The organism is Streptomyces sp. PH10-H1 (assembly GCF_030063355.1).
Classification (GTDB): Bacteria; Actinomycetota; Actinomycetes; order Streptomycetales; family Streptomycetaceae; genus Actinacidiphila.
Map to the genome: position 1 here is coordinate 169,180 of NZ_JASISZ010000004.1, position 57,671 is coordinate 226,850.

46 protein-coding genes and 3 pseudogenes (2 of these 49 only partly in view) are annotated in these 57,671 nt (G+C 71.5%); 27 read left to right on the forward strand and 22 right to left on the reverse strand.

Annotation, left to right across the window (positions count from 1 at the left end; translation table 11 throughout):
- Window positions 1-538, forward strand: the 3' portion of a protein-coding gene (locus QMK24_RS04610; RefSeq protein ID WP_283463799.1) for an SGNH/GDSL hydrolase family protein. It extends 359 nt beyond the left edge of the window; the window shows 538 of its 897 coding nt (coding positions 360-897); its start codon lies off the left edge, out of view; its stop codon occupies window positions 536-538.
- Between the two features lie 107 nt (window positions 539-645).
- Here QMK24_RS04610 and QMK24_RS04615 read toward each other — a convergent pair whose 3' ends face one another.
- Entirely contained in the window at window positions 646-1,401 is a 756-nt protein-coding gene (locus QMK24_RS04615; RefSeq protein ID WP_283463800.1) for a hypothetical protein, read from the reverse strand.
- A 163-nt stretch (window positions 1,402-1,564) separates the two neighbouring features.
- On the opposite strand from QMK24_RS04615, the gene ggt reads away from it, so the two are divergent.
- From ggt to QMK24_RS04660, 9 genes are all read left to right on the forward strand, one after another.
- On the forward strand, window positions 1,565-3,388 hold the full coding sequence (gene ggt / locus QMK24_RS04620) for a gamma-glutamyltransferase (protein ID WP_283463801.1): 1,824 nt from the start codon (window positions 1,565-1,567) through the stop codon (window positions 3,386-3,388).
- A 183-nt stretch (window positions 3,389-3,571) separates the two neighbouring features.
- Window positions 3,572-5,035: a hypothetical protein gene (locus QMK24_RS04625; protein WP_283463802.1), complete on the forward strand. Its 1,464-nt coding sequence runs from the start codon at window positions 3,572-3,574 to the stop codon at window positions 5,033-5,035.
- 198 nt (window positions 5,036-5,233) lie between these two features.
- Window positions 5,234-6,076: a nitrilase-related carbon-nitrogen hydrolase gene (locus QMK24_RS04630; RefSeq protein ID WP_283463804.1), complete on the forward strand. Its 843-nt coding sequence runs from the start codon at window positions 5,234-5,236 to the stop codon at window positions 6,074-6,076.
- A gap of 5 nt (window positions 6,077-6,081) precedes the next feature.
- Window positions 6,082-7,413, forward strand: coding sequence for an aspartate aminotransferase family protein (locus QMK24_RS04635; protein ID WP_283463805.1), 1,332 nt, complete (start codon window positions 6,082-6,084; stop codon window positions 7,411-7,413).
- Window positions 7,410-8,816 carry a dihydropyrimidinase gene (hydA, locus tag QMK24_RS04640; protein ID WP_283463806.1) on the forward strand — a complete coding sequence of 469 codons (1,407 nt, stop codon included), beginning with the start codon at window positions 7,410-7,412 and terminating at the stop codon, window positions 8,814-8,816. The genes QMK24_RS04635 and hydA overlap by 4 nt, the downstream gene beginning before the upstream one ends.
- 10 nt (window positions 8,817-8,826) lie before the next feature.
- Complete coding sequence (locus QMK24_RS04645) at window positions 8,827-9,837, forward strand: TIGR03842 family LLM class F420-dependent oxidoreductase (protein ID WP_283463807.1); 1,011 nt, start codon at window positions 8,827-8,829, stop codon at window positions 9,835-9,837.
- An 18-nt stretch (window positions 9,838-9,855) separates the two neighbouring features.
- On the forward strand, window positions 9,856-11,361 hold the full coding sequence (locus tag QMK24_RS04650) for an NCS1 family nucleobase:cation symporter-1 (protein WP_283463808.1): 1,506 nt from the start codon (window positions 9,856-9,858) through the stop codon (window positions 11,359-11,361).
- Between the two features lie 12 nt (window positions 11,362-11,373).
- A complete protein-coding gene (locus tag QMK24_RS04655) occupies window positions 11,374-12,192 on the forward strand; it encodes an inositol monophosphatase family protein (RefSeq protein WP_283463809.1) in 819 nt (272 codons plus the stop codon).
- Window positions 12,192-13,619 (forward strand): phytoene desaturase family protein, encoded by a 1,428-nt coding sequence (locus QMK24_RS04660; RefSeq protein ID WP_283463810.1) that lies wholly within the window; start codon window positions 12,192-12,194, stop codon window positions 13,617-13,619. Before QMK24_RS04655 ends, QMK24_RS04660 begins: the two co-directional genes overlap by 1 nt.
- Here QMK24_RS04660 and QMK24_RS04665 read toward each other — a convergent pair.
- Window positions 13,591-14,331 (reverse strand): SIR2 family NAD-dependent protein deacylase, encoded by a 741-nt coding sequence (locus QMK24_RS04665; protein ID WP_283463812.1) that lies wholly within the window; start codon window positions 14,329-14,331, stop codon window positions 13,591-13,593. The genes QMK24_RS04660 and QMK24_RS04665 overlap by 29 nt on opposite strands.
- A gap of 131 nt (window positions 14,332-14,462) precedes the next feature.
- Here QMK24_RS04665 and QMK24_RS04670 point away from each other — a divergent pair, with 131 nt between their 5' ends.
- Both QMK24_RS04670 and QMK24_RS04675 read left to right on the forward strand, forming a co-directional pair.
- On the forward strand, window positions 14,463-15,149 hold the full coding sequence (locus QMK24_RS04670; RefSeq protein WP_283463813.1) for a TIGR03086 family metal-binding protein: 687 nt from the start codon (window positions 14,463-14,465) through the stop codon (window positions 15,147-15,149).
- Between the two features lie 506 nt (window positions 15,150-15,655).
- On the forward strand, window positions 15,656-16,840 hold the full coding sequence (locus QMK24_RS04675) for a glycerate kinase (RefSeq protein WP_283463815.1): 1,185 nt from the start codon (window positions 15,656-15,658) through the stop codon (window positions 16,838-16,840).
- A 76-nt stretch (window positions 16,841-16,916) separates the two neighbouring features.
- Here the strand turns inward: QMK24_RS04675 and QMK24_RS04680 are convergent, their stop codons facing one another.
- The 13 genes and pseudogenes from QMK24_RS04680 to QMK24_RS04740 all read right to left on the reverse strand — a co-directional run bounded on the left by QMK24_RS04680 (window position 16,917) and on the right by QMK24_RS04740 (window position 32,639).
- Window positions 16,917-17,660, reverse strand: a complete 744-nt coding sequence (locus QMK24_RS04680) for a hypothetical protein (protein WP_283463816.1) — start codon at window positions 17,658-17,660, stop codon at window positions 16,917-16,919.
- A 13-nt stretch (window positions 17,661-17,673) separates the two neighbouring features.
- Window positions 17,674-18,201 carry a hypothetical protein gene (locus QMK24_RS04685; protein ID WP_283463883.1) on the reverse strand — a complete coding sequence of 176 codons (528 nt, stop codon included), beginning with the start codon at window positions 18,199-18,201 and terminating at the stop codon, window positions 17,674-17,676.
- Between the two features lie 21 nt (window positions 18,202-18,222).
- Window positions 18,223-18,705: pseudogene (locus tag QMK24_RS04690) on the reverse strand (RHS repeat-associated core domain-containing protein); the annotation flags it as partial.
- A gap of 11 nt (window positions 18,706-18,716) precedes the next feature.
- A pseudogene (locus QMK24_RS04695) lies at window positions 18,717-22,409 on the reverse strand (DUF6531 domain-containing protein); the annotation flags it as partial.
- Between the two features lie 28 nt (window positions 22,410-22,437).
- Window positions 22,438-22,653: pseudogene (locus QMK24_RS04700) on the reverse strand (helix-turn-helix domain-containing protein); the annotation flags it as partial.
- 106 nt (window positions 22,654-22,759) lie between these two features.
- Window positions 22,760-23,608: a CDP-diacylglycerol--serine O-phosphatidyltransferase gene (gene pssA / locus QMK24_RS04705; RefSeq protein ID WP_283463817.1), complete on the reverse strand. Its 849-nt coding sequence runs from the start codon at window positions 23,606-23,608 to the stop codon at window positions 22,760-22,762.
- Window positions 23,595-24,242 carry a phosphatidylserine decarboxylase gene (locus QMK24_RS04710; RefSeq protein WP_283463818.1) on the reverse strand — a complete coding sequence of 216 codons (648 nt, stop codon included), beginning with the start codon at window positions 24,240-24,242 and terminating at the stop codon, window positions 23,595-23,597. The genes pssA and QMK24_RS04710 overlap by 14 nt, the downstream gene beginning before the upstream one ends.
- Before the next feature lie 170 nt (window positions 24,243-24,412).
- Complete coding sequence (locus tag QMK24_RS04715; protein WP_283463820.1) at window positions 24,413-25,633, reverse strand: acyl-CoA dehydrogenase family protein; 1,221 nt, start codon at window positions 25,631-25,633, stop codon at window positions 24,413-24,415.
- A gap of 1 nt (window position 25,634) precedes the next feature.
- Window positions 25,635-26,141, reverse strand: a complete 507-nt coding sequence (locus tag QMK24_RS04720) for a MaoC family dehydratase (RefSeq protein ID WP_283463879.1) — start codon at window positions 26,139-26,141, stop codon at window positions 25,635-25,637.
- 2 nt (window positions 26,142-26,143) lie between these two features.
- The gene (locus QMK24_RS04725; protein WP_283463821.1) at window positions 26,144-28,156 is read right to left on the reverse strand and encodes an ethylmalonyl-CoA mutase; all 2,013 of its coding nucleotides are present in this window, start codon (window positions 28,154-28,156) and stop codon (window positions 26,144-26,146) included.
- Complete coding sequence (ccrA, locus tag QMK24_RS04730; protein ID WP_283463822.1) at window positions 28,156-29,517, reverse strand: crotonyl-CoA carboxylase/reductase; 1,362 nt, start codon at window positions 29,515-29,517, stop codon at window positions 28,156-28,158. The genes QMK24_RS04725 and ccrA overlap by 1 nt, the downstream gene beginning before the upstream one ends.
- A gap of 403 nt (window positions 29,518-29,920) precedes the next feature.
- A complete protein-coding gene (locus QMK24_RS04735) occupies window positions 29,921-30,727 on the reverse strand; it encodes a TetR family transcriptional regulator (protein WP_283463823.1) in 807 nt (268 codons plus the stop codon).
- Between the two features lie 97 nt (window positions 30,728-30,824).
- Window positions 30,825-32,639, reverse strand: a complete 1,815-nt coding sequence (locus QMK24_RS04740; RefSeq protein WP_283463824.1) for a 3-hydroxyacyl-CoA dehydrogenase family protein — start codon at window positions 32,637-32,639, stop codon at window positions 30,825-30,827.
- 353 nt (window positions 32,640-32,992) lie between these two features.
- Here QMK24_RS04740 and QMK24_RS04745 point away from each other — a divergent pair, with 353 nt between their 5' ends.
- Entirely contained in the window at window positions 32,993-33,523 is a 531-nt protein-coding gene (locus QMK24_RS04745; protein ID WP_283463825.1) for a HEAT repeat domain-containing protein, read from the forward strand.
- Here the strand turns inward: QMK24_RS04745 and QMK24_RS04750 are convergent.
- Window positions 33,481-34,017 (reverse strand): GNAT family N-acetyltransferase, encoded by a 537-nt coding sequence (locus QMK24_RS04750; RefSeq protein WP_283463826.1) that lies wholly within the window; start codon window positions 34,015-34,017, stop codon window positions 33,481-33,483. The two genes, QMK24_RS04745 and QMK24_RS04750, sit on opposite strands and share 43 nt — an antisense overlap.
- A 243-nt stretch (window positions 34,018-34,260) precedes the next feature.
- Between QMK24_RS04750 and QMK24_RS04755 the strand changes: the two genes are divergently transcribed.
- The 3 genes from QMK24_RS04755 to QMK24_RS04765 all read left to right on the forward strand — a co-directional run bounded on the left by QMK24_RS04755 (window position 34,261) and on the right by QMK24_RS04765 (window position 37,525).
- Window positions 34,261-34,383 (forward strand): hypothetical protein, encoded by a 123-nt coding sequence (locus QMK24_RS04755; protein WP_283463827.1) that lies wholly within the window; start codon window positions 34,261-34,263, stop codon window positions 34,381-34,383.
- 72 nt (window positions 34,384-34,455) lie between these two features.
- Window positions 34,456-34,905 carry an SRPBCC family protein gene (locus QMK24_RS04760; protein ID WP_283463828.1) on the forward strand — a complete coding sequence of 150 codons (450 nt, stop codon included), beginning with the start codon at window positions 34,456-34,458 and terminating at the stop codon, window positions 34,903-34,905.
- 130 nt (window positions 34,906-35,035) lie between these two features.
- Window positions 35,036-37,525 carry an MFS transporter gene (locus QMK24_RS04765; RefSeq protein ID WP_283463829.1) on the forward strand — a complete coding sequence of 830 codons (2,490 nt, stop codon included), beginning with the start codon at window positions 35,036-35,038 and terminating at the stop codon, window positions 37,523-37,525.
- 74 nt (window positions 37,526-37,599) lie between these two features.
- Here the strand turns inward: QMK24_RS04765 and QMK24_RS04770 are convergent, their stop codons facing one another.
- Entirely contained in the window at window positions 37,600-39,246 is a 1,647-nt protein-coding gene (locus QMK24_RS04770; RefSeq protein ID WP_283463830.1) for a DUF8823 domain-containing protein, read from the reverse strand.
- A gap of 281 nt (window positions 39,247-39,527) precedes the next feature.
- On the opposite strand from QMK24_RS04770, the gene QMK24_RS04775 reads away from it, so the two are divergent.
- The 7 genes from QMK24_RS04775 to QMK24_RS04805 all read left to right on the forward strand — a co-directional run bounded on the left by QMK24_RS04775 (window position 39,528) and on the right by QMK24_RS04805 (window position 49,367).
- The gene (locus QMK24_RS04775; protein WP_283463831.1) at window positions 39,528-42,083 is read left to right on the forward strand and encodes an ATP-binding SpoIIE family protein phosphatase; all 2,556 of its coding nucleotides are present in this window, start codon (window positions 39,528-39,530) and stop codon (window positions 42,081-42,083) included.
- A gap of 130 nt (window positions 42,084-42,213) precedes the next feature.
- Window positions 42,214-42,936, forward strand: a complete 723-nt coding sequence (locus QMK24_RS04780; RefSeq protein ID WP_283463832.1) for a class I SAM-dependent methyltransferase — start codon at window positions 42,214-42,216, stop codon at window positions 42,934-42,936.
- 187 nt (window positions 42,937-43,123) lie between these two features.
- The gene (locus tag QMK24_RS04785) at window positions 43,124-43,957 is read left to right on the forward strand and encodes a M55 family metallopeptidase (RefSeq protein WP_283463880.1); all 834 of its coding nucleotides are present in this window, start codon (window positions 43,124-43,126) and stop codon (window positions 43,955-43,957) included.
- Window positions 43,950-45,308: a M20/M25/M40 family metallo-hydrolase gene (locus QMK24_RS04790; protein WP_283463833.1), complete on the forward strand. Its 1,359-nt coding sequence runs from the start codon at window positions 43,950-43,952 to the stop codon at window positions 45,306-45,308. Before QMK24_RS04785 ends, QMK24_RS04790 begins: the two co-directional genes overlap by 8 nt.
- On the forward strand, window positions 45,305-47,281 hold the full coding sequence (locus tag QMK24_RS04795) for a S9 family peptidase (RefSeq protein ID WP_283463834.1): 1,977 nt from the start codon (window positions 45,305-45,307) through the stop codon (window positions 47,279-47,281). Before QMK24_RS04790 ends, QMK24_RS04795 begins: the two co-directional genes overlap by 4 nt.
- Complete coding sequence (locus QMK24_RS04800) at window positions 47,278-48,228, forward strand: S66 peptidase family protein (RefSeq protein WP_283463835.1); 951 nt, start codon at window positions 47,278-47,280, stop codon at window positions 48,226-48,228. Before QMK24_RS04795 ends, QMK24_RS04800 begins: the two co-directional genes overlap by 4 nt.
- Window positions 48,229-48,281: 53 nt before the next feature.
- Window positions 48,282-49,367, forward strand: coding sequence for an NAD-dependent epimerase/dehydratase family protein (locus tag QMK24_RS04805; protein WP_283463836.1), 1,086 nt, complete (start codon window positions 48,282-48,284; stop codon window positions 49,365-49,367).
- Window positions 49,368-49,497: 130 nt separating this feature from the next.
- Here the strand turns inward: QMK24_RS04805 and QMK24_RS04810 are convergent, their stop codons facing one another.
- Together QMK24_RS04810 and QMK24_RS04815 are read right to left on the reverse strand one after the other, a co-directional pair.
- Window positions 49,498-50,610: a sensor histidine kinase gene (locus tag QMK24_RS04810; RefSeq protein ID WP_283463837.1), complete on the reverse strand. Its 1,113-nt coding sequence runs from the start codon at window positions 50,608-50,610 to the stop codon at window positions 49,498-49,500.
- Window positions 50,603-51,439: a response regulator transcription factor gene (locus tag QMK24_RS04815; RefSeq protein WP_283463838.1), complete on the reverse strand. Its 837-nt coding sequence runs from the start codon at window positions 51,437-51,439 to the stop codon at window positions 50,603-50,605. The genes QMK24_RS04810 and QMK24_RS04815 overlap by 8 nt, the downstream gene beginning before the upstream one ends.
- 114 nt (window positions 51,440-51,553) lie before the next feature.
- Here QMK24_RS04815 and QMK24_RS04820 point away from each other — a divergent pair, with 114 nt between their 5' ends.
- The 3 genes from QMK24_RS04820 to QMK24_RS04830 are packed head-to-tail and all read left to right on the forward strand — an operon-like array spanning window position 51,554 to window position 53,765.
- On the forward strand, window positions 51,554-52,276 hold the full coding sequence (locus tag QMK24_RS04820; protein ID WP_283463839.1) for a glycosyltransferase family 2 protein: 723 nt from the start codon (window positions 51,554-51,556) through the stop codon (window positions 52,274-52,276).
- Complete coding sequence (locus QMK24_RS04825; RefSeq protein ID WP_283463840.1) at window positions 52,273-53,007, forward strand: TIGR04282 family arsenosugar biosynthesis glycosyltransferase; 735 nt, start codon at window positions 52,273-52,275, stop codon at window positions 53,005-53,007. Before QMK24_RS04820 ends, QMK24_RS04825 begins: the two co-directional genes overlap by 4 nt.
- Window positions 53,004-53,765: a methyltransferase domain-containing protein gene (locus QMK24_RS04830; protein WP_283463841.1), complete on the forward strand. Its 762-nt coding sequence runs from the start codon at window positions 53,004-53,006 to the stop codon at window positions 53,763-53,765. Before QMK24_RS04825 ends, QMK24_RS04830 begins: the two co-directional genes overlap by 4 nt.
- Before the next feature lie 48 nt (window positions 53,766-53,813).
- On the opposite strand, the gene QMK24_RS04835 is transcribed toward QMK24_RS04830, so the two are convergent.
- From QMK24_RS04835 to QMK24_RS04845, 3 genes are read right to left on the reverse strand one after another with little or no spacing between them, the layout of a single operon-like run.
- Window positions 53,814-54,683 (reverse strand): alpha/beta fold hydrolase, encoded by an 870-nt coding sequence (locus tag QMK24_RS04835; RefSeq protein WP_283463842.1) that lies wholly within the window; start codon window positions 54,681-54,683, stop codon window positions 53,814-53,816.
- Between the two features lie 50 nt (window positions 54,684-54,733).
- On the reverse strand, window positions 54,734-55,180 hold the full coding sequence (locus tag QMK24_RS04840; RefSeq protein WP_283463843.1) for a hypothetical protein: 447 nt from the start codon (window positions 55,178-55,180) through the stop codon (window positions 54,734-54,736).
- Window positions 55,177-56,316: a molybdopterin-dependent oxidoreductase gene (locus tag QMK24_RS04845; protein ID WP_283463845.1), complete on the reverse strand. Its 1,140-nt coding sequence runs from the start codon at window positions 56,314-56,316 to the stop codon at window positions 55,177-55,179. Before QMK24_RS04845 ends, QMK24_RS04840 begins: the two co-directional genes overlap by 4 nt.
- Before the next feature lie 360 nt (window positions 56,317-56,676).
- On the opposite strand from QMK24_RS04845, the gene QMK24_RS04850 reads away from it, so the two are divergent.
- Window positions 56,677-57,671 carry the 5' portion of a glycosyltransferase family 87 protein gene (locus QMK24_RS04850; RefSeq protein WP_283463847.1) on the forward strand. The gene runs 436 nt beyond the window's last position, so 995 of the gene's 1,431 nt are visible here — the first part of the coding sequence; its start codon is at window positions 56,677-56,679; the stop codon falls past the right edge of the window.

The window sequence follows — 57,671 nt, forward strand, 5'->3', positions numbered from 1 at the left end:
CGTCCAGATCGGCGGCAATGACGTGGGGTTCGGCAACATCATCCGCACCTGCGCGGGGCTGAGCGTCACCGACCCGACCGGCAACCCGTGCCAGAAGTACTTCGGAGCGAGCGGCACCGACCAGCTCACCCTCAACATCCAGCAGACCGCCCCGAAGATCGAGGCGGTGCTCGACGCCATCCACGGCCGTGCCCCGCGCGCCCGCGTGGTCGTCGTCGGCTACCCCGACCTGCTGCCGGACAATGGCGTGGGCTGTCGTCCCGCCGTCCCCTTCGCGGACAAGGACTTCGGGTACCTCAAGGACACCGAGAAGGCGCTCAACACGATGCTCCGCCGGCAGGCCAGGGCCGGGCACGCGGAGTTCGTCGACACCTACCGGCCCACCATCGGCCATGACATGTGCAAGGCTCCCGCCGACCGCTGGATCGAGCCGCTCGTCCCGGCCTCACCGGCGGCTCCCGCGCATCCCAACGCCAAGGGCGAGCAGGTCATGGCCGGAGCCGTGCTGGACCGCATCGATCACTGCCGTAACCACTGACCGATCGTTACCCGCGCCCCGGCCGAATGCGGGAATCGGCCGGGGCCGGGCGCTCGCCCTGCTCGCCTGCGACGCGTCACTGCTGTGCACGGTCGCGGGGGGCCGCGTCATGTGGCCGGTGATCGCTCCGGCCGGCTGACCGGGACGGTCTGCGCCGCACGGGTCACATCGGCGACGAGCTCCACCACATCGGGTCCGTACGCCTGCGAGTTGACGACCTTGAGCAGCAGACAGAACGTGCCGTCGATGCCGTGCTTGCGCGACAGCCGTACGTGGTGCCGGGCCAGATACCGGACCGCCGCCTGGTTGGCGACGCCGCGCTGGCCGGAGGAGAGGAAGACCGGACGGTCGTTGCCCGCGTCCCGTACGGCGGCCAGCCGGGCCAGGAGCACGTACTCGACGCCGCCCTTGTCCATCCGGTAGGTCTCGCCGTCGATGGTGAAGGCTCCCTGGTCGGGGCCGGGAGAGGCGTCGGTGTTGACCTCGATGCCCGGGAGCATCGACCGCAGGTGCGCCGCCAGCCGGTGGTTGGCGACCGGCCCGCCCACGCAGAACTCGGTGCGCGCCCCGAAACCCTGCCAGGCCGTGTCGTGCGCCAGGATCTCGGCGTGCGCCCCGCACTCCTTGATGAGCGCGGCCAGTTCCAGCAGTGCGAAGGCATCGTGGCGGGCCACACTCCACACCCGCGAACCGGGGTCGCGCGGCACCACCAGGAGGCATTCGGAGCCGTTCGGCAGCCCGAAGAAGCGTTGTTTGCGGTGCAGTTTCCGGCGCCACACATAGGTGCGGACAAACCATCCCAGCGCCGCGCTGAGGGCGCTGGCCGCCAGGCCCAGCACGATGTTGCGGACGTCATCGCTCATGGCCGGGCATCGTAGCGGTGTTCGACCGAACGCGCTCCCGGCGGGCGGCAACGCGCTCCCGGCGGGCCGGCAACGTGCTCCCGGAAGGACGGCAACGTGCTCCTGACGGGACAGCGGTACCCAAGTTAGGCTGCGCGGACCGTTGTTGACTGGAGGAAACCGTATGCGTCTCCCCACTGTCCGGAGTTTGTCGCTGCTGGCCGTCACCGCCGCCGTCGTCACGGTCGGCGCCGCCGCCCCGCCGCCGCACTCGGCCCCGCAGGACACACGGACCCGTCCGGCCAAGGTGCCGGTCGCGGTCGGCTATGGAGGCGCGGTCGCCAGCGTCGACGCGGACGCGTCGGCGGCCGGCATCGAGGTGCTCCGGCAGGGCGGCAACGCGGTGGACGCGGCGGTGGCGACCGCGGCCGCGCTCGGCGTCACTGAGCCGTACTCGGCGGGCGTCGGCGGCGGCGGGTACTTCGTGTACTACAACGCCCGGCTGCACAAGGTGTTCACCATCGACGGCCGCGAGACCGCGCCGCGCAGCGCCACCGAGACGCTCTTCCAGGAGAACGGCAAGCCGCTCCCGTTCGCCGACGCGGTCACCAGCGGACTGAGCGTCGGCACCCCCGGCACCCCCGCCACCTGGGACACCGCCCTCGATGCGTGGGGCAGCCGTTCGCTGGGGCAGGTGCTCAAGCCCGCCGAACGGATCGCGCGCGACGGCTTCACCGTCGACGCGACCTTCCGGTTGCAGACCGAGGCGAACCAGGCCCGCTTCAAGGACTTCCCCGCCACCGCGAAGATCTTCCTGCCCGGCGGCGAGCTGCCCGTGGTGGGCGCCACCTTCACCAACCCGGACCTGGCGCGAACCTACCGGGAGCTGGGGAAGAAGGGCGTCCGCGCGATCTACGACGGGGACATCGGCGCCGACATCGTCAACACGGTCCGCAAGCCCCCCGTCGACCCCGCGGCCACCCGCGTGGTGCGCTCCGGCGACCTGACGGCCGCGGACCTGCGCGCGTACGGCGCCCAGCGGCACGACCCGACCCGGGTCTCCTACCGCGGCTACGACGTCTACTCCATCGCGCCGTCCTCGTCGGGCGGTACGACGGTCGGTGAGGCGCTCAACATCATGGAGCGCGCCGACCTCTCCAAGAGCAAGGCCACCGACGCCCAGTACCTCCACCGTTACATCGAGGCGAGCCGTATCGCCTTCTCCGACCGGGGGCGCTGGCTCGGCGACCCGGCCTTCGAGAACGTCCCCACGAGCGGTCTGCTCTCGCAGCGGTACGCCGACTCCCGGGGCTGCCTCATCAAGGACGACGCGGTGCTCACCAGCCCCCTCGCACCGGGCGACCCGGGCCACCCCGCCGCCTGCGGCGGTACCGGTACGGCCGCGCCGACGACGTACGAGGGTGAGAACACCACCCACCTGACGGTCGCCGACAAGTGGGGCAACGTCGTCGCCTACACCCTCACCATCGAGCAGACCGGCGGCAGCGGCATCACCGTCCCCGGCCGCGGTTTCCTGCTTAACAACGAACTGACCGACTTCTCCTTCGCGCCCGCCAACCCGGCCGTCCACGACCCGAACCTCCCCGGCCCGGGCAAGCGCCCGCGCTCCTCGATCTCCCCGACGATCGTTCTCAAGGACGGCCGCCCCGCCTTCGCGCTCGGTTCGCCCGGCGGCTCCACCATCATCACGACCGTGCTGCAGGTGCTCACCGAGCACGTCGACCGCGGGCTGCCGCTGGTCGACGCCATCGCCGCGCCCCGCGCCAGCCAGCGCAACCTCGCGACCACCGAACTCGAACCCGGGCTGTGGGACAGCGCGACGCGTACCCGGCTCGAAGCCCTCGGCCATGTCTTCAAGCTCAACCCGGAGATCGGCGCCGCCACCGGCATCCAGCGGCTCCCCGACGGCCGCTGGCTCGCCGCGGCCGAGACGACCCGGCGCGGCGGCGGTTCCGCGATGGTGGTGAGCCCGAGCCACGCGGGCTGAGTCCTCCCTCCCTACGACCTGCCCCGCTCCTTACCGCGAGGCAGGTCGTAGGGACTTCGGTCCGCGGAAGTCCCTCAGGAGGGGCCCCGGCGAAAACTCCCCGTAGCAGCCCCGTAACACGACTGGTGTCGAATGCCGGACGGGACTGCATGTCTCCGATCGCGGAGGCGGAGAGGCGGGGCGATGACGCAGCGCGGCTCGGGCCCGGAACTGGCCGACTCCACAAAGGAGTTCACCGAGTACTTCCGTGAGCTGGTGGCCGGTCTGGGGGACTCTCCCGGCTGGTACGGCACCTTGTCGCAACGTGACCCGGGCGGCGTGAACGCGTACGAGCAGGGCGTGGAACTGGCGCCCTGGGACGTGGTGCACGCCGTCCTCCACGATCTGGCCGCCCTGCGGGGCGTACCGGTCGAAGCGACCACCGTCGGCCGCGCCCATCGGCTGTACCGCGCCGCCGCGGCCGCCCGGGACGCGGCCCCCGGCAGCGAGACGGCGCTGCGCGCCCGCCTCGAAGCGATGCTCCGCGAACGCCATGACGCCGTCCTGCGCGAACGCGAGGCCGCCCACGCGGTGAACGCGTACGCCGCGACGGGCGCCGACCCGGACTCCCCGGCGGCCGGCGGGCCGGCCAACGCCCTCGCCTGGGCCCGCGACGACCGTGAACGCGCCAACGCGCGCTGCGCGGAGCTGCGGGCCCGGCTCGACGCGGTCGAGACGCGGCTCGCCGAACAGTTCTTCACGGACCGGTCCGCCGCGGACCGGTCCCCGGCGCCGGACGACTGGTTCCGCGCGAGGACGCCGGACGTGGCGCAGCCGCCGCACGGAGCGGCCGCCGGGCCGGCCGAGCCCCCGGAGCCCACCGCACCGGGCGGGCGCGGTTCGCGCCGCGCCAGGGCGCCGGGGCGGAGCGCCGGTTCGCGCCCGCGCGGCGCGCGGTTCGCCACCTCGTTCGACGAGGTGCCTGAGGAGGGGCACGAGGTCCGGCCGGCCGGACCACCCGGCTCCGCCCCCGCAGGACCGGCCGCCGCCCCCGCCCCCACGCCGCGCGGCGCGCGCTTCGCCGGGGCGGCCGCGGAACAGCCGCCCCCGCAGGCCGCCGCCGCACGGGCCGACGCCGGACCGCGGCAGGCGCGGGCGCGCGGCGAGGCGGCCCGGCTCGGAGGCCTGCGCCATGCCGGGCGCGGCGGTGAGGCGTACGTGGTGCTGTGCGAGGCCGCCGCCGGGCCGGCCGAGGCGCTGCCGGTGCTGGCCCGCGAGCTGGAGCGGGCCGGCCTCGCGGCGGACGTCGCGACGCTGCTGTGGGAGTTCGCGGCCCTCCAGCCGGACCGGCTGGCCGCCGCCGCGGCCGCCCTGGCACAGGACGGCCGTACGGGGGACTGCCGCACCCTGCTGCACCAGGCCGCGGCGCGCCCCGCGGCCGAGGTCGCCGTCGTGGCGGCGGCCCTGTACGACGAGAACCGGCACGATGAGGCCGAGACGCTGCTGGTGGCCGTGGTCAGGACCCGCCCGCCCGAGGACGCCGCCGGGATCGCGCGCGAACGCCCAGGCCTCGCCGCACCGCTGCTCGCCGCCGCCGCCCTGATCTCCAAGCCCCGCCGCCGCGACATCGCCGCGGCCCTGCGCCGCGCGGGCCTCCCGGACGGGTGACGGCGCGGGCCGGCCCGGTGCGGGCGCGGCCGGCCGCCGAGCACCGGCCGAGCGCCCCGGCGGGGCAGGAAACGTGATCGTCCCGGTGAAGTAACGGTAGCGGTCTTGCCAGAGCGGGTAAGGCGCTTCTACGTTCTTCCCCACGGCCGGTATCTACGTGCGTAGACCGGACGTGATGCCACGTCAGAGGAGCTGCTCATGAGCAACGTTGTGCGTGCCGCGCTCGTCCAGGCGACCTGGACCGGTGACACCGAGTCGATGATCGCCAAGCACGAGGAGTACGCCCGGGCGGCCGCCGCCCAGGGCGCCAAGGTGATCGGCTTCCAGGAGGTGTTCAACGCCCCGTACTTCTGCCAGGTCCAGGAGGCCGAGCACTACCGCTGGGCCGAGCCGGTCCCCGACGGTCCGACCGTCCAGCGGATGCGGGCTCTGGCCCGCGAGACCGGCATGGTGATCGTCGTCCCCGTGTACGAGGTCGAACAGTCCGGCTTCTACTACAACACCGCGGCGGTCATCGACGCCGACGGCACCTTCCTCGGCAAGTACCGCAAGCACCACATCCCGCAGGTCAAGGGCTTCTGGGAGAAGTTCTACTTCAAGCCGGGCAACCTCGGCTGGCCCATCTTCGACACCGCGGTCGGCAAGATCGGCGTCTACATCTGCTACGACCGGCACTTCCCCGAGGGCTGGCGCGCCCTGGGCCTGGCCGGCGCCCAGCTGGTATACAACCCGTCCGCGACCTCGCGCGGCCTGTCCGGCTACCTGTGGCAGCTGGAGCAGCCCGCCGCCGCCGTCGCCAACGAGTACTTCATCGCCGCCATCAACCGGGTGGGCCAGGAGGAGTACGGTGACAACGACTTCTACGGCACCAGTTACTTCGTGGACCCGCGCGGGCGGTTCGTCGGTGACACCGCGTCCGACACGAAGGAGGAGCTGGTCGTACGGGACCTGGACTTCGATCTGATCGACGAGGTGCGCCAGCAGTGGGCGTTCTACCGGGACCGCAGGCCGGACGCCTACGGCGACCTCACGGAGGCGTGATCGTCATGGCCACTGTGACCGAGAACCTGCACGCCTCGCTGCACGCCCGACACCGCGCCGTCATGCCCGACTGGCTGGCCACGTACTACGGCGAGCCCATCGAGATCACCCATGGCGAGGGCCGCCACGTCTGGGACGCCGAGGGCAACCGCTACCTCGACTTCTTCGGCGGCATCCTCACCACGATGACCGCGCACGCCCTCCCCGAGGTCACCGCCGCCATCACCGAGCAGGCCGGAAAGATCCTGCACTCCTCGACGCTGTATCTCAGCCGGCAGGCCGTCGAGCTGGCCGAGCGCATCGCGCGGCTGTCCGGCATCCCGGACGCCCGGGTCTTCTTCACCACCTCGGGCACCGAGGCGAACGACACCGCGCTGCTGCTCGCCACCTCCCACCGGAGCTCGAACCAGGTCCTGGCGCTGCGCAACAGCTACCACGGCCGTTCCTTCACCTCGATCGGCATCACCGGCAACTCCGCCTGGTCGCCGACCAGCCTCTCCCCGCTGCAGACGCTGTACGTGCACGGCGGCGTCCGCTCCCGGGGTCCGTACGCGCAGCTGAACGACGCCGGGTTCATCGCGGCCTGCGTCGCGGATCTGGAGGACATCCTCGGCCAGGCCAACGGCCGCGTCGCGGCGCTGATCGCCGAGCCGATCCAGGGCGTCGGCGGCTTCACCTCAGGTCCCGACGGGCTGCTCGCCGCGTTCAAGGAGGTCCTGGACCGGCACGGCATCCTGTGGATCAGCGACGAGGTGCAGACCGGCTGGGGCCGTACGGGTGACCACTTCTGGGGCTGGCAGGCGCACAGCCAGGCCGGTCCGCCGGACATCCTGACCTTCGCCAAGGGCGTCGGCAACGGCATGTCCATGGGCGGCGTCGTGGCCCGCGCCGAGGTCATGAACTGCCTGACCGGGAACTCCATCTCCACCTTCGGCGGCAGCCCGGTCACCACGGCGGGCGCCCTCGCCAACCTCACGTACCTCGTCGACCACGACCTGCAGGGCAACTCCCGGCGGGTCGGCGGACTCCTCAAGTCCCGGCTGGAGGCCATCGGTGCCGGGCTGCCCATGGTCCTCGAGGTGCGCGGCCGCGGTCTGATGCTCGGCGTCGAACTCGTCGAGCCTGGCACCGACACGCCCTCTCCGGAAGCCGCCGGAATGGTCCTGGAGGCCGCTCGTGAGAACGGCCTGCTGGTCGGCAAGGGCGGCCGGCCCGGCAACAGCCTGCGCATCGCACCACCCCTGACCCTCAGCGTCGCCGAGGCGGAGGAGGGCGCGTCCGCCCTCGAGGACGCCCTCAGGCAGACCCAGGCCAAGCTCGTGGGAGGCAGGCCGTGACCACCGCACGCACCGTCATCCGCGGCGGGCTCGTCATCACCGCATTGGACGAGATCCACGCCGATGTGCTGATCGAGGGCGGCCGGATCGCCGCCCTCGCGGCTCACGACACCGCCGCGTCCCAGAGTTGGACCGCCGACCACGTGATCGATGCCACCGGCAAGTACGTCATCCCGGGGGGCGTCGACGCCCACACCCACATGGAGCTGCCCTTCGGCGGCACCGCGGCGTCCGACACCTTCGAGACCGGGACACGCGCCGCGGCCTGGGGCGGCACCACCACGATCGTGGACTTCGCCGTCCAGAGCGTCGGCCACTCCCTGCGGGGCGGACTGGACGCCTGGCACGCCAAGGCCGACGCCCAGTGCGCCATCGACTACGCCTTCCACATGATCCTCTCCGACGTCAACGAGCACACGCTCAAGGAGATGGACATCCTGGTGCAGGAGGGCGTGACCAGTTTCAAGCTGTTCATGGCCTATCCCGGCGTCTTCTACAGCGACGACGGCCAGATCCTGCGGGCCATGCAGCGCTCCGCCGCCAACGGCGGCCTGATCATGATGCACGCCGAGAACGGCATCGCCATCGACGTCCTCGTCCAGCAGGCGCTGGCCGCGGGACACACCGACCCTCGCTACCACGGCGAGGTCCGCAAGGCTCTGCTGGAGGCCGAGGCGACCCATCGCGCCATCCAGCTGTCGCGGGTGGCGGGCGCCCCGCTCTACGTCGTCCACGTCTCGGCCGAGGAGGCGCTCGCCGAGCTGGCGCAGGCCCGCGACAAGGGCCTCAACGTCTTCGGCGAGACCTGTCCGCAGTACCTGTTCCTGTCCACGGACAACCTCGCCGAGCCGGACTTCGAGGGCGCCAAATACGTATGCTCCACACCGCTGCGCCCCAAGGAGCACCAGGAGGCGCTCTGGCGGGGCCTGCGCACCAACGACCTGCAGGTCGTCTCCACCGACCACTGCCCGTTCTGCTTCACCGGGCAGAAGGACCTGGGCCGCGGCGACTTCTCCAAGATCCCCAACGGTCTGCCGGGCGTCGAGAACCGGATGGACCTGCTCCACCAGGCGGTCGTCGACGGCCGTCTCACCCGCCGCCGCTGGATCGAGGTCGCCTGCGCCACTCCGGCCAGGATGTTCGGCCTCTACCCGCGCAAGGGCACCATCGCGCCCGGCGCCGACGCCGACATCGTCATCTACGACCCGCACGCCGAGCAGGTCGTCTCCGCCGCCACCCACCACATGAACGTCGACTACTCGGCGTACGAGGGGAAGCGGCTCACGGGCCGGGTCGAGAGCGTCCTCTCGCGCGGCGAGCCCGTAATCACCGGCCGCACGTACGTGGGGAGGGCCGGCCACGGCCAGTACACCCCGCGCAGCACCTGCCAGTACCTCATCTAGGAGCAGCGTCATGGACTTCGGCCTCGTCCTGCAGACGGACCCGCCCGCTTCCGGTGTCGTCGGCCTCATGCGCCGCGCCGAACGCAACGGATTCACCCACGGCTGGACCTTCGACTCCGCCGTGCTCTGGCAGGAGCCCTTCGTCATCTACAGCCGCATCCTGGAGCACACCCGCAACCTGATCGTCGGCCCCATGGTCACCAACCCCGGCACCCGCACCTGGGAAGTGACCGCCTCCACCTTCGCCACCCTCAACTCCATGTACGGCAACCGCACCGTCTGTGGCATCGGGCGCGGCGACTCGGCGATGCGGGTCGCCGGCCGCAAGCCCAACACCCTGGCCAGGATCGGCGAGGCCATGCACGTCATCCGCGAACTGGCCGAGGGCCGGGAGGTGGACGTCGAGGGCACGACGATCCAGCTGCCGTGGGTCGAGAACGGCAAGCTGCCGGTGTGGATGGCCGCCTACGGCCCCAAGGCGCTCGCCATGGCGGGGGAGAAGGCCGACGGCTTCATCCTCCAGCTCGCCGACCCCTTCCTCACCGAATCGATGATCCGCGCGGTGCGGGAGGCGGCGGTGCTCGCCGGCCGCGATCCCTCCGCCGTCACCATCTGTGTCGCCGCCCCCGCCTACATCACCGACGGCAGCGACGCCGGGCTCGCCCACGCCCGCGAGCAGTGCCGCTGGTTCGGCGGCATGGTCGGCAACCATGTCGCCGATCTTGTCTCCCGCTACGGCGAGCACTCCGGTCTGGTCCCCGACGAGCTGACCGACTACATCAAGCGGCGCGAGGGATACGACTACGCCCACCACGGCCGCACCGGAAACCCCGACACGGCCTTCGTCCCCGACGACATCGTCGACCGCTTCTGTCTGCTCGGCCCGCCCGAGGCCCACCTGGCGAAGCTCGAACGCCTCCGTGACCTGGGCGTCGACCAGTTCGCCGTCTACGACATGCACGACGCCAAGGAGTCGACCATCGACGCCTACGGCGAGCACATCATCCCCGCTCTGAGATGACTCCGAGATGAGGTGCGGATGACCATCACCGCAGGCCAGGGGGACCGCGTCGAACTGCCCACCGACGCGGTCCTGCCCGATACCCGGTTCTCCAACGAGGACCTGCTCCCCGTCCCGGTCGCCCGGCGGACCTGGACGACGTACAACTTCACCGCGCTGTGGATCGGGATGGCCCACAACATCCCGTCCTGGACTCTCGCCTCAGGACTCGTCGCCCTCGGCATGGACTGGAAGCAGGCGGTCTTCACGATCGCCCTGGCGAACGTGATCGTGCTCTTCCCGATGCTGCTCACCGGGCACGCGGGTCCCCGGTACGGCATCCCCTTCCCGGTCCTGGCCAGGGCCTCGTTCGGGCTGCGCGGGGCGAACCTGCCCGCGCTGGTGCGCGCCGCCGTGGCCTGCGCCTGGTTCGGCATCCAGACCTGGATCGGCGGCCAGGGCGTCTTCGTCCTGGTCGGCAAGATCTTCGGCGGCGGCTGGGCGGACGTCGGGAAGATCGGCGGCTATCCCTGGACCTTGTGGCTGTGCTTCGTGATCTTCTGGGCCCTCGAACTGGCCATCATCTACCGGGGGATGGACACCCTCCGGCGCTTCGAGAACTGGGCCGCGCCGTTCGTCCTGGTCGGCGCCCTCGTGCTGCTCGTCTGGATCGCGATCAAGGCCGGCGGGCTGGGACCGCTGCTCGACCAGCCGTCCAAGCTCGGCTGGGGCAGTGACTTCTGGCCGGTCTTCTTCCCGTCGCTCATGGGCATGATCGGCTTCTGGTCCACCCTGTCGCTGAACATCCCGGACTTCACCCGCTTCGGCGCGGGGCAGCGCGCCCAGATCTGGGGCCAGTCGCTGGGCCTGCCCACCACCATGACGTTCTTCGCGCTGCTGTCCGTCCTGGTCACCTCCGGCTCGCAGGCCGTCTACGGCGCCCCGATCTGGAGCCCGGTCGAACTGGCCGCCAAGACCGACAACGTCTTCGGTCTGGTCTTCGCGCTGGTCACCGTCCTCATTGCGACCATCAGTGTGAACATCGCGGCCAATGTGGTGTCACCGGCCTACGACCTGTCCAACCTCGCGCCGAAGTTCATCAACTTCCGTACCGGGGCGCTCATCACCGGCGTGGTGGGCGTGGTGATCTTCCCGTGGAAGCTCATCGAGACCCCCGAGTTCTACATCTTCACCTGGCTCGGGGTGGTCGGCGGTCTGCTCGGGACGGTCGCGGGCATCCTCATCGCCGACTACTGGATCATCCGCCGCACGGTTCTCGACCTGGTGGACCTCTACACCCCCGGCGGCCGGTACTGGTACACCGCCGGCTGGAACTGGCGGGCGGTCGCCGCCTTCGCCGTCGGCGGGGTGCTGGCGATCGGAGGGTCGCACTCCGAGCCCGGCAAGGGCCCCTTCCCCGCTGACGGCATGATCCCGTTCCTCAAACCGCTCGCGGACTACGGCTGGGCCGTGGGCCTCTCCTCGTCACTCGTTCTCTACACCGTGCTCATGCGAACCGCACGGCAGGACTCCGCCCCGGTCTGATTGGATGGCGGCATGGTCTACGAGGTCAACGAGGATCTGCTCGCCGCCGTCGAGCGCGCGGTGCGGGCCGTGGTCGCCGAGGAGGTCACTCCGCGCTGGCGGCGGCTCGCCGCCGAGGACGTGATCGAGAAGAACGGCCCCTACGACCTGGTGACCACCGCCGACCGGCGGGCGGAGGAACGGCTCACCGAGGAGCTGACCGCGCTGCTGCCCGGTTCCGTCGTCGTCGGCGAGGAAGCGGTGAGCGCCGACCCCGGTGTTCTCAAGCGCCTCGACGGCGACGAGCCGGTGTGGGTCGTCGATCCGGTCGACGGCACCGCGAACTTCGTACGCGGCGAGGACGGCTACGCGACGCTCGTCACCCTGGTGCAGGGTGGCGAGCCGCTCGCGTCCTGGACCTACGTCCCCGAGCGGCAGCTGATGGCCACCGCGCGCCGCGGCGCCGGCGCGTACCTCAACGGGCAGCCGATCCACACGGCTCCCGCCCCGGACGGCATCCTGCGGATCGCCACCTCGAACCCCGTGTACCGCACCGACCGCGAGCAGCTGCTCCTCGGCCGGCTGGAGGCGGCCGACGCGGTGACCCGGCCATGCACTTGCGCCGGGATCGAATACCTGGAGCTGGCCAGGGGCGGCACCGACGGTGTCGCCTTCTTCTGGGAACTGCCCTGGGACCATGCGGCCGGGCTGCTGCTGGTGACCGAGGCCGGCGGGGCGAGCCTGACGGCGACCGGTAAGCCGTTCCGTATCCCCGGAGGCAACGCGTTGCCGTTCTCCATCGCCCGCGACGCGGAGACCGCGCGGCGGATCATCGAGCTGATGGGCGAGTGATGAACCGGGCAGCGGTAGTGGACGTGGTGGTCGTCGGGGCCGGGCCGAACGGTCTGACGGCCGCGGCCGAGCTGGCCCGCGCGGGTCTGTCCGTCGAGATCTACGAGGCGGCCGACACGGTCGGCGGCGGCGCCAGGACCCAGGAGCTGACGCTGCCGGGCTTCCGGCACGACCCGTGCTCCGCGGTGCACCCCCTGGGCGCGGGCTCGCCCGCGTTCAAGGCGCTGCCGCTGGGCGAGCACGGCCTGGAGTGGCTGCACCCCGATCTGCCGATGGCCCATCCCTTCCCCGACGGCACGGCCGCGCTGCTGTCGCGTTCGGTGGGGGAGACCGCCGCGTCCTTCGGCGCGCACGACGCCGTCCGGTACCGCCGGCTGGTGGCCCCGTACATCGGCCACTGGAACACGATGGCCGCCGACCTGCTGCGGCCCCAGTGGCGCGGTCTGCCGCTGGACCCCTACCGGTTCGTCCGGTTCGGCCTGACGGGGCTGCCGCCTGTCGCGGTACTCGCCCGCCGCTTCCGTGACGCCAAGGCCCGCGCCCTGCTGGCCGGCCTGGCCGCCCATGCGATCACCCCGCTCAGCTCGCCCCTGACCGGCGCCATGGCTCTGATGTTCGCCCTGGCCGCGCACGCGGGCGGCTGGCCGGTCCCGCGCGGCGGCTCGCAGGCGATCTCGGATGCCCTGGCCTCGTACCTCAAGGAGCAGGGCGGGGTCGTCCACACGGGTGTGATGGTGCGCAAGCTCGACGAGCTGCCGCCCGCGCGGGCCTATGTCTTCGACACCTCGCCGACCGCGCTGGCACGCATCGCCGGGCTCGGTGACGCCTACCGCAACTTCAGTTACGGCCCGTCCGTCTTCAAGATCGACTACGCGCTGGACGGTCCCGTCCCCTGGACCGCGCCGGACGCGCGCCGGGCCGGCACGGTCCACCTCGGCCCGTCGTACACCGAGATCGGTGACGCGCTGAACAGGGCGGTCAGCGGCCGGCCGCCGCAGATCCCCTTCCTGATCACCTCCCAGCCGACCGTCGTCGACCCCTCGCGAGCACCCGAGGGCAAGCACGTCTTCTGGGCCTACGGCCATGTCCCGCAGGGCTGGCACGGCAACGCCACCGACGCCGTCGAGCGCCAGATCGAACGCTTCGCCCCGGGCTTCCGCGACCTCGTGCTCGCCCGCGCTGTCGCCGGCCCCGCCGAACTCGCCGCCCACAACGTCAACTACGTCGGCGGCGACATCGCCTGCGGCGCCTTCGCGGGCCTGCAGACCGTCCTGCGCCCGAAGATCGCGTGGAACCCGTACGCGACCGCCCGGTCCAATGTCTTCCTGTGCTCCTCCGCGACCCCGCCCGGTCCTGGCGTGCACGGCATGAGCGGCCATCACGCCGCCCGCGCCGTCCTCAAGTCCCTGGCGAAGCGAGGCCGCTGAGCAGCGCGGGCAGCGCCGTCCCGATCGGCTCCCGCACCACCTCGTCGGCCAGTTCGTCGTACGGCGTCGGCTCCGCGTTCACGATCACCAGCCGCGCGCCGTGCTCGGCCGCGATTCCCGCCAGCGACGCCGCGGGCTGCACCCGCAGCGTCGTCCCCACCGCGAAGAACACCTCGCACGCCTTCGCGATGGCCATCGCCTGCGCCAGCACCTCCGGATCGAGGTGCTGCCCGAACATCACCGTCGCCGATTTCAGGATCCCGCCGCACACCCGGCACGGCGGGTCCGGCTCGCCTGCCCCGACCCGCTCCAGGGCCTGGGCCATGGCGCTGCGCGCATGGCACTTCGTACAGACGACGGTGCGGGCCGTCCCGTGCAGTTCCAGCACCTTGCGGGCGGGCATCCCGGCCAACTGGTGGAGCCCGTCGACGTTCTGCGTGATGACGCGCACCGGAGTGCCGGTCTTCTCCAGCTCCGCCACCGCCAGGTGCGCGGTGTTGGGGCGCGCGAGCCAGGTCGCGCTGTCGCGCCGCATGAGCCAGGAGCGGCGGCGGATGTCGGGGTCGGCCATGTACGCGTCGTAGGTGACGAGCTTCTCCGCCCCGGGGTCGCGCCGCCACAGGCCGTTGGGGCCGCGGTAGTCCGGGATCCCCGAGTCCGTGGAGATGCCGGCCCCGCTCAGGATCGCCACGAGGGGCTTGCCGTTGCTCATGTCGCGAGCGTAGGCGGGAGCGGGTGGCGCGGACGACCGGGTTTACCCGTTACCGGCCGATGCCGGCGAGCCGGGTGCGGCAAGTCCGGTGCCGGGACCGGTTGTCGTACCCGGCGGCTACGGTCGTGGGTATGACGGATCTCCGGGTGTTGGACCAGCGGGCGTTGCGCACGGTTGAAGTGATCATCGGCAGGATCGACGTGGCCCGGCTGGACGTGCCGACGCCGTGCGGGGAGTGGACGCTGCGGCGGCTGTTGGAGCACATCGTGGGGCAGAACCACGGCTTCGCCGCGGCGGCGAGGGGCGAGACGAAGGACCGGACGGTGTTCGCGGACCGGCCGGTGGGAGACGACCCGGCCGGGGCGTTCGCGGCCTCGGCCGCCGAGGTGGCGGCGTCCTTCGGCGCGGAAGGGGCGCTGGAACGGGGCTGGTGGCTGCCGGAGATCCGTGCCGGACGGGTCTTCCCCGCGCCGGTGGCCGTCGGTTTCCACTTCGTGAACACCGTCGTGCACGGCTGGGATGTCGCCCGGTCGATCGGCGTCGAGGCGGAATTCGACGCGGAGGTGCTGAAAGTGGCGCTGTCGGTGGCGGAAGCGATGGCGGCGGGGAAGAGCCGGCCGGCCGCCGACGAGGCGTTCGGCCCCGCGGTGGCCGATGCCGGGACGGGCGCGCCCCTCGACCGCATCGCCGCGATACTCGGCCGCTCCCCGGACTGGCCCGCGGGGGTCCAGGGGCCTGCCCGGCCGTTGAGCACCCCGCAGGTGTCGGCGACGACCCCAACCTACGTGGCTCACATCTCGTCGAAAGGCGTCGCATAGGCGAAGGCCCGCCCGTCGTCGTCCGTCGCGACCAGTGACCGCCCGGGATCCACGCATCGGTCGTCCGCAATCGGTCGACCAGCGGCGCTTCGCCGCCCGCAGCCTGGCCGGGCTTGGTGAGGCGACGGCGGTGACGTCACGGATCACGTCGATGTCGGCGGGTTGCTCACGTCGGATCAGCGCCGAAGCACTGTGGCGTACCGCGATGCGCCCGCCGCAAACGAATTACGGGCCATCCAGAACTCGCCACCAGAACCCGCCACCAGAACCCGCCACCCCAACCCGCCACCCCAACCCGCCACCCCAACCCTCCGCCGAACACCTCCGCCGAACCCTCCGCCCGAAGCGGCCACCCGGGTCCTCGCGGCGTCCGGGGCGCCCTCCGTTCCCTGTCGGCGCCTCTCATGACGCCCCGCTATGGTCATGAATCTCCCGATCTATTGGGGTGACGCGCTGGACCGGCCATGGGCAGGCGGCCCATGGCGGGATATGGTCCGAGCGGCGCGATGTTCCGTATCGGATGGGGAGTAAACGTGTCCGACGCTGCAAGACACACGACGGGGCGCGTGCTGATCGCCGCCGACAAGTTCAAGGGTTCGCTGACCGCGGTGCAGGTCGCCGAGCACGTCACGGCCGGATTGCTGCACGTGGTGCCGGGGCTGACCGTCGAGTCACTGCCGGTCGCCGACGGCGGTGACGGCACCGTCGACGCGGCCGTCGCGGCCGGTTTCGAGCGCCGCGAGCTGCGGGTGACCGGGCCGCTGGGCGAGCCCGTGACCGCCACGTACGCCGTACGCGACACGACCGCCGTGGTCGAGATGGCCGAGGCCTCCGGCCTCCGTCACCTGCCGGAGGGCGTCTTCGCGCCGCTCACGGCCACCACCTTCGGCACCGGCGAGCTGCTGCGCGCGGCGCTGGACGACGGTGCGCGCACCATCGTGCTCGGTGTCGGCGGCAGTGCCACCAACGACGGCGGGGCCGGCATGCTCGTCGCGCTCGGCGCCCGGCTGCTCGACGCGGACGGTGCACCGGTCGGTCCCGGCGGCGGGGCGCTGGCCGCCCTCGCGACCGCCGACCTGTCCGGGCTCGACCCGCGACTGGCCGAGACAGAGGTGGTGCTCGCCAGCGATGTCGACAATCCACTGCTCGGCCCGAAGGGCGCCGCGGCCGTCTACGGTCCGCAGAAGGGTGCCACCGACCAGGAAGTGGCCACCCTCGACACGGCCCTCGGGCGGTTCGTCGAGGTGCTGACGCAGGCCCGGGGATCGGCCGCGGCACACGCCGCGGAGGCGCCCGGAGCGGGCGCGGCGGGCGGCATCGGCTACGGCGCGCTCGTCGGGCTGAACGCGGCCTTCCGGCCCGGTATCGACGTGATGCTCGACGTGCTCGGCTTCGAGGAGGCACTGAGCCGCGCCGATCTCGTGATCACCGGCGAGGGCTCGCTCGACGAGCAGACCCTCCACGGAAAGGCCCCGGTGGGCGTCGCCCAGGCCGCGCGCGCCCGCAACATCGACGTCGTCGCCGTCTGCGGCCGGCTCGCCCTGGCCCCCGGCGCCCTCGGCGGGGCCGGCATCCGCCGCGCCTACGCCCTGACCGATATCGAGCCGGACCCGGCCGTCTGCATGGCCCAGGCCGGCCCGCTGCTCGAACGCGTCGCCCAGGCCTTGGCCCAGGACTTCCTGGCGCCGTAACGCCGACCGCACCGGGGTGCCGGGCGGGCTGGACATCTCCAGTCGGCCCGGCACCCCTGCCTGGTACCGCCGCGTGTCAGTCGCGCAGCTGGGCCGGCGCGAACTCGAGCAGTTCGTCGAGGGTGGTCTCCCGGGGAGATTCGGTCTGGGTGTTCCAGTCCGCGATGTAGTACGCCTCATGCCATTCGACGCGCCAGACGTGGCGGTGGCGGTTCTCGAACTCCACGAAACTGCCCGGAGCGCCGTCCAGTTCTCGCAGTTCCGTCACCAGGTTGCGCGGATCGGTGAAGCCGCGGCCGACGTTCGTACTGCGGCCGAGCGTCCTGGTATTGGCGTATCGCATCTTGAGAAAGGGCACGGGGTCGCGGTCGAGCTCGTTCGGCCGCAGCATGTCGAACCGGGTGATCGCCTCGTCCAGGGTCTCGTCCCCCGCGAATTCCAGGGCATAGGCCGGGAAGGCCAGGCGGACGAAGGGCGTGAGGGTGGGCCGGTCGTAGTCGTAGAACTCATGCACCTCGGGCGCGATGATCGTGACCGAGTCGAAGCGGTGCCCGGCGGGCGCCTCGAAGCCGTCCGACGCACCGATGAAGGGATTCCGGGCGACGATCCGCTCTTCGTGCTCGCGAGCGAACGCCAGGGTCGCGACAGCGAGGTCCTGATCGTACGAATCGCGCGCGTTGAGCTGCAGCAGTCGGCCACCGTCCGCGGAGAGCGCCCCGGCGAAGTCGAGACCGGGTGCGGGCGCCCAACTCCAGGCATTGTCCAGGCCTGGCAGCGGGGCCGCATCGCGGAAGCTGGTGACTACTTCCCGGATATCCATGAATCCTCCTTGGTCAGGTACACGAGTACCCAGGTCCGACTTCCTGTTTAAAGGTCGCCGTCATCTTGCCGCCACCGCGTGAGTTCTCCTTGAAGCCCATCGGCTCCATATCGCTCACCTTGTTGTAGAAGTCTTTTCGCGCCGCCTTGTCGGTGAATCGTCCTTCCCGGTTCCAATGGTCGACCACAGGGTCCTTGTGCTCGTACGTTACCGTCTGGTGGAAAGGCTTCGGGTTCTCCGCGGTCGGGTCCCAGATCTTCCGGCCCTTGCCGTCGTACCAGTTCAGCTGGTCCCGCGGCATGCGGTTGCCGTCGGCGTCGAGCGGCGCCCTGCCCTGCGCCCGGCCTTCGTCCGTGTAGTGCTCTGTCATGTGATCGTGAGTGGAGGTGCGGTAGTCCGTGCCGTACTGGTTGTTGCGCGTGTACTCCCGCCCGCCCTCCGGCTCCGGCGGGAGGGCGGGATCGCGCCCGAACTTGTTGCCGTTGTTGGGGTCCTGCCAGGCCAGCCCGAGCGGGTCGGTCAGCGTGTACGGGTTGGGCACGTAGGCGGCGTCGTTCGGTCCCGCGATCAGACCGAGCGGATCGGGCGTGACGTACTGGCCCGTCCGCGGGTCGTAGTAGCGCTGGTAGTTGTAGTGCCAGCCGGTCTCCGCGTCGGCGTACTGGCCCGGGAAGCGCAGCGGACAGTCGACGCCTCCGCCTCCGCCTCCGCCTTCCTGGGCCTGCTCGGGGAGGAGCGCTCCCCAGAGCGTGGTACGCCGCCGCCAGGCCAGCTCCCCGTCGGCGGAGATAGTTCGGCCGGCGCCCCCGACAGGTCGGTCACGATGGCGTGGAAGCGGGCGTCCACTTCTGTCCGGTCGAGCTGGGTCAGGGGTACGAAGCTGCCGGGCGCGTAGTCCCAGGAGATGGCGTGGTCGTCGGAGCCGATCTGCTCGATGAGGCGGGCGCCGTCCCAGACGAAGAGCGTCTCCTCGACGACGGTGCCACCTTCGCCCAGCCGCCGCTTCGCCGTTCGGCGGCCGCTGGGATCGTAGGTGTAGCGCCACTCCGAACCGTCGGGGGTCGTCGTCGCGACGAGCTGGCTCTGGCTGTTCCAGGCGTAGGTTCGCACCCGCCGCTGGCCGTTGAGCAGCCGGTGGACGCTCCGCACGATGCGGCCCTCGGTGTCGTGCTCGAAGGAGGTGCGTCCGCTGCGCTGGATGCGGTTGCCGTGGAAGGCGCGGTCCGCCTCGTCGGTGTCCGCGCCGGGGGTCTCGGCCCGCGTGATGTTGCCCACCGCGTCGTAGGAGTACCGCTCGGTCCACCCCCGGGCGTCGACGGCGGAGATACGGCCTGCTGGATCGAGGGTGAAGCGACGGGTGCCGGAGGTGAGTTCCTCGATCGCCGTCGGGACGCCGTCCGGCCGGTAGACGTAGGCGCGCTGCTGGAGCAGCCCCTCGGCCGGGTCGGAGGCACGGTCGAGGCGCTGCCCGGTGATCCGGCCCGCAGGGTCCCACGACTGGGTGAGCGTCACCCCGCCCGGGAGCCGGCGGTGGGTCTCCTGGTGGGCCGCGTCGAAGGCGAAGGTGATGCGGTGTCCGGCGGTCTCCAGGGAGGTGGGACTGCCAGCGCCGTCGTAGGTCCAGGTGGATTCGATCCCGGTGGGAGTACGCCGCCTGGTGCGCCGGCCGAGGCCGTCGTACTCGTAGGTGGTGGTCCTGCCGTTGATGCTCTCGGACAGCAGCATGCCGACCGTGCTGTACTCGCGTTCGACGGTGACATCGGGGCCGACCTCCCGGACGATGTTCCCGGCGGTGTCGTAGGTGAGGTGGGCGGTGTGGCCGTCGTACTGCGTCTCGACCGTCCGGCCGAAAGCGTCCCTGTGGAACCGGATGGTCTCGCCCACACCGTTGGTGCGGGCGGTCAGCCGGCCCATGGCGTCCAGCTCGTAGCCGAGGACGCGGCCGGTGAAGTCGGTCTCCGATGTGACGCGGTTCGCCGCGTCGTAGGCGTAACTCCAGTCCCGCCGCTGCGGGTCGGTCACCGACAGGAGGTTCAGTTCGGTGTCGAAGCCGAAGGTGTACTGGCTTCCGTCACCGTGGGTGCGGGAGGTGACAATGCCGAACGGGCCGACCGAGAACGTGGCGGTGCGCCCGGTGAGGTCGATGTGCGAGACGAGCCGCCCTTCGCCGTCCCACTCCCAGAACTCGCTTTCGCCGCTTGGCTGTTCACGCCAGACGGGCCAGCCCTCCGCCGTCCGGCCGAAGCGGGTGACGTGCCCGAGCGGGTCGGTGAACGTGCTCACGCGGCCGAAGGCGTCGCGCTCGATGGTGCTGACCGCGCCCTGTACGTCGGTGAACTCCACCGGCAGGCCGGCGGCATTGCTCCTGGCCCGGCTCGAGCGCCCGGCGGAGTCGGTGACGGCGACGAGGGCGCCGATCGCGTCGTAGGTGTAGACGGTCCGCGCACCCGAGGGGTCGATCGAGGCGGTTACATTGCGCGCGTCGTCGTAGGTGTGCTGCCACACCGCGCCGTCGGGCTCGACCGCCCGCACCAGTTGCCGCAGTTCGTCGTAGACCGCCTCGGTGGCCACACCGTCGGGGCGGACGGCCAGGGTGAGGTTGCCCGCGTCGTCGTAGCCGTAGCGGGTGGTGGCGCCCAGCGCGTCGGTCCGGGCCACGAGACGGTCGAACGCGTCCCACTCGTTGGTCAGCGACTCGCCGAGCACATTGGTCGAGGACACCAGCTGCAGGAGCTCGTTGTAGCGGTAGACCGTGCTGTGGCCGAGCGAGTTGGTGTAGGTGGTCGTACGGGCCTCGGTGTCGAACGTGAGCTCGCAGTTCAGGAAGTCGTCCTGGCCGCGGCCGCGGACGCAGCGCCCGGACTCGTCGTAATCCCAGCCGTACCAGTGGCCGGTACGATCCGTCCGCCGGACGATGCGGCCCTCGAAGTCGTACTCCAGCACCTCCGCGCGGCCCACGGAGTCGGTGACCTGCGTGAGATCGCCGTTGACGCTGTAGCCGAAGCCGCGCAGGACCGTGCCCTCGGGGCCGTCCTCCGTGCCCATCAGACGGACCCGGGTGATGCGATGGTCCTCGGTGTCGACGGCGAGGCGGTAGCCGCCGCTGTGGCGGATGAGGACGGGGGCGCCGTCGGCGGTGCGCTCGATGTCGATCCGGTTGCCGTTGAGGTCCGCTATCGCGCTCAGGGCCAGCGTGATCAGCCCCTCCGGCGCCGAGGCGGGCGGATTGACGCCGACGAAGTGCCGGGTGATACCGGAGGCCGGGTCGCCGATCCGGATGCGGCCGCCGGGTGTGCCGTCCCATTCCAGCAGCCAGCGCGGGCCGTGGTGCGGCATGACGGGCTCGTCGGGCCTGGGCACCGGATAGACCAGCAGCATCCCGTCGTCGGCGGCGAAGACCACGCCGTCGTTGTCCGCCTCCAGCCGCTGGTCGAGCGTGGAGGCCCAGGAGGGGCCGAACCAGCGCCCCGTGCGGTACGAGGAGGTGTGGGTGCGCTCCAGCACCAGCGCCAGCAGACCGTCCAGGGTCACATCCCGCTCGGACATGATCATCTCGCCGGAGATCAGGTCGATGGGGTCGCCGCCCTTGCAGCGTTTGGCGAACGGTTTGCCCGCTCCGACCTCGTCCTTGGCTCCCCGGCGCAGCGACGAGAAGAGATCGCGCGCCGCGGTGCCGCCCTTGCGGACGCTGTTGGCGATGTTCTCCAGGGCTTTGCCGCTCTTGAGGAGCGCGGGGAGGCTCTTGGCCATCTTGGCGAGGCCGCCGAGGGTGGTGAGGCCCTTGAACATGGGGATGCAGTCGAGGGCGGCGAAGGCCACGTCCCAGAGGCTGGCTTTGCCCTGGGCGTATTTGATGAGGGTGTCGGCGAGGACGACCAGGGCTGCGGCCAGCACGATCCAGGCGAGCGGTCCGCCGATGATGAGGACGACGATGCCCAGGACGGCGACGACGACCTTGCAGACGGCGACGATGTCGTCCCAGTGGTCGGCGACCCAGTCGACCGCCTTCTCCCACCAGTGCTTGTTCTTGATGCCGGCGTCGGACGCCTCGTGCAGGGCGTGTTCCGCGGTGCCGGCGGCGGTGTCCCGAAGGTGGGCGGCCTGCGCGGCGAGCTCCTTGGCCGCGTCCAGGCGCTGCTGGGCGTCGTGGACGGCGGAGTTGGCGGACTTCTGGGCGTTGGAGGCGTCCAGCGCGTTGCGGGTCGCGGTGCGGACCTCTTCGGCCGTCGGCGGTTGCACCCCCGGCTTGGGATCGGCCTGGTACTCCTTGGACTTGTCGCCCGCCCGCTTCATCCAGTCATTGGAGTTGGTCTGGGTGGTCTTGGCCGCGTCCAGATCCTGCCGGGCGGTACGCCCCTGCGCCAACGCCCGGTCCGCGTCGGCCTGCGCGGTCTCCAGCTTCGGCCAGTACGTCTCCAGGGCGCCCGACGCGAGCCGGTAGGACTTCTCCAACTTGCTCAGTTCATTGGGCAGATCACCGAACTGCTCCCGGTACGCGTCTCCCGCCAGACCCGCCCAGTCCTGAACGGCGTTGTCCCCGCTCAGCCCCCGGACCGACCGCAGCGCCGACGAGACGTCATCAGCGAAGTCGCCCAGCTTGCGGGCGAGTTCCTTCACTTCGTACGGATCACCCGGCACCGGATCCCGGTCCAGATCCAGCACATCCAATCCGTCGGACGATTCGCCACAGTGCCCCCCGTGTGTGATCGACTCCGATCCTATTCTTGCACTCTGACAACAGGGGTTCATCAGTTGGAGCCGACCCGTCGACAATCTGTTACGCGCCGCACTTCTCCGGTCCGCCCGGTACCGGTGTGAGCCGGAAGGCGTCCAGGGCCAGGGCCATCGCGATGAGGTCGCGGGGGCGCGAGAGCGAGCGGGCGGTGAGCTGTTCCAGGCGGCGTAGCCGGTTGAAGACGGTGTTGCGGTGGCAGTACAGCCGGGTGGCGGCGCGTCCGGCCGACCCCTGGCACTCCAGCCACGCGTCGAGCGTTCAGCCCGTCCGGCGGTTGAGGACGAACCCGATCGAACGTGAAGGGCCCCGAGCAGCTCGCTCGGGGCCCTTCACGTCGTGCACCGCACTCTCCGTGGCGGCGCCGTCACTGCTCGGCGCGCGCCTCGCGGCGGTTGTTACGGATGGTGTTCACCTTGCGGGTCGTGGCGAAGCACGGGATGAGCGCCGCGGCCGCGATCTGGAGCGCCGCGCCCGTCTGGAGCAGCAGGTGCCCGCCCGGGACGTCCAGCGTCCAGGCCGCCAGGCAGCCCATGCTGATGAAGATCCACGCCAGCGTGATGAGCGCGAGCCGCCCGCGCGGCTTGGGGTACTCGACCCGGCTCATCATCAGCCAGGCCACGCCCACGATCGCGAGCAGCGTCGGGATGAACGGCAGCTCCAGCAGGACGACGGAGACGACCGTCATCGCGCCGAAGGGGCTCGGCATGCCCTGGAAGACCCCGTCGCGGATCGTGGTGCAGGAGAAACGCGCGAGTCTGAGCACCACGGCGAGCAGAACGACGACCGCGGCCACCGCCGAGAGCCGACCGTGCGCATCGTCCGCGACCAGCCCCCACACCACCACGAAGTACGCGGGGGCGAGGCCGAAGCTGATCAGGTCCGACAGGTTGTCGAGTTCGGCGCCCATCGCGGAGCTGCGGAGCTTGCGCGCCACCAGTCCGTCCAGGAGGTCGAAGACCGAGGCCATCAGCATGAGGGTCACGGCCGTCGCGGCGTTGTGCCGCGCCATGCCGCCGTCGGCGGTGCCCATGAGGTGCGGCACCAGCACGCCGGTGGTCGTGAAGTACACGGCCATGAATCCGCAGATGGCGTTACCGAGAGTGAGGGTGTCCGCGATGGAGAGCCGCGTGGACAGCGGGAGCTCGTCGACCTCTTCCTCCAGCTCGGTGACCCAGGGGGCCTGTGTGTGCGTGTCAGGATCAATCACGGTCAAGACGAGTCACCCCAGCCATGGTGGTCTGGCCGACCTCGACATCGGGCTGGACGCCCTCAGGGAGGTAGATGTCGACGCGGGAGCCGAAGCGGATCAGACCGATGCGTTCGCCCTGCTCGACCTTGGTGCCCGAGGGCACGTAGGGCACGATGCGGCGGGCCACCGCGCCTGCGATCTGCACCATCTCGATGTCGCCGAGTTCGGTGTCGAAGTGCCAGACAACGCGCTCGTTGTTCTCGCTCTCCTTGTTGAACGCCGGTACGAATCCGCCGGGGATGTGCTCCACGGAGGTGACCGTGCCGGCGAGCGGCGCGCGGTTCACATGAACGTTCAACGGGCTCATGAAGATCGCGACGCGGGTGCGTCCGTCCTTCCACGGCATGATGCTCTGCACCACGCCGTCGGCGGGTGAGATCACCCGGCCCTGAGCGATGTCTCGCTCAGGGTCACGGAAGAACCACAGCATGCCCGCCGCCAGTGCGGTGGTGGGCACGGCCACGGCCGCCCAGCGCCCGGAGCGGCGGGCGCGGGTGAGGCTGACCGCCGCGGCGGCGACAGTCGGGAGGAGCCACGGCGACGCTCCGCGCGCGAGGCGGACCCGGCCGCGAGGTGCAGAGGAATGGCTGTGGGGCATGGAAGACCTTCGTAGCGGAGGATGCCGCAAGATGGTTCTGGGGACGGCGGCTTTACCAAGATGGTATCGGTTGACACCCACAACTGGGCAAGCGCGAGAGCGAGTCGATGGCCGGTAAGCGATGACTGGGTGTGACCTTCACCTCGGATATATCGCCTATATCCGGACATTTACCCCTGGATTCTATACTCCTCGAGCAGTCGGCGTCCAATGATCATTTTCTGGATCTCAGCGGTACCTTCACCGATGAGCAACATGGGGGCCTCCCGGTAGAGGCGCTCGATCTCGTACTCCTTGGAGAAGCCGTAGCCGCCGTGGATACGGAAGGCGTCCTCGACGACCTCCTTGCAGTACTCCGAGGCCAGGTACTTCGCCATGCCGGCCTCGAGGTCGTTGCGCTGGCCCGAGTCCTTCTTGCGGGCGGCGTTCACCATCATCTGGTGGGCGGCCTCGACCTTGGTGGCCATCTCGGCGAGTTTGAAGGAGATCGCCTGGTGCTCGATGATCGGCTTGCCGAAGGTGTGGCGTTGTTGCGCGTAGGAGATCCCGAGCTCGAACGCGCGCTGGGCGACTCCACAGCCGCGCGCCGCCACATTGACCCGCCCGACCTCGACGCCGTCCATCATCTGATAGAAGCCGCGACCGCTCTGACCACCGAGAACGCGGTTCGACGGGATCCTGACGTCCTCCAGGATCAGCTCCGTCGTGTCGACGCCCTTGTAGCCCATCTTCTCGATTTTGCCGGGCACGGTGAGGCCCGGGACCGCCGGATTCGGACCGAAGCCCGGCTCCTTCTCGATGAGGAAGGTCGTCATCGACTTGTGCGGCTTGGCGGCCGCCTCCTCGGGGGAGAGGCCCTCATCGGTCTTGCAGAGCACGGCGACCAGGTTGGCCGAACCGCCGTTCGTCAGCCACATCTTCTGGCCGTTGATGACGTAGTCGTCGCCGTCGCGCACGCCCTTGGTGCGGAGCGCGGCCACATCCGAGCCCATGCCCGGCTCCGACATGGAGAAGGCGCCGCGTACCTCGCCGGCCGCCATCCGGGGCAGGAAGTACTCCTTCTGCTCCTGTGTTCCATGCTGCTTGAGCATGTAGGCGACGATGAAATGCGTGTTGATGATGCCCGAAACACTCATCCAGCCGCGGGCGATCTCCTCGACCGTGAGGGCGTATGTGAGAAGAGACTCACCAAGGCCCCCGTACTCCTCGGGAATCATCAGCCCGAAGATGCCAAGTTCCTTCAAACCTTCAACGATTTCGGTGGGGTACTCGTCGCGGTGCTCCAGCTCCGTCGCGACCGGAAGGATCTCCTTGTCCACGAAGCTGCGGACGGTGGAGAGGATCTCCCGCTGGATGTCGGTCAGCCCGTCGGTGTGAGCGAGACGCGCCATGTCAGTTCTCCTGCAGCTCGGGGCGGCCGGGCTGCTCGCCGCCGCGTTCCTTGATGTACGTGGCGGTGGGGACCATCACCTTGCGGCGGAAGACGCACACCATGGTGCCGTCCTGCTTGTAGCCCTTGGTCTCGACATAGACGATGCCGCGGTCGTCCTTGGACTTGGACGGCCACTTGTCGAGGACGGTGGTCTGCCCGTAGATGGTGTCGCCGTGGAAGGTCGGCGCCATGTGCTTGAGCGACTCGACCTCCAGGTTGGCGATCGCCTTGCCGGACACGTCCGGCACGGACATGCCGAGCAGCAGGGAGTAGATGTAGTTGCCCACGACCACGTTCCTGCCGAAGTCCGTGGTCTTCCCGGCGTAGTTCGCGTCCATGTGGAGCGGGTGGTGGTTCATGGTGAGAAGGCAGAAGAGGTGGTCGTCGTACTCGGTGACCGTTTTCCCGGGCCAGTGCTTGTAGACAGCACCGATCTCGAACTCCTCGTAAGTGCGACCGAACTGCACCGTCATACCTCCAACTTGTTCGCGAGCCGGATCTCGTCCACGATCCGGCCGATGATCTCAGTGATGCCGAAGTCCTTCGGAGTGAACACCGCGGCGACCCCGGCGGCACGCAACGCCGCCGCGTCCGCCGGAGGGATGATCCCGCCGGCGATCACTGGTACGTCGTCCACCCCGGCCTTGCGCAGCCGTTGCAGCACGTCCGGCACGAGTGCGGCGTGCGAGCCGGACAGGATGGACAGTCCCACGCAGTGCACATCCTCGGCCACGGCCGCGGAGACGATCTCCTCGGGGGTGAGCCGGATCCCCTGGTAGACCACCTCGAATCCCGCATCGCGGGCCCGTACGGCGATCTGCTCCGCGCCGTTGGAGTGCCCGTCGAGGCCCGGCTTGCCGACCAGCAGGCGGAGCTTGCCGACGCCGAGTTCCGCGGCGGTCGCGGCGACCTTGAGGCGGACCTCGGCCAGCGGGGTGCCCGCCTCGGCGGTCACCGCCACCGGGGCGCTGCTGACGCCCGTAGGGGCGCGGAACTCGCCGAAGACGTCCCGCAGCGCCCAGGACCACTCGCCGGTCGTGACGCCGGCGCGGACGCACTCCAGGGTCGCGGCCATGAGGTTCTCGCTGCCCGCCGCGGCGGCCTTCAGCGCCGCGACCCCCTCCTGGGCGCGGTGTTCATCGCGGTTGTCGCGCCAGGTGTGCAGCGCGGACACGACGCGCGCCTCGTTGGCCGGGTCGACGGTCATGATGGCGGTGTCGAGATCGGCGGTGAGCGGGCTGGGCTCGGTGCTCTGGTAGCAGTTGACGCCGACGATCTTGTCGTCGCCCGACTCGATGCGCGCGCGGCGCTCCGCGTGCGAGGAGACCAGTGCGGACTTCAGATACCCGGACTCGACGGCCGCCATGGCGCCGCCCATCCGCTCGATCCGCTCCATCTCGGCCGTCACGTCGGCGATGAGCTCGGTGACCTTGGCCTCGACGACATGGCTGCCCTCGAAGATGTCCTCGTACTCCAGCAGGTCGCTCTCATGGGCCAGGACCTGCTGGATGCGCAGGCTCCACTGCTGGTCCCAGGGCCGGGGCAGGCCCAGCGCCTCGTTCCAGGCGGGCAGTTGCACGGCGCGGGCGCGGGCGTCCTTGGAGAGGGTGACGGCCAGCATCTCCAGCACGATGCGCTGGACGTTGTTCTCCGGCTGGGCTTCCGTCAGGCCCAGCGAGTTGACCTGCACGCCGTACCGGAATCGGCGCTGCTTGGCGTTCTCGATGCCGTAGCGCTCCCGGGTGATGGTGTCCCAGAGGCGGCCGAAGGCCCGCATCTTGCACATCTCCTCGATGAAGCGGACACCCGCGTTCACGAAGAACGAGATCCGGGCGACCACCTCGCCGCGGCGGTCCTCCGGGATCTGCCCCGAGGCGAACACCGCGTCCAGGACGGCGATCGCGGTGGACATCGCGAAGGCGATCTCCTGGACCGGGGTGGCTCCGGCCTCCTGCAGGTGGTAGCTGCAGATGTTGATCGGGTTCCACTTGGGGATGTTGTTGACCGTGTACGTGATCATGTCGGTGGTCAGCCGCAGGGAGGGGCCGGGCGGGAAGACATGGGTCCCGCGCGACAGGTACTCCTTGACGATGTCGTTCTGCGTCGTCCCCTGGAGCTCGGTGACGTCCGCGCCCTGCTCCTCGGCGACCACCTGGTACATCGCCAGCAGCCACATGGCGGTGGCGTTGATGGTCATCGAGGTGTTCATCCCCTCCAGGGGGATGCCCTGGAAGAGCCGCCGCATGTCACCGATGTGCGAGACCGGGACCCCGACCCGGCCGACCTCGCCGCGCGCGAGCACATGGTCGGGGTCGTAGCCGGTCTGGGTCGGCAGGTCGAACGCGACGGACAGTCCGGTCTGCCCCTTGGCGAGGTTGTTCTTGTACAGCTCGTTGGACGCCTCGGCGGTGGAGTGCCCGGCATACGTCCGCATCAGCCAGGGACGGTCTTTCCCATGACGCGCGTGCTCGCTGTCCGCCATCAGACGTTCCGGAAGCGGTTGATGGCGGGAAGGTGCTTCTCGCGCATCTCGTGGTCGGTGACGCCGAGTCCTTCGCGCGGGGCGAGCGCCAGGACGCCGACCTTGCCCTGGTGGAGGTTGCGGTGCACGTCGTACGCGGCCTGGCCGGTCTCCTCCAGGGTGTACGTCCTCGACAGCGTCGGGTGGATTTTGCCCTTGGCGACCAGCCGGTTGGCCTCCCACGCCTCGCGGTAGTTCGCGAAGTGCGAGCCGACGATCTTCTTGAGCGACATCCACAGGTAGCGGTTGTCGTACTCGTGGTTGTAGCCCGAGGTCGAGGCGCAGGTGACGATCGTGCCGCCCTTGCGGGTGACGTAGACGCTCGCGCCGAAGGTCTCGCGGCCCGGGTGCTCGAAGACGATGTCGACATCCTCGCCGCCGGTGAGCTCACGGATGCGCTTGCCGAGGCGCTTCCACTCGCGCGGGTCCTGGTTGTGCTCGTCCTTCCAGAACTTGTAGTCCTCGGCGTTGCGGTCGATGATCGCCTCCGCGCCCATCGCCCGGCAGATGTCGGCCTTCTGGTCGCTGGAGACCACACAGATCGGGGTGGCGCCGCCGGCCAGCGCGAACTGGGTGGCGTAGGAGCCGAGCCCGCCGGACGCGCCCCAGATGAGGACGTTGTCGCCCTGCTTCATGCCGGCGCCGTTGCGGGACACCAGCTGGCGGTACGCGGTGGAGTTCACCAGGCCGGGAGCAGCGGCCTCCTCCCAGCTGAGGTGCTGGGGCTTGGGCATCAGCTGGTTGGACTTCACGAGCGCGATCTCGGCGAGGCCGCCGAAGTTGGTCTCGAAGCCCCAGATGCGCTGCTCGGGGTCGAGCATGGTGTCGTTGTGGCCGTCGGAGGACTCCAGCTCGACGGACAGGCAGTGCGCCACGACCTGGTCACCGGGGTGCCAGGCGTTCACGCCGGGGCCGGTGCGCAGCACGACGCCCGCGAGGTCGGAGCCGATCACGTGGTATGGCAGGTCGTGCCGCTTGCTGAGCGGGGAGAGCTTTCCGTACCGCTCCAGGAACGTGAACGTGGAGACCGGCTCGAAGATCGAGGTCCAGACGGAGTTGTAATTCACCGAGCTGGCCATGACGGCGACGAGGGCTTCGCCGGGACCGAGTTCGGGAACCGGCACGTCGTCCAGGTGCAGGGACTTGCGCGGGTCCTTGTCGCGGCTGTCGAGGCCGGCGAACATCTCGGCCTCGTCCTTGTGGACGGTGATGGCGCGGTACGACTCGGGCAGCGGCAGGGCCGCGAAGTCGGCGGCCGAAGCCACGGCGGAGCCGCTGTCGGATGCGGTCGACGCGAGAATCGCGTCCAGGATTTCCTTCACGGGGTGCCTCCGGCGAAGCGCGACGTTGAAACGTTTGAGGGAACGTCGGCGAGGGCTGACGGGTGACTGGTGCCGTCGGTTCGGCGGGGATACTGCTCCCGTGACGGTCGCACGGGTGGAACCTGTATCGCGCGGTGGCGCGGTGGTGGGCCCCCGGACGAGTCCGGAGATGCCTGTGACGCAGGCGTCCGGGCCTTTGGGGACAGACGGCGTGCGTGGGATCACCACACGCCGCCCGCCCGGACACGGCTTACGTTATGGCACGGGGTGCCACTCGTAAAGACACTGCGTGCCAACAATTTCTCTCAAGTGTCATCCCGCCGCCACAAACGAGCAACAGCGGCCGCCCGGATTGTCCGGGCGGCCGCTGTTATGCACCCTGCGGAGGGTCCTGGGCGGGCGGTCAGCCGCCCCGCAGCGCCTTCTCGATGATGCGCATCACTTCGGCGGGGGAGGCGTCCGTACGCGCCACCGTGACCACGACCTCGCCGGTCTGCGAGGCGGCCGCGGCCGGCGCCGAAGGCGGCACGGACAGCCGCCCCACCCCTATGCCGGTGCCGAACGTCGCCTTGATCACGTCGAAGGCGTGGTCCAGCTGCGCCTCCACGTCCCCCTTGCCGCCGGCCCGCAGCCAGCGCCGCAGCACATGGTTGTGCGCCGCCACCACGGCGGACGCGGCGACCTCCGCGAGCAGCGGGTCGTCGTCACCGTCATGGTGGGCCGACTCGTCGAAGTGGCCCAGCAGATAGCGCGTGAACAGCCGTTCGTAGCGGGCCACCGAGGAGATCTCGCGCTCCCGCAGCGTCGGTACCTCGCGGGTCAGCCGGTACCGCTCGACGGAGACCTCGGGGGCCTCCGCGTACATCCGCAGTACCTCGGTGATGCCGCGGCAGACCGTGTCCAGCGGGTGCTCCTGGGGTTCCGCGGAGTCGAGGACCGCCTGGACCCGCACCAGGGTGTCGTCGTGATCGGGGAAGATCGCCTCTTCCTTGGACCGGAAGTGGCGGAAGAACGTCCTGCGGGCCACCCCGGCCGCCGCCGCGATGTCATCGACGGTCGTGGCCTCGTACCCCCGGGACGCGAACAGGTGCATCGCGGACGCCGCCAGATCCTGCCGCACCCGGTGGCGCTGGGCGGCGGCACGGCGGCCGTTCGCCGTCGCCGAGCCGTCGGCGGTGGTCTTCGTCGCGGATTTGACGGTCTGGGCCATACGTGGAACGTACTCCATGGCCGGGCCGGCGCGGGACGGACGGGGCGGCCGGGACGGGCCTCGCGGGCCCAGCAGACCGCCCCAGCCGCCCTCATGATCAGCGCCGGGCATACTCGCGGAAGCCGCGGCCCGTCTTGCGGCCCAGGCAGCCCGCCGACACCAGGTGCTCCAGCAGCGGCGAGGGCGCCAGGCCCGGGTCGCGGAACTCCTTGTGCAGCACCTGCTCGATCGCCAGGGACACATCCAGGCCGACAACGTCCAGCAGCTCGAACGGACCCATCGGGTAACCGCCGCCGAGCTTCATCGCGGTGTCGATGTCCGCCACCGTCGCGTAGTTCTCCTGGACCATCTTCACCGCGTTGTTCAGGTATGGGAACAGCAGCGCGTTCACGATGAACCCGGCCCGGTCCCCGCAGTCCACGGCGTGCTTGCGTACCTTGCCGCACACCTCGCGCACGGTGGCGTGCACATCGTCCTCGGTCAGGACGGTACGGACCACCTCGACGAGCTTCATCGCGGGCGCCGGGTTGAAGAAGTGCATCCCGATGACGTCCTGCGGGCGCGAGGTCGCCCTGGCGATGGCGATGACGGGCAGCGAGGAGGTCGTGGTGGCGAGCACCGCACCCGGTTTGCACACCTCGTCCAGCGCCGTGAAGAGCCGCTGCTTGACGGCGAGATCCTCGGCGACCGCCTCGACGGCCAGGTCCACGTCGCCGAAGGCGTCGTACGAGCCGGCCGCCGTCACCCGCGCGACGGCCGCGTCGCGCTGCTCCTGGGTGAGCCGCCCCTTGGCGACCGAACGGTCCAGGGACTTGGCCAGCCGGGCGACCGCCTGGTCGGCCTTGTCCTGGGAGCGGGCGGCCAGCACGACGTCATAGCCGGCCTTCGCGAACACCTCGGCGATACCCGTCGCCATGGTGCCGGATCCGGCGACGCCCACGCTGCGCACGGCCCGGCCCGCGACCGCGGCGTTCCCGTCGTTCGCCGGTGTCGTGGCGTCGGCGACGACGGTCTCGCTGCCGGGAGCCTCATAGGTGTAGAAACCGCGGCCCGACTTGCGGCCGGACAGCCCGGCGGCGGCCAGCTGCCCCAGGATCGGGGCCGGGGCGTGCAGCCGGTCGTGGGACGCCTCGTACATCGCCTCCAGGACGGTCTGCGCGGTGTCGATGCCGATCAGGTCGAGCAGGGCCAGCGGGCCCATCGGCAGACCGCAGCCGAGCTTCATCGCGGCGTCGATGTCCTCGCGGGTCGCGTACTTCGACTCGTACATCGCGGCGGCCTGGTTGAGATAGCCGAACAGCAGGCCGTCGGCGATGAACCCGGGCCGGTCGCCGACCGGGACGGGCTCCTTGCCGAGCGCGCGCACCAGCGTGGTCACCAGCGCGGTCGCCTCGGGTGAGGTCAGCACGGTGGAGACCACCTCGACCAGCTTCATGGCGGGCGCGGGCGCGAAGAAGTGCAGGCCGAGGACGCGGTCCGGGCGGGAGGTGAGCGAGGCCAGCCGCGTCACCGACAGGGCGTTGGTGCCCGTCGCGATGATCGCGTCGGGCTTCACGATCTGGTCCAGCGCCTCGAAGACGGCGCGCTTGGCGTCGAACTGCTCGTTGACGACCTCGATGACCAGGTCCGCCTCGGCGGCCGCCTGCAGATCGGGGAAGGTACGGAACCGCGCGAGGGTGTCGGCGCGCTCGGCCTCGGTGATCCGGCCGCGCTCGACGGCGCGTGCCGTCGAATGGTCCAGGGCGGTGACGGCCCGGCGGGCGGCGGCGTCGCTGGTGTCGATGCCGATGACCTCATGGCCGGCGCGGGCCATGACCTCGGCGATTCCGGCGCCCATGGTGCCGAGGCCGACGACGGCGACGGTGGGAAGGGCGAGAGTGGGCAGGGGACTACTGCTGGACGGACGGTCCATCGCGAAACTCCAGATGCTGAGGAGACCGCGGCTGCCGGGAGGCGCGCGCGGCTGAGGAGCTGGGTGGAGTCGCGGGCCACAGGAAAGGGGTACGTGCCCGCATGAGGTGGTTGGCGAGCCCTGTCCCGGGGCCGCGCCGCGATGGTGCCGAACCGACGTGATGTGCTGCGTACTGCATTGCTGCGCAATTGCTGCGTAATTGGTGGGTACTGCGGGTCGAGCTGTGCACGACGGCTGCGTCACCAGGCTGCCGTGCACGTTGGTCTGAGGGTAACCGGCCGGTAACCTACGCGCCAGACCACCGCCCATGTGATCTGTACCGCGTACAGATGAGCGCGCCGTAGGCTGTGCGGGTGGATTCCGCAGCGCGCGACGAACTGGCCGGCGTACTCACTGAACCTGGGCAGACACTGGAAGCCAGGGAGGCCGCCGCCGTGGCGCTGGCCGGCACCGGTGACCGGCGGGCGTTCGAGACCCTCGCCCTGCTGCTCAACTACCGGGAGCCGGCCCGCGCCCTGACCGCCGCGCGCGCCCTGGCCCGGCTGGGCGACCCGCGCACCGCGCGGACCGCCGCCGCGCTGGCGACCAACCCGCTCCGGGTCGCCTACGCCGTCCAGCCGATCCGGCTGCTGGTCGAACTGCGGGCCCCGGAATCCGTCCCCGCGCTCATCGAGACCCTGGACCGGCTGCTGGCCGAAGAGGCCCTCGGCTGGGACGCCGTCCCCGCCTGCGTGGAGGGGCTGGGCGAACTCGGCGACGCCCGGGCGGTGACCGTACTGCGCGCCGCGTGCGCCCACCCCCGCCTGCGGACCGCCGCCCGGGCGGCCCTGACCCGGATCGGCTACCAGGAAGCCGGCGAGGACGGCGGCGTACCGCGCACGTAGCGCACCTCGCGCAGGGACACCTCGTCGTAGTCCTCCAGCTGCTCGGCGCCGTCACGGACGAAGCCGGCCTTCTCGTAGAAGCGGCGGGCGGGCGCGTTGTCGGCCAGGACCCACAGCCGCACGCGCCGGAAGCCGCGGTCCGCCGCGCGCGTCAGGACCGCCCCGACGAGCGCGCGGCCGGCGCCGGTGCCGATCAGGTCGGGGCGGACGTAGATCGCGTACAGCTCGCCGTCCCCGGGCTCGGCGTCCTCGCCGCGGTACGGGCCGTGGCTCGCCCAGCCGGTGACCTCGGCGCCGTCGGCCGAAACCAGGTTCTCCACCCGGCCGGTGTCGTTCTCGAACCATGCGCGGCGCCGGGCCGCGTCCGCCGCGACCGTCATCGCGTCGAGGCAGGGCTGCGGCACGATGCCCGCGTAGGCGCGCTGCCAGCCATGCACCCGTATCGCGGAAACGGCCTCGATATCGCCGCCGGTCATCACCCGAATTTCGGTCATGAGCAGGAGGCTAGAGCAGCGACAGCCGGGTGGGTCCACTGACTCGTTGAGCATTGGGCGGGCGTCCAGCCTCGTTCCGGCGGGAGGGCGTGCCTGTGTACTGCAACTGGTACCTGGCCACGATGAAGCGCACCAACGTCTACGCCCGACGCGGACGATCTCGCTCTGATCAAGGCGGGGGCCGCCGGTAAGGGCATCAGTGAGGCCGAGATCATCCGTGCGGCCGTCCACCGTGCCGCACTCGTGCAGCGGACCCGGGACGAGCCGTTCATCACCGAGACCTTCGACCTCGGCGGACCGGTGACCCATGAGGACATTCGTGCGATCCGGTGTTCCGCGTTCCGGCTGCTCCCGGACGACCTGTAGGCCTTTGGTGGCCGTGTCAGCGGGTGTGGTTGGCTTGCCCGGCACACGCGGACACGTACCGGAGGAGAAGTAATGGCGCAGGTCGAGGCCACCACCCAGCGGGTCATCGAGGCGGAGCCGGAGCGGGTGTACGACGCTCTCGCGGACTACGCGGGCACGAGGAAGACGCTGCTCCCCGAGCAGTTCAGCGAGTACGAGGTCCGCGAGGGCGGCAGCGGCGTCGGCACGGTCGTGCACTGGAAGCTGCAGGCCACCAGCAAGCGCGTCCGTGACTGCCTCTTCGACGTCACCGCGCCGACCGCGGGGCAGCTCGTCGAGGCGGATCGCAACTCCTCCATGGTCACCACCTGGACCGTGACCCCGGCGGGCGAGGGCCGCTCCAAGGTCGTCTCCGCCACCACCTGGGACGGCGCAGGCGGCATCGGCGGCTTCTTCGAGCGGACCTTCGCCCCCAAGGGCCTCGGCAGGATCTACGACGCGGTGCTCGCCAAGCTGGCCGCCGAGGTCGAGTCCGGGAAGTAGCCCCTTCCGGCTGGGTCGTTCACTGGTACGGGTGGTTCTGCATCGCTGCGGAGAATCGTCGCGCTGGCTCGTCGTTGTCGCTTAATGCGGGAAATGGGCGACGAGTCAGGCGCGACGAGGGGAGCGGCACGTGGGCGGTACCACTCTGGCCGAATTGGCCGGGAGGTCCGGACGGGCCGAACCGGCGGCCGACGGGACGCAATCACCCGGCTCGTCCGGCGCGAAAGCACCCGGCGCGGAGTCACCCGGCACGGACGCGCCCAGTGCGGCCGGCCCGTCCGGCCCGTCCGGCCCGTCCGGCTCGGCCACCGGCATTCCGCCGGCCGATCTGACCCCGCGCAGAGTGCGGCTGGTCTTCCTCGGCCTGATGCTCGCGCTGCTGTTCGCCGCGCTCGACCAGATGATCGTGGCGACCGCGCTCCCGAAGATCGTCGGAGAGCTGCACGGCCTGGAGAAGATGTCCTGGGCCGTCACCGCCTATCTGCTGGCGTCGACCATCGGCCTGCCGATCTACGGCAAGCTCGGTGACCTCTTCGGCCGCAAGCGGGTCTTCCAGTTCGCGATCATCGTCTTCGTCCTCGGCTCCGCGCTGGCCGGCTGGTCGCGCACCATGGACGAGCTGATCGCCTTCCGCGCGGTGCAGGGCGTCGGCGGCGGCGGGCTCATGATCGGCGTGCAGGCGATCATGGCGGACATCGTCCCGCCGCGTGAACGCGGCCGCTACATGGGCCTGATCGGCGCCGCCTACGGAGTGGCCTCCGTCGCCGGACCCCTGCTCGGCGGCTTCTTCACCGACCACACCTCGTGGCGCTGGTGCTTCTACATCAATGTGCCGTTCGGCCTGCTGACGCTCGCCCTCATCACCGTCGTCCTGCGGCTGCCCAGGCCCACGATCCGGTCCCGCCTCGACGTACTCGGCGCGCTGCTGCTCGCGGCCGGTTCCACCTGCCTGGTCCTGCTCACCAGCTGGGGCGGCACCACGTACGCCTGGCGCTCGGAGACGATCATCGGGCTCGGCGCGGGCGCCCTCGCCAGCGCCGTGCTGTTCGTCCTGACCGAACATTTCGCGGCCGAACCCGTCATCCCGCTGCGGCTGTTCCGCGACGGCATCTTCAATGTCACCGCACTGGTCGGCGCGGTCGTAGGGGTCGCGCTCTTCGGCGCCGCCAGCTATCTGCCGACCTTCCTGCAGATGGTCGACGGCGCGAGCGCCACCGGCTCCGGGCTGCTGATGCTCCCGATGATGCTCGGTGTCGTCCTCGCCTCGGTCGCCTCCGGCCAGCTGATCAGCAGGACCGGCCGCTACAAGATCTTCCCGCTGCTCGGCGGCGCGCTCTCCGCGCTGGGCATGTGGCTGCTGTCGCTGCTGGACACCGGCACGTCCCGGATGGAGTACAGCGCCTTCATGGCCGTACTCGGACTCGGCATCGGGCTCGTCCTGCCGGTCCTGGTGCTCGCCGTGCAGAACTCGGTGCGGCCGGCCGACATCGGCGCCGCCACCAGCGCCAACAACTACTTCCGGCAGATCGGCGGTTCCGTCGGCGCGGCCGTCTTCGGCACCCTCTTCGCCAACCGGCTGGCCGACCGGCTCGCCGTCGAACTGCCGCGCGGCGCGCACCTCCCGGACCCGGAATCGATCACCCCGCAGCTGGTGCACGCGATGCCCGCCGCGCTGCGCGACGGCTACGTCCAGGCGTACGCCCAGGCCATGCCGCGGATCTTCCTGTACCTCGTGCCGGTGCTCGTCCTCGGCTTCCTGCTCGCTTTCCTCCTGAAGGAGAAACCCCTGGTGACCCAGCATGGTCCCGTCTCCGATCCCGCCGTCCCCGCCGCCCGCACCGGCGCCAGGACCGCCGACGCCGGGGGCGTCCCGGTCTGCGGCACGGTCCAGCATTCCGACGGCACCTCGGTGGGGAGGGCCGCGCTCACCCTGATCGATGTCACCGGCCGGCAGATCGGCCGCGGGGCGACCGGCGAGGACGGACGGTACGCGCTGAGCACCCCGGGCACCGGCAGCTACGTACTGATCGCCGCCGCGGGCGGCCACCAGCCGCAGGCCGTCAGCGTGACGGTCGGGAACCGGCCGGTCGAACTGGACGTGGTGCTCGGCGGCGCGGGACGGCTGGCCGGCACCGTGCACACCTCGGACGGCACCCCGGTCCGCGACGCCATCGTGACGCTGACGGATGTACGCGGCGACGTGGTCTCCAGCACCCGCAGCGCACGCGAGGGCGGCTACGTACTGTCCGAGCTGGTGGCGGGCGAGTACACGCTGGCCGCCAGCGCCCCGGCCTACCGCCCCGCCGCGCTGCCGGTCTCGGTGCAGGCGTCCCGCGAGACCCGGCAGGACGTCGAACTGGCCGGCGGCGCGGTGCTGCGCGGCACCGTACGGGCCCCCGGCGGCCGGGTGGTCGAGGACGCCAGGGTCACCCTGCTCGACGCGGCGGGCAATGCGGTGGACTCGGTGACATCGGGCCCCGACGGGCTCTTCCGCTTCGTCGATCTCGCGGCGGGCGAGTACACCGTGATCGCCGCCGGATACCCGCCGGTGGCCACCGTCCTCCAGATCGCAGGGGGCGGGCGCACCGAACGCGATCTGCAGCTCGGCCACGAGGACTGACACGAGGACTGAGCATGAGGACTGAGACGGAGGGCGCGGGCTGCCGGGCCGGCGCCGGCCGGGGGTCCGGCGGGTCAGCTCTTCTTGCAGGGCGTCCCGCGGGTGAGGGCGTAGCGTCCGCCTATCCGGTAGGTGCCCGGGGTCGGCGCGTAGAGCTTGGTCCAGTCGCCGGCCTCGGCGAGACAACCATGGTCGGAGTCCGTGGCACCCTCTATGCCGAGCCACGGCGACCACGGGATGCGCAGCAGCACCTCGCCGGCCTTCGGGACCTCGATGACCAGCTCGGCCGGTCCCGCCTGGCGCACGATCGAGGGCGGGTCGGCCAGCGGCTCGGCCCCGGTCACGCTGTAGAGGCGCCAGTGGTCGTCCTGCCAGACCGGCTGCAGCCAGGTGTGCCCGGCCGCGACGATCTTCGCCTCCGCCACGCCCGCGCCGTCCGGTTCGTCCGACGGGAGTACGACGTAGCCGACGCCCCAGCGCTGCAGCCACGCGAGGTAGCGGGCCGGGGTGAGGGTGCCGTCGTAGAAGAGCGGGTTGCGCTCGACGTCGGCCTGCCGGTTCCAGCCGCGGGCGAGGTTGACGTGCGGGGCGAGTCCCGACGCCTCCCAGTGGGAGCGCAGCGGGACCACCTCGACCCTGCCCCGGTCGGCGCCGACCCGGGCCAGCTCGTCTATCAGCCCCTGGGCGTGCTGGACGGTCCCGGTCACCGGTGCGGTGTTGACCAGATCGGTGACGGGCTTGGCCACCTGCCAGACGGCGACGGCGGCGAACGCCGCGTAGATGAAGAGGGTCCTGCGGCCACGGGCGGTGCGCCCGATGGCGGAGGCGAGCAGCACGGTGCCGCCGAAGAGCAGCGAGAGCCGCTCGACATTGCTGCCTATCGGGGACGGGACCGCCCAGGTCAGCGCTATGCCCGCCGAGTAGACCCACGATCCGGTGCGCACCGTGCGCCATGACCGCGGCACCAGGAGCGCCACCAGTACGGCGGTGGCCAGCGGCAGCGCGGCGAAGTACCAGGTGAACGGCTGCACCCCGAAGAAGGGGAACAGCAGCGAGGTGCCGCCGACCACGATCGGCGGGCTCGCGGCCAGGATGTACGCGTGCTTCCGCCGCCCGGTGAGGAACAGGGCCGCCGCCAGGACCTCCATGAACAGCCCGGCCACCGGGCTGCACATGGTCGCCACCCCGCCCAGCACGGAGGCCGCGACGATGCGCGAGGTCCGCTGGTCCTCGTCGGGGAAGACCAGGGCGGTGGCCGCGAGGGCGAAGAGCATGCCCAGCGCGAAGGTCACCCGGCCCGACGCCACGTCGCACCACAGCGCGAACGCCGTCCACAGCGCGGGCAGCATCGGCTTCCGGATCCGGAAGCGGACCAGCAGGTACGCGGCGACCGTCGCGGACAGCGTGCCCGCGATCACCGCGGTGGTCCGGACGCCGAGCCACGCCATGATGTAGGGCGAGAGGATGCTGTACGAGGCGGGGTGCATCCCGCCGTACCAGGACAGGTTGTAGGCGGAGTCCGGGTGCTGCCTGATGAAGTCCGTCCACGCGAACTGGGCGGCCATGTCCCCGGCGTCCTTGGCCAGGAACACCGCCCACACGATGTGCAGCACCGCGGCGAGCAGGGTGGCCGCCATCACCGGCCGACGTGGATCGGCCATGCGGAGAAAGGACTTGGGGCGCTTCACGGCGGCCCAGCCCGCGGACTCCCAGGTGGTCACGGCGTCTCTTCCAGTCGCGGGTCCTACGTGCCCCGGCCTGGATCCCCACCCGGCCGGAGTCGAACTCGCACCACGGATCTGGAGTTCGAACAGAGAGACTGGACGCTAGCACGGCAGGGGGGAGCGCTCGTGCGCGGGCGTGCGCCCGGATTCCGGCTTTGGCCTTCGCAGTACCCGGCTCCGGTCGTACCGTGGTATCGGTGCCGCAGATCTTGCACCTGGGAGGGGACATCCCGGCCCGGTTCCGGGAGGCGGCCCGAGGGGAAGGAGACCACCCAGCCATGGACCGCCGCATCCCTCCGGGGCTGTCCGGACGGATCCCGCTCGCGGTGATCGTCGTGGACGGCGCGGGACTCGTATCGCACTGGAGCACCGGTGCGCGCAAGCTCTTCGGCTGCTCCAGGGACGAGGCGGTGGGCCGCCCGGCGGTGGACCTGCTGCCGGTGTCCGGCGCTCTGGACCGTGGCTCCCTGGACGGCGGTGACCTGGACCGCATGGCATTGGACCGCGGTGAGACGGCCACCGGGACCGGGACGTACGACGGTCTCGACCGCAGCCTCGGCCCGGACCTCGGACCCGATCTCGGGCCCGACCTCGACGCCTCCCTCAACGGCGGGACCTCCTATCCGACCGCCGGCCGTGCCCGGCTCTTCGACGACTGCCGGGAGCACGAACAGGACCGCGAGGGCGGTGCCGTCGACGTCCTGTGGTGGGCGTATCCGCTGGTCGGACCGGGGCCCGAGCGGCTGCTGGTCCTCGCTGCCGACGCCGCCCAGCTGCGCTCCTCGCCGGATCCCGGTGGCGGGCCCGGCCAGGACGCCGGGGACGACGAGGCCGGCGAATTCGAACGGATCGCGCCCGGTTTCGCGCTGCACACCGAGTTCTCCGGCGCCGACCAGCTCGCCAGGAAGCTGCCCGAGATCCTGCCGAGCATGAATCCGGCGGAGAGCGCCCGGATCGTCTCCCAGGTGCTGGAGCTCGGCTATCCGGTGCTGGAGTTCAGCCAGCACGACCGGGTGCCGGTCACCCCGGACTGGGGCGTGCCACGGCGCGTCGAGCGGCGGGCCAGACGCCGCGCCGCGGCCGCGGCCGCCGCGCTCGATCCGCAGGCGGCGGCACCGGACGACCTGGCGCCCGACCTCGAGTACGCCGCCGTGCGCGAGCACCTCGAATTCCTCAACGAGGTCAGCGCCCGGATCGGCACCTCGCTGGACCTGGCCCGCACCATCCAGGAGGTCAGCGCCGCCGTGGTGCCGCGCTTCACCGATGTCGCGGGCTCCTATCTGCGGGAGCAGGTGCTCGCGGGCGAGGGCTTCCCCGACGGGCCGCCGGACGTCACCACCATGTGGTACCGGGTGGCCGTCGAGCACACTGACGAGCCGGGGCGCTGGGACGATGTGGTGCCGGTCGGCGAGTCGATGCCGTTCCCCGAGCACACCCCGTTCTTCCAGTGCATGACCAGCGGCCAGCCGGTGCTCGTACCCCGGATCTCCGAGGAGATGGGCAACGCGATCGCCGCGCAGTTCGAGAAGCGCGACATCAGCCCGCTGATCAACAACCGGTCGATGCTCGTGGTGCCGCTCAAGGCCCGCAATGTGGTGCTCGGCTTCATGATCCTGCTGCGCCACCAGGACCGGCCGGTCTTCAACGACATGGACCGGGTGACGGGCGCCGAGTTCGCCGCCCGCGCCGGACTCGTCCTGGACAACGCCCGTATGTACACGTATCAGGAGAATGTCGCCGACACCCTCCAGGACAGCATGCTGCCGCACATCACCCCGCGGATGCCGGGCTGCGATGTGGCCACCCGCTATCTGCCGGGGACGCGGCTGGGGCGGGTCGGCGGCGACTGGTTCGACACGATCAAGCTGGCCGGATCGCGGCTGGCGCTGGTCGTCGGTGACGTCATGGGGCACGGCCTCAACTCGGCCGCGATGATGGGCCAGTTACGTACCGCCGTACAGACCATGGCGGCGATGGGCATGCCGCCCGCCCAGCTGCTGCGCAACCTCGACGACCTGGCGCAGCGGCTCGGCGACCACTACCTGGCCACCTGTCTGTACGCGGTGTACGACCCGATCGAGTCCGAGCTGCTGATCTCCAACGCCGGGCACATCCCGCCCGTCCTGGTGCGGGCGGCCGACGGGCGCAGTGAGCTGCTCGAGGTGCCGACCGGCGCGCCGATAGGAGTGGGCGGCGTCCCGTTCGAGACGGTCAGGGTGCCGGTCGCGCAGGGCGACCGGCTGGTGCTGTGCACGGACGGGCTGGTCGAGGTGCGCGGGCAGGACATCGGCGCCGGGCTGGCCGCCCTGTGCGAGAGCGCCGCGCACCCGGCGGCGTCGATGGACGACGCCTGCGACACGATCATCCGCGCGCTCAACCCGCGCGGCGGCGGCCGCAAGGACGACGTCGCCCTGCTGATGGCCCGCCTCAACGGCATCCCGCGCGAGGACGTGGCGACCTGGCAGCTGGCCCCGGAACCGGGCGAGGCCGCCCATGCCCGGCGGCTGACCCGCGAGACGCTGCGCGGCTGGGGCCTGGAGGAGGTCGCGGAGACCGCGGAACTGCTGGTCGGCGAGGTCGTCACCAACGCGATCCGGCATGCGCGCACCAGCCATGTCGAGCTGCGTCTGGTGCGGGCCGACGAGCTGCTGTGCGAGGTCACGGACGAGGACCACGCGGTCCCCGTCCTGCTGAGCACCGGGCCGGACGACGAGTACGGGCGGGGCATGCGCATCGTGAGCCGGCTGGCGCGGCAGTGGGGTACGAGCCGCACCGCCCAGGGCAAGACGGTGTGGTTCGAGCAGACGCTGCCGCGATCGCGGCAGCGGCGCTGAGTCGGAGCGGCGCTGAGTCGGAGCGGCGCTGAGTCGGAGCGGCGCTGAGTCGTTGAGCTGCTGGGTTGCGAGCCGCTGGGTTGTTGAGCCTGAGCTGCTGAGGTTTCGCCGGATCCTGGGGAGTCCCGAAATGAACGTGCCCAGCAGTTACACGCAGGCGTGGGAGAGCTTCTGGCGCGCCGCGCCGCCGGCATCGGGGTCGGTCTTCTGGGATGCCGAGGCGTCCCTCACCGTGGAACTGCAACTACCGCTCTTCGAGCCGTACTTCGACGCCGGGCTGCCGGTCGTCGACTTCGGCTGCGGCAACGGTACGCAGACCCGGTACCTCGCCCAGCGCTACGACCGGGTGATCGGCGTGGACCTGTCGGCCGCGGCGATCGGGCACGCGCGCCGCGCGGACCCGCACGGCGTCGCCGAGTACCAGCAGGCCAACGGCGCGGACCGGGACGCGATGCACCGGCTGCACGCGGAGACCGGTGACGCGAACGTCTATATGCGCGGTGTGCTGCACCAGTGCGAACCCGGTGACCGCGCTCCGCTGATCGAGGGCATCGCGACGCTGCTCGGCGAGCGGGGCCGGGTGTTCGCGGTCGAACTGGCCGAGGCGGCGAAGGGCGTCCTGATGGGTCTGGCCCAGGGGCCGGACGGGCCGCCGCCGAAGCTGGGGGCGGTCTTCGCGCACGGCATCGCTCCGGGGGAGGTCGCCGACGAGGCGGTCCCGGGCTACTTCCGCGCGGCGGGTCTCGAGCTGCTGGCCAGTGGCGAGCAGCTGCTGACGACGACGGAGTCCCGCCCCGACGGCACGCGTATCGAACTTCCGTCGAACTGGCTGGTGGCGGGCGCCGGCGCCTGATCCCCCCTGCAGTTATCCACAGGCCTGGCCCGAGCGTTCGCCGTCGCGTAACGTGACGCGGCACGGAGATCTTCGTCTCGGGGGGCCGAACGTGGGGGACCTGCTCAACACCTCTGACAGCGATGTGCCCGCACTGCGGCCATGGCCCGTGCGTACGGCCTCCCACCTGCGATAGAACGGGTGCATGGTGAAGATCCTCATCTCGGCGGACATGGAAGGCGCCACCGGCGTCACCTGGCCCGCGGATGTGCTGCCGGGGAGCGAGCAGTGGCAGCGCTGCCGACATATGTTCACTTCCGATGTGAATGCCGCGATCGCCGGATTCTTCGACGGCGGAGCCGACGAGGTCCTGGTGAACGAGGCGCACTGGACCATGCGCAACCTGCTGCTGGAGAAGCTCGATGAGCGGGCCCAGATGCTCACCGGCCGGCACAAGGACCTGTCGATGGTCGAGGGCGTGCAGCACGGCGACGTGGACGGCATCGCGTTCGTCGGCTATCACACAGGCGCCGGGACCGAGGGTGTGCTGGCGCACACCTACCTCGCCAACTCCATCACCGGCGTCTGGGTCAACGGCGACGCGGCGAGCGAAGGCCGGCTCAATGCCCTGGTGGTCGCCGAGTACGGTGTGCCCGTGATCCTGGTGACCGGCGACGACCGTACCGGCGACGACGCGCGCGGTTATGCTCCGCAGGCCCGTACCGTCGCGGTCAAGGACTATGTGTCGCGGTATGCGGCGGTCTGCCGGCCCCCGGCCAGGACCGCGGCGGACATCCGTGCCGCGGCGAAGGCGGCGACCGTGCTCGCGGTGTGCCATGAGCCCGTGCAGGCCGGGCCGTTCACCATCGAGCTGGAGTTCGACGCCGTACATCTTGCCGGGGCCGCCACGGTGGTGCCCGGCGTGGCGCGGACCGGCGAACGCCGCGTCGGCTACACATCACCGACCATGTACGAGGGAATCCGCGCCTTCAAAGCGGTTACCACGCTCGTGTCGGCAGCGGTGGAGGAACAGTATGGCTGAGCAAGCGCTCTATGAGTCGGTCGACCAGGGAGTCGACCAGCAGGCGCTGGAGGAGGTGGTGCGTTTCACCTCCGACCTGATCCGGATCGACACGACGAACCGCGGCGGCGGCGACGGCAATGAGCGGCCCGCCGCCGAATACGTCGCCGCGCAGCTCGCCGACGCCGGGATCGAGCCCATGATCCTGGAGTCCGCCCCCGGCCGTACCAATGTGGTGGCCCGTATCGAAGGCCGCGACCCCAGTGCTGAAGCGCTGCTGGTGCACGGCCATCTGGACGTCGTACCGGCGGAGCCCGCCGACTGGAGCGTGCACCCCTTCTCCGGCGAGATCCGCGACGGAGTGGTCTGGGGCCGCGGCGCGATCGACATGAAGAACATGGACGCGATGGTCCTGGCCACGGTGCGGGCCTGGGCCCGCAGCGGCCGCCGCCCGGCCCGGGACATCGTGCTCGCCTTCACCGCGGACGAGGAGGACAGCGCCGCCTACGGCTCCGGCTACCTCGCGGACCAGCACGCCGGGCTGTTCGAGGGCTGTACGGAAGGCATCAGCGAATCGGGCGCCTTCACCTTCCACGCCGGCGGCGGCATGCGGCTGTATCCGGTGGCCGCCGGCGAGCGTGGCACCGCCTGGCTCCGGCTCACGGCGCACGGCAAGGCCGGACACGGCTCCAAGGTCAACCCGTCGAACGCCGTGAGCCGGCTGGCCGCGGCCATCGCGCGGATCGGCGAACACGACTGGCCGGTCCGGCTGACCCCCACCGTGCGCGCCTCCCTCACCGAACTCGCCGTCCTGCACGGCATCGAGCCTGACCTCGACGATGTCGACGGGCTGCTCGGCAAGCTCGGCCCGGCCGCCGCGCTCGTCGAGCCGACGGTCCGCAACAGCGCCAACCCGACGATGCTGCAGGCCGGTTACAAGATCAATGTCGTCCCCGGGACATCGACCGCTTATGTGGACGGGCGGATGCTGCCCGGCGGCGAGGCGGAATTCACCGAGACCATGGACCGGCTCACCGGGCCGGATGTCGAGTGGGAGTTCCACCACCGCGAGGTGCCGCTGCAGGCCCCCGTCGACTCGCCGGCCTACGCGGCGATGCGCGAAGCGCTGGAGCACTTCGATCCGGACGCGCATGTCATCCCGTACTGCATGTCGGGCGGCACGGACGCCAAGCAGTTCTCCCGGCTCGGCATCACCGGATACGGCTTCTCACCGCTGAAGCTGCCCGTGGGTTTCGACTACCAGGCGCTCTTCCACGGGGTGGACGAACGGGTGCCGGTCGAGGCGCTGCACTTCGGCGTTCAGGTACTGGACCGCTTTCTGATCTCCACCTCGGGGAAGGCACCGGCATGACCCGCAGCGTTCCGTACGGAGCATGGCCGTCGCCGGTCACCGCGGTGACGGCCGCGTCCCATGACGGCAGCCCGGAATTCGTGGGCGTCGTCGGGGACGAGGTGTGGTGGACGGAGCCGCGCCCCGCCGAGGGCGGCCGCCGGGCGCTGGTCCGGCGGCTCGCTGACGGCACCGAGCAGTGCCCGCTGCCCGCTCCGTGGAACGTGCGGAGCCGCGTCATGGAGTACGGAGGCCGGCCATGGGCGGGAGCGAACGACGGGGAGGGCCCGCTGATCGTCTTCGCGCACCTCGCCGACCAGCGGCTGTACGCGTACCGGCCGGGCACCGAGCCCCGGCCACTGACACCGGTCTCGGACGTGGGCGACGGCCTGCGGTGGGTGGACCCGCAGATCCACCCGGACCGGGGCGAGGTCTGGTGCGTCCTTGAGGAGTTCACCGGAGACGGGCCGTCCGACGTGCGGCGCGTCATCGCGGCGGTGCCGCTGGACGGCTCGGCCGCGACCGACCGCTCCGCGATACGTGAACTGTCCGACGACACCCACCGGTTCGTCACCGGCCCCCGGCTCTCGCCGGACGGACGGCAAGCCGTATGGATCGCCTGGGACCACCCGCGCATGCCCTGGGACGGCACCGAACTCAAGCTCGCGCAGATCGGGGAGGGCGGCGTTCTCACCGGCGTCCGCACCCTCATCGGCGGCCCGCACGAGTCGGTCGCGCAGGCCGAATGGACCGGGGACGCCACCCTGGTCGCCGCCACGGACCGCACTGGCTGGTGGAATCTGCACCGCATCGACACCGGCACCGGCGAGGCCGTCAATCTCTGCCCGCGCGAGGAGGAGTTCGCCGGCCCGGTGTGGAAGCTCGGCTACCGCTGGTTCGCGCCCGTCGGCCACGGGCTGCTCGCCGTCCTGCACGGCGTCGGAGCACAGCGGCTGGCCATACTCGACCCCGCCACCGGCGAACTGGTCGACGCCCCGGGGCACTGGACCGAGTGGACCGCGGGTCTCACGGTGTCCGGCACCCGGGTGATGGGGGTGGCCGCGACCGCGCGGTCCTCGTTCGAGATCGTCGAGCTGGACACGGCCACCGGGCGCCCGCGCGTCATCGGCAGCGCGCACCATGACACCGTCGACCCGGCGTATGTGCCGGAGCCCGTCGCCCGGACCTTCGCCGGACCCGGCGGCCGGGAGGTCCACGCGCAGGTGTACCCGCCGCGCAACCCGGAGTTCGGCGCGCCGCCGGGGGAGCTGCCGCCCTATGTGATCTGGGTGCACGGCGGCCCCACCAGCAGGGTGCCGATGGTGCTCGACCTGGAGGTCGCCTACTTCACCTCGCGCGGCATCGGCGTCGCGGAGGTCAACTACGGCGGCTCCACCGGCTACGGCCGCGCCTACCGGGACCGGCTCCGCGAACAGTGGGGCGTCGTCGACGTCGAGGACTGCGCCGCCGTCGCGCGGGCCCTCGTCGAGGAGGGCACCGCGGACGGCGCCCGGCTCGCGATCCGCGGCGGCAGCGCGGGCGGCTGGACCACCGGCGCCTCGCTCACCACCACCGACCTCTACGCCTGCGGCGCCATCAGCTTCCCGATCCTGGACCTCACCGGCTGGTCCGCGAACGGCGAGACCCATGACTTCGAGTCCCAGTACCTGGAATCCCTGGTCGGTCCGCTCGCCGAGGTCCCCGACCGGTACCGCGACCGCTCGCCGGTCAACGGCGCCGACCGCGTCACCGCGCCCTTCCTGCTCCTGCAGGGTCTGGACGATGTGATCTGCCCGCCCGTGCAGTGCGAGCGGTTCCTGGAACGGATCGCGGGGCGCGGCGTCCCGCACGCCTACCTCACCTTCGAGGGCGAGGGCCACGGCTTCCGCCGCCAGGACACGATCGTCAGCTGTCTGGAGGCCGAACTCTCCCTCTACGGACAGGTCTTCGGCTTCGTGCCGCCCGGCGTGCCGCACCTGGAGCTCGCCAAGTGACCCCGACACCGCTCCGCCCGCTGACCCGCCCGCGCCGGCTGGTGCCCGGCGACCGCGTCGCCATCGTCGCCACCAGCGGCCCCGTCCCGCGCGAGCGTCTCGATGCCGGGCTCGACATCCTGCGCGGCTGGGACCTGGAGCCGGTGCTCGCGCCGCACGTCCTGGACGAGCACCCGCGGTTCGACTACCTCGCGGGCGCGGACCAGGACCGCGCCCGCGATCTGCAGCAGGCCTGGTGCGACCCGTCGGTGGCCGCCGTGATGTGCGCCCGCGGCGGCTACGGCGTGCAGCGCATGGCCGACCTGATGGACTGGGACGCGATGCGGGCGGCCGGACCCAAGGCGTTCATCGGCTACAGCGATGTCACCGCGCTGCACGAGGCGTTCGCCAACCGGCTCGGTCTGGCCACGCTGCACGGCCCGATGGCCGCCGCCGCCACCTTCCTCAAGGACGGCCCCACCCAGGACCATCTCCGCCGCACCCTCATGGAGCCCGAGACCGTCCAGGTCATCGGTTCGCCGGCCGCCCGCACCCTGGTCCCCGGCCGGGCACGCGGCATCACTCTCGGCGGCTGCCTCTGCCTCCTCGCCGCCGACCTCGGCACGCCGCACGCCCGGCCCGGCGCGGCCGGCGGCATCCTCCTGCTGGAGGACACCGGCGAGGAGGCGTACCGCCTGGACCGTTACCTCACCCAGCTGCTGCGCTCCGGATGGCTGGACGGCATCGCCGGAATCGTGCTCGGATCATGGGAGGAGTGCGGCCCCTACGACGAGGTGCGCGCTCTGATGCTGGACCGGCTCGGCGGTCTGGGCGTGCCGATCGTGGAGGAGCTGGGCTTCGGCCACTGCCCCTCCGCGATCACCGTCCCCCTCGGGGTGCCCGCCGTCCTGGACGCCGGCGCCCGCACCCTGACGTTCGAGGTCCCCGCACTCCTTACGGACCACTGACATCCCGGCCGGGTCGCGCCGTACAGACCGGCCGGGACCGTACGGTCGGAGCCATGCTGACACTCGTCACCGGAGGAGCGGGCTTCATCGGCTCGCACATCGTGACCGCTCTCCTCGCCGCCGGACATGAGGTGCGCGTCCTGGACGCGCTGCTCCCCGCCGCCCACGGCGACCTCGCGGACCCTCCCGCCCTCCCGGCGGGAGCCGACTGGCGCCGGGCCGACGTCCGTGATCGCGCGGCCGTCGAGGACGCGCTCCGCGGCATCGACTCGGTGTGCCATCCGGCCGCCATGGTCGGCCTCGGCAAGGACTTCGCCGACGCGCCCGACTACGTCAGCTGCAACGACCACGGCACGGCCGTTCTGCTCGCGGCCATGGCCGCCGCCGGGGTGCGCTCCCTGGTGCTGGCCGGCTCCATGGTCGTGTACGGCGAGGGCCGCTACGCGTGCGCGCGCCATGGCGTCGTCCGCCCGGGACCGCGCCGGATCGCCGACCTCGACGCCGGCCGCTTCGAACCGCCCTGCCCCCGTTGCGGCGAACCGCTCGCCCCCGGACTCGTCACCGAGGACGCCCCCACCGACCCGCGCAACGTCTACGCCGCCACCAAGCTCGCCCAGGAGCACCTGGCCGCAGCCTGGGCCCGCGCGGTCAACGGCCGTGCGGTATCGCTGCGTTACCACAACGTCTACGGCGCCGGGATGCCCCGCGACACCCCGTATGCGGGCGTCGCCTCGCTCTTCCGTTCCGCGCTCGCGCGCGGCGAGGCCCCCCGGGTCTTCGAGGACGGTGCCCAACGCCGGGACTTCGTCGATGTACGCGATGTCGCCACCGCCAACACCGCCGCCCTCGCCGCGCTCTCCGGCCGCCCCGCGGGTGAGCTGCGGACGTACAACGTCGGCAGCGGCACCGTCCACACCGTGGGCGACATGGCCGCCGCCCTCGCCGCCGCCACCCGTGGCCCCGCCCCCGTCACCACCGGCGAATACCGCCTCGGCGACGTCCGCCACATCACGGCATCCTCCGCCCGGATCCGCGCCGACCTCGGCTGGACCCCCGCCATCGGCTTCTCCGCCGGAATGCGCGACTTCGCCCACGCCCGACTGCGCGGCACGGCGCCCGCGAGTGCGGGCCGGACCTGACGCCAGCCTCCCGGCGGCACGCGGGCCGGTTCACCCGGGGTCGCCGGACTGTGTAGCGCGACGGGTCGGTCCTCGCGAGCCGTCCGGTCCGTCCGGCACATGGGCGCAGCAGCCCCGGGACCCGCCGGCGTCAGCCGGAGGCGGCGGGGAGGACGACCTCGAAGCGGCAGCCGCCCGGTACGTTGCGGACGGCGGCGTGGCCCGCGTGGGCCTCGACGATGCCGCGGACGATGGCGAGACCGAGTCCGGCCCCGGCGGGAGGCGTCCTGGCGCCGGTGCCGCGCCAGCCGGTGTCGAAGACGCGGGGAAGGTCGGCGGCGGGAATGCCGCCGCAGCCGTCGGTGACGGAGAGCACCACGGAGTCGGCATCGCGGTGGGCGGAGACGGCGACGGTTCCGTCGGCGGGGGTGCGGTGGATGGCGTTGACGAGCAGGTTCGCCAGGACGCGCGTCATCTCGCGGCCGTCGACCTCCACCGGTACCGATTCCACGCCGTCGCCGATCAGCCGGACCCCGTGCTCGAGGGCCAGCGGATTGGCACCGGCGATGGCGTCGCCCACGAGGTCGTAGACGGACATCCGGGACGGGGCCAGGGCCAGGACTCCCGCCTGGATGCGGGAGAGTTCGAAGAGGTCGCCGACCATGCCGCTGAGGCGTTCCACCTCGGTGCGGATCTGCGCGTGGTAGCGCGCCGGATCCTCGGCTATGCCGTCCTCCAGTGCCTCGGCCATGGCGCGCAGCCCGGCGAGGGGGGTGCGCAGATCGTGGGAGATCCAGGCCACCAGCTCACGGCGGGAGGCCTCCAGGGCGCGCTCACGTTCCCGCGAGGCGGCGAGTTTCGCGCTGGTGGCGGCCAGTTCGCGGCCGAGCTCGGCGAGCTCGGCGGTCGGCGGCCCGGCGGGCGCGGCGAAGATGTCGCTGTCGCCGAACGCACGGGTGGCGGTCGCCAGCGCGCGGCTGCCCGCGACGACCCTACGGCCGAGCAGCAGGGTCACGGCGAGCGAGACGACGGCGGCCATCGCACACACCGTGATGACCACGCCGAGGTCATGGGAGGACAGGAACATCGCCCACGCGACGGAGAGCGTCCCGGCGAGCATCGCCGCCACCGTGACGGCGGCGACCACGGCGAGCGACAGCGCGACCGACCGGTTCCGCAGCAGCCGCAGCGTCAGCGCGCCGAGGAGTCCGGCCGCCGCGGCGCCGACCGACGCGTAGGCCGCGATCAGCAGGAGATCATGCATCGGGGGTCATCGCTTCCTGTGGTGCCGCCGGGTGCTCAGACCTCGGGTGCTGAGGCGTCGGATCCTGAGGCGCCGGGTGCTGGGACATCGCGTCCTGCGCCGTCGTCTCCCCGGCCGAGCCCTGTGCGGATCCGCCCGGCGCGTCGAACCGGTAGCCGACGCCCCAGACCGTGCTGATCAGCAGCGGCCGGGCCGGGTCGTCCTCGATCTTCTCGCGCAGCCGCCGCACATGGACGGTCACGGTCGACAGGTCACCGAATTCCCAGCCCCACACTCGCCGCATCAGCTCTTCGCGCCCCAGGACCCGCCCGGGGTGCCGGAGGAAGAACGCGAGCAGGTCGAATTCCCGGATGGTCAGCGCGAGTTCCGCGCTGTCGCGGGTGGCGCGCCGGGCCGCCGGGTCGAGGGCGAGCGGTCCTGACCGGAGCCAGGGGCCGGCGGGCGGCGGCGTCCCGGCGCGGCGCAGTACGGACTCCACCCGGAGCACCAGCTCGCGCGGGCTGAACGGCTTCGTGACGTAGTCGTCCGCGCCGACCTCGAGGCCGAGGATCCGGTCGTCCTGGTCGCCGCGGGCGGTCAGCATGACGACGGGGACGGGGCCGCGCTCCCGTATGCGGCGGCACACCTCCAGCCCGTCGAGACCGGGCAGCATCAGATCGAGTACGACGAGGTCGGGGCGGGTCGCGGCGGCGCGGGCCACCGCGGTGGGGCCGTCGGCGGCCCGGTCCACGAGGAAGCCCGCGCGGTGGAGGTACCCCGCGACGACCTCGGCCACGGTCGGGTCGTCGTCCACGACGAGGATGCGGCGCTGTGCGGGATCGGTGGTCACACGTCGAGTGTGGCACCGAGCGGCGGCGCGGTCCCCCGGACGGCGGCCGGGGGCGGCCGACGTCCGTGTTTCGTAAGGATCCAAAGTCCCGAATGTCCGTTTCTTGTTCGTAGGGTGAGGGGCGTGACCAACCCACCGACACCGCCTGTCGACGTCGTACTGCCGTGCCTGGACGAGGCCGGGGCCCTGCCCTGGGTGCTGGAGCGGATTCCGTCCGGATGGCGGGCGATCGTCGTTGACAACGGCTCGACCGACGGCTCCGCCGACCTCGCCGCCTCCCTCGGCGCGACGGTGATCCGCGAACCGGTGCGGGGCTTCGGCGCCGCCTGCCACGCCGGACTGCTCGCCGCGACCGCCGACATCGTCTGTTTCTGCGACTGCGACGCCTCGCTCGACCCCGCCCTGCTGCCGTCCGTCGCGGACCCGGTGCTCCGGGGCGGCGCCGATCTGATGCTCGGCCGCCGCCGGCCGACCACCCGCGGCGCCTGGCCGCCGCACGCCCGGCTCGCCAACCTCGAACTGGCCCGGCTCATTCGCCGCCGCACCGGCCTGCGGCTCCGGGACCTCGGCCCGATGCGGGCCGCCCGGCGCGAGGCCCTGCTCGCTCTGGAGCTGTCCGACCGCCGGTCGGGTTACCCCCTCGAAATGCTGGTCCGCGCGGCCGACGCCGGCTGGCGGATCGCCGAGACCGACGTCCCGTACGCCCCCAGGACCGGCCGCTCCAAAGTGACCGGCACCTGGCGCGGTACATGGCACGCGGTCCGTGACATGCGCGCTGTATTGCGGCAGCCGCCGGTTGCCGCGCGGGCCGTGCCGGAAGCGGCGGCCGCGCGATGACGGGGGTTCGACGTGCCGCGGGCTGTGCCGGCACCACCGCCCCTTCGGGCGGGACGACGCTGCTGGTGATCGCCAAGGAGCCCGTACCGGGGCGGGTCAAGACGCGACTCACACCGCCTTATTCGCCCCGGCAGGCGGCGGCGCTGGCCGAGGCGGCGCTCGCCGACACGCTCGACGCGGTGCTGCGCGCCCCGTCCCGGCGTCGGGTGCTGGTGCTCGACGGTGCCCCCGGCGCATGGCTGCCACCGGGCATCGAGGTCGTGCCGCAGGTGCGCGGCGGGCTGGACGAGCGGCTGGCGGCGGCGTTCGCCGGATGCACCGGGCCCGCGCTGCTCGTCGGCATGGACACGCCGCAGCTCACCCCGGCCCTGCTGGGGCCGGCGCTGCGGCCGGACGCGTGGCTCGGCTGCGACGCGTGGTTCGGTCCCGCCGAGGACGGCGGTTTCTGGGCGCTCGGGCTCGCCGTCCCGGACCCGGCGCTGATCCTCGGGGTGCCGATGTCCACGGACCTGACGGGCGAGATCCAGCGCCGCCGGCTCACCGACGCGGGGCTGCGGGTGCGCGACCTGGCGCGACTGCGGGACGTGGACACGGCGGCCGACGTCGCCGAGGTCGCCGCCCGCGTCCCCGGTTCGCGCTTCGCCGCGATGGCGCGGACGACCGGGACATCCCTGGAACCGGTGGGCACCGGCCCGCTGCCCGGTGACGGCACCGGACGGGCGGCCCGATGACGGCCCTGGACGGCGCGACGGCGCTCGCGACCGCAGCAGGAACAGCAGCAGGAACAGCAGCACGAACAGCAGCACGAACAGCAGTAGGAACCGCGACGATCGGGCAGCGGCCCGGCGCCCCCGCGCCGTGGATCGACGATCCGTACTCGCAGGCGCTACGAGCCGGGCGCGGACCGCTGTTCCTGCGCAGGGCCGACGGATGGCTGCTGCCGCTGGACGTGGAGCGGTGGTGCGCCGCCCCGGACGCCGCCGACACCGGCCTGGTGTACCGCTGCCTGCGCGGCCCCGTACTCGACATCGGCTGCGGGCCCGGCCGTCTGGTGGCGGCGATCGCGGCCACCGGGGTCCCTGCTCTCGGGGTGGACGTCAGCCCGGCGGCCGTGGCCCGCACGCGGGGCGCCGGGGGAGCGGTGCTGTGCCGGTCGGTCTTCGACCGGCTGCCCGCGGAGGGCCGTTGGGGGACGGCGCTGTTGGTCGACGGCAATGTCGGCATCGGCGGCGATCCCCGCGCCCTCCTGGCCCGGGTCGGCGAACTGGTCGCTCCCGGCGGCCGGTTGCTGGTCGAGGCGGCGGCCTACGACGTCGACGAGCGGTTCACCGTACGGGTCGAGGACGGCCGGGGCCGGCACGGCCGCGACTTCCCGTGGGCCCGGCTGGGACCCGCCGCGCTGCGGGCCGCCGCCGCGGACACCGGCTGGACGACGGCCGAGGAATGGTCGGCGGACGGCCGCAACTTCGCGGAGTTGTGGCGCTGCTGAATCACCCAGCAGAGCCGAACGGCCCGGGAGCCCCGTTCGGGCGTCCGCTCACGCCCACGTACGGTCGAGGAAGTCCGCGATCAGCGGTGCGATCTCCCCGACGCACTCCTCCAGCGCGAAGTGGCCGGTGCCGAACGAGTGGACCTCGGCGTCCGGCACGTCACGCAGGAAGGCGTGTGCTCCGGCCTCCACGAAGATGGCGTCATTGCGGCCCCACACCACCAGCGTCGGCGGCTGGTGCTTGCGCAGCCACTCCTGCCACTGCGGGTAGAGCGCGACATTGCTGCGGTAGTCGTAGGCCAGCTGCAGCTGGATCGCGTCCCGGCCCGGCAGGTCGAGGAAGTGCTGGTCGAGGGTCCAGCCGTCGGGGGCGACGGCGGACGGGTCCGCGGCGCCGTCCTCGTACTGGCCGCGGGTGAAGGGAAGGGTCAGCATCTGGCGCATCCGCCCCTCGGAGCCCTCGGTCTCGGGGCTCTCGGCCACGAACGCGCGGGCGATCGGGCTGAGCCCGTCCTCGTAGGCGTTGCCGTTCTGCACGACCAGGCCCGCGATCCACTCCGGGTGGCGGGTGGCCAGCCGGAAGCCGACGGGAGCGCCGAAGTCGAAGGCGTAGAGCGTGAACCGGTGCAGGCCGAGAGCCTCGCAGAACCCCTCGATGAAGTCGGCGAGCAGGTCGAAGGTGTAGGTGAGCGACGCGGGCGCGTCGCTGTGCCCGAAGCCCGGGTAGTCCGGGGCGATCAGGTGGTACTGGCCGCCGAGCGCGTAGATGAGCCGCCGGTACTGGTGCGAGGCGGACGGGAATCCGTGCAGCAGAAGCAGCGTGGGGGCGTCCGGGGCGCCGGCCTCGCGGTAGAAGACGCGTACGCCGTCCACCTCGATGGACCGGTGTGCCACCCGGGGCAGTTCGAGAGCGGTCATCGCGGGTGCCTCCCGTGTGTGTCGGTGGAACAGCTCCACCGACACACACGCTAATGCCTGGAGGTCGTATTGAGCATTAGTGTTTTGCGAACTGATCGAAATCGGCGCAGTGCCGCCCACCCGGCCGCCAGGGCGGTCACCACGGCGACCGCCCCCAGTGCGATCAGAGTGTTGCGGGGATAGTCCAGCGGAAGCACCGAAGGGTTGGACGTCGCGCCGGGCCGCAGCAGTACGGGCAGTGCCACCGCGGTCAGGCACGCGGCGACGATCAGCCCGGCGCGCACCGGCCGCCGCACGCGCGGGGGCAGCCGGTGGGCCAGTGCCGCGCCGATGGCCAGGACCACCGGCGCCAACACCGCGTCGTGCAGCACGATCGCACCGGCCATCCAGAGCGGCACATCCAGCGGCGCTCGTACCTGACTATCAGTCAACAGCAGTGAGGCGCCGAGTCCCATCGCCGCGACCCCCACCGCGCCGAGCGCTGCACGGGCCCTCATGCCAGCACCTCCAGCCGGGAGACCCACTTCGTCTGGAGCACGCCCGGCCGATTCGGCGCGATGATCCGGGCCGGGAACCCGTGGTCGACCGAGAGCGGCGTGCCGTTCAGCGCCAGCGCCAGCAGGGTCAGCGGATCACGCGCGTACGAGGAGCCCATCTCCGTCACCGCGTAGGCGCCGCCCTGCTGCAGTGACACCACCCTGATCCGCGCGCCGGGCGGGGCGCCCGCCCGGTCCAGCAGATCGCGCACCCGCACGCCCGCCCAGTGGGCGTTCTTGCTCCAGCCCTCGACGCACGCGATCGGCAGCATCGCCGAGTGCTGCTCCAGGGTGCGCAGTTCGGGCAGCGTCAGCTCGTACGGACGCGGCCCGGCCACGCGCAGCCGCCAGTCCGCCAGCCGCGCGGCAGTGACCCCGGCGGCCGCCGCCGTCTTGTTGACGGGCAGCCCCAGCGGTCCGTGATCGGGATGGCGCGGCGCGAGCAGGTCGAGGTCCTTGAGCGGGGTGAAGGACTGCCCGACCGTCGTCAGCGTGACCGCCCCCACCGCCGCGCCGACCGCCAGGACGAACGCCCGCCGGTCCGGCCGGTGCGCCGCCGGCAGCTCCACGGTGCCGGCCGACCGCCGTGACCAGTGCGCCGCGATGACGGGCGCCTTCACCGCCAGATGCAGCAGCAGCGCGCCGATCACGACCCAGGCCAGCGCCCAGTGCGTCGGCACGAAATTCCACGGCCACGGGTACCACTGCAGCGTGTTCAGCAGCCCTGTGAACAACTGCAGCAGCACCGCACCCACCAGCACCGCGATCGACAGCCGCTCCAGGACCTTGGCCACCGACCGGGCCGGCGGCCAGGCGAAGAGCCGCGGATACACCGTCCACAACTTCGCGAACAGCAGCGGAATCGCCGCGATGCCGCTCGCCACATGGAGACCCTGGGTGAACCGGTAGCCCCACGACGGGCGGCTGGGCAGCCAGTCGGCCGCCCAGTTGGGCGGGTGCTGCAGATAGTGGCTGATGAGACCGGTCATGAAGCACACGGCGATGGCCGCGCCCAGCGCGCGGCCGACGACAGTGGCCGTACGCGCGTCGTGCAGCCGCCCGGTGAACGCGCCCTCGCGCAGCGGGCCCCGGCGCATCCAGGACGGCGGATCCGGGAGGGCGAGGACCGCACGGGGGCTCCGGGAATTCCGGGGGGCCGGAGAGCGCGGGGGACCCGGCGGGCGGGGCGGGCCCGACGGGGTGAGCGGGCTCGAAGGGTCCGGCTTGCTCGACGGGCTCGAAGGGTCCGGCACGCTCGGGGGGCTCGGCGGGTGCGGCTTGCCCTGCCGGTTCGGAGGGTCCGGGCGGTTCGGGGGGTGCTCTCCGGCTGATGGATTCTCCATAGGTCCATCACACCCCCGACCAGGGCTTCGGCAGTGGTGGCGACTCCTTACGGATTGCGGACACCGGGCCCGTGCAGATCCCGCCGGGCCGCTCCGCCTGTCACGGTGGACGGCGTGGGAGTCCGCACCGTATGCACCTCAGTCCTCGTCGCCGCGCTCACCGCGGTCGTCGCCGTCACGATCAGGTCGGGCGGTTCCGAGGCACGCCCTCAGCACCTCCTGTACTGGTATGCCGCCGCCTGGGCGCTCTTCACCGCCGCCGTCTGGGCGGTCCGCAGGATCCCGGTGCGCGCCGCGGTGATCGTGATCCTCGTGGGCAGTGCGGCACTGTCGGTGGCGGCGCTGACCGGACCGCCGCGCACCAGCAGCGACATGTACCGCTACGCCTGGGACGGCCGGGTCCAGGCCGCGGGCATCTCCCCGTATGCCTATCCGCCCGCCGCGCCGCAACTGGCCGGGCTGCGCGACGACTGGCTCTTCCCGCCGGGCCCCGTGTGCGCCGCCCCCGATCTGCGGCCGGTCGGGCCGGTCTGCACCCGCATCAACCGGCCCTCCGTGAACACGATCTACCCGCCGGTGGCGGAGGGCTGGTTCCTGGCCGTCCACGCGCTGTCCCCCGACGGAGCGCGCCACAAGCCGACGCAGATCGCGGGCGCCGCCCTGGCCGTCGGGACCACTGTCGCCCTGCTGCTCGTCCTGCGGCGGCGCGGTGATCCACGGCGCGCCGCGCTGTGGGCCTGGTGTCCCGCGGTGTCCTTCGCGGCCGTCAACGACGCGCATGTCGACACGCTCGGCGTGCTCCTGACCGTGGTCGCATTCGGCACGTCCGTGCTGCCGCGCCGCGGCGCGCTGCTCGGCGCCGCCATCGCCGTCAAACTGCTGCCGGCCATCGTCCTGCCGGGCGCGCTGGCGCGCCGTGGCCCCCGCGACGCCGCGCGTGTCCTGGTGCCCGCCGTCCTCGTGATCGCCCTCGCCTATCTGCCGTACATCCTGACCTCCGGCGTCGGCGTGCTCGGCTATCTGCCCGGCTATCTGCAGGAGGAAGGGTACGAATCGGGCGGCGTGCACCGGTTCGCGCTGCTGCGCCTGTTCCTGCCGGACAGCGTCGC

Bases quoted from the DNA above. Each gene is read 5' to 3' on its own strand.
- QMK24_RS04615 (WP_283463800.1), bottom strand. From the start codon at position 1,401: ATGAGCGATGACGTCCGCAACATCGTGCTGGGCCTGGCGGCCAGCGCC.
- ggt (WP_283463801.1), top strand. From the start codon at position 1,565: ATGCGTCTCCCCACTGTCCGGAGTTTGTCGCTGCTGGCCGTCACCGCC.
- QMK24_RS04625 (WP_283463802.1), top strand. From the start codon at position 3,572: ATGACGCAGCGCGGCTCGGGCCCGGAACTGGCCGACTCCACAAAGGAG.
- QMK24_RS04630 (WP_283463804.1), top strand. From the start codon at position 5,234: ATGAGCAACGTTGTGCGTGCCGCGCTCGTCCAGGCGACCTGGACCGGT.
- QMK24_RS04635 (WP_283463805.1), top strand. From the start codon at position 6,082: ATGGCCACTGTGACCGAGAACCTGCACGCCTCGCTGCACGCCCGACAC.
- QMK24_RS04645 (WP_283463807.1), top strand. From the start codon at position 8,827: ATGGACTTCGGCCTCGTCCTGCAGACGGACCCGCCCGCTTCCGGTGTC.
- QMK24_RS04650 (WP_283463808.1), top strand. From the start codon at position 9,856: ATGACCATCACCGCAGGCCAGGGGGACCGCGTCGAACTGCCCACCGAC.
- QMK24_RS04655 (WP_283463809.1), top strand. From the start codon at position 11,374: ATGGTCTACGAGGTCAACGAGGATCTGCTCGCCGCCGTCGAGCGCGCG.
- QMK24_RS04660 (WP_283463810.1), top strand. From the start codon at position 12,192: ATGAACCGGGCAGCGGTAGTGGACGTGGTGGTCGTCGGGGCCGGGCCG.
- QMK24_RS04665 (WP_283463812.1), bottom strand. From the start codon at position 14,331: ATGAGCAACGGCAAGCCCCTCGTGGCGATCCTGAGCGGGGCCGGCATC.
- QMK24_RS04670 (WP_283463813.1), top strand. From the start codon at position 14,463: ATGACGGATCTCCGGGTGTTGGACCAGCGGGCGTTGCGCACGGTTGAA.
- QMK24_RS04675 (WP_283463815.1), top strand. From the start codon at position 15,656: ATGTTCCGTATCGGATGGGGAGTAAACGTGTCCGACGCTGCAAGACAC.
- QMK24_RS04680 (WP_283463816.1), bottom strand. From the start codon at position 17,660: ATGGATATCCGGGAAGTAGTCACCAGCTTCCGCGATGCGGCCCCGCTG.
- QMK24_RS04710 (WP_283463818.1), bottom strand. From the start codon at position 24,242: ATGCCCCACAGCCATTCCTCTGCACCTCGCGGCCGGGTCCGCCTCGCG.
- QMK24_RS04715 (WP_283463820.1), bottom strand. From the start codon at position 25,633: ATGGCGCGTCTCGCTCACACCGACGGGCTGACCGACATCCAGCGGGAG.
- QMK24_RS04725 (WP_283463821.1), bottom strand. From the start codon at position 28,156: ATGGCGGACAGCGAGCACGCGCGTCATGGGAAAGACCGTCCCTGGCTG.
- QMK24_RS04735 (WP_283463823.1), bottom strand. From the start codon at position 30,727: ATGGCCCAGACCGTCAAATCCGCGACGAAGACCACCGCCGACGGCTCG.
- QMK24_RS04740 (WP_283463824.1), bottom strand. From the start codon at position 32,639: ATGGACCGTCCGTCCAGCAGTAGTCCCCTGCCCACTCTCGCCCTTCCC.
- QMK24_RS04750 (WP_283463826.1), bottom strand. From the start codon at position 34,017: ATGACCGAAATTCGGGTGATGACCGGCGGCGATATCGAGGCCGTTTCC.
- QMK24_RS04760 (WP_283463828.1), top strand. From the start codon at position 34,456: ATGGCGCAGGTCGAGGCCACCACCCAGCGGGTCATCGAGGCGGAGCCG.
- QMK24_RS04775 (WP_283463831.1), top strand. From the start codon at position 39,528: ATGGACCGCCGCATCCCTCCGGGGCTGTCCGGACGGATCCCGCTCGCG.
- QMK24_RS04780 (WP_283463832.1), top strand. From the start codon at position 42,214: ATGAACGTGCCCAGCAGTTACACGCAGGCGTGGGAGAGCTTCTGGCGC.
- QMK24_RS04790 (WP_283463833.1), top strand. From the start codon at position 43,950: ATGGCTGAGCAAGCGCTCTATGAGTCGGTCGACCAGGGAGTCGACCAG.
- QMK24_RS04795 (WP_283463834.1), top strand. From the start codon at position 45,305: ATGACCCGCAGCGTTCCGTACGGAGCATGGCCGTCGCCGGTCACCGCG.
- QMK24_RS04805 (WP_283463836.1), top strand. From the start codon at position 48,282: ATGCTGACACTCGTCACCGGAGGAGCGGGCTTCATCGGCTCGCACATC.
- QMK24_RS04810 (WP_283463837.1), bottom strand. From the start codon at position 50,610: ATGCATGATCTCCTGCTGATCGCGGCCTACGCGTCGGTCGGCGCCGCG.
- QMK24_RS04825 (WP_283463840.1), top strand. From the start codon at position 52,273: ATGACGGGGGTTCGACGTGCCGCGGGCTGTGCCGGCACCACCGCCCCT.
- QMK24_RS04830 (WP_283463841.1), top strand. From the start codon at position 53,004: ATGACGGCCCTGGACGGCGCGACGGCGCTCGCGACCGCAGCAGGAACA.
- QMK24_RS04835 (WP_283463842.1), bottom strand. From the start codon at position 54,683: ATGACCGCTCTCGAACTGCCCCGGGTGGCACACCGGTCCATCGAGGTG.
- QMK24_RS04840 (WP_283463843.1), bottom strand. From the start codon at position 55,180: ATGAGGGCCCGTGCAGCGCTCGGCGCGGTGGGGGTCGCGGCGATGGGA.
- QMK24_RS04845 (WP_283463845.1), bottom strand. From the start codon at position 56,316: ATGCGCCGGGGCCCGCTGCGCGAGGGCGCGTTCACCGGGCGGCTGCAC.